This window comes from Microbispora sp. CA-102843 (genome assembly GCF_050936215.1).
In the GTDB taxonomy this organism is placed as follows: domain Bacteria; phylum Actinomycetota; class Actinomycetes; order Streptosporangiales; family Streptosporangiaceae; genus Microbispora.
The window spans coordinates 5,022,901-5,076,406 of sequence record NZ_JBNJNF010000001.1; the positions used below are offsets into that span (position 1 = coordinate 5,022,901).

Annotated in this window: 60 protein-coding genes and 1 riboswitch (2 of these 61 running past the window's edge); of the genes, 21 read left to right on the forward strand and 39 right to left on the reverse strand. The window is 72.4% G+C overall.

Translation table 11 applies throughout. The annotated features are described in order from the left end of the window. Window positions 1-581: the 3' end of an isochorismate synthase gene (locus ACQEVJ_RS23360; protein ID WP_433104324.1), read on the forward strand. 643 nt of this gene lie to the left of the window's left edge; the window shows 581 of its 1,224 coding nt (coding positions 644-1,224); its start codon lies off the left edge, out of view; it ends in the stop codon at window positions 579-581. A 40-nt stretch (window positions 582-621) separates the two neighbouring features. Here the strand turns inward: ACQEVJ_RS23360 and ACQEVJ_RS23365 are convergent, their stop codons facing one another. Further along, entirely contained in the window at window positions 622-1,242 is a 621-nt protein-coding gene (locus tag ACQEVJ_RS23365) for an IMPACT family protein (RefSeq protein WP_433104326.1), read from the reverse strand. 132 nt (window positions 1,243-1,374) lie between these two features. Here ACQEVJ_RS23365 and ACQEVJ_RS23370 point away from each other — a divergent pair, with 132 nt between their 5' ends. From ACQEVJ_RS23370 to menC, 4 genes are read left to right on the forward strand one after another with little or no spacing between them, the layout of a single operon-like run. Beyond that, complete coding sequence (locus ACQEVJ_RS23370) at window positions 1,375-2,436, forward strand: dipeptidase (protein WP_433104328.1); 1,062 nt, start codon at window positions 1,375-1,377, stop codon at window positions 2,434-2,436. Next, window positions 2,433-3,548 carry a M20 family metallopeptidase gene (locus tag ACQEVJ_RS23375; RefSeq protein ID WP_433104330.1) on the forward strand — a complete coding sequence of 372 codons (1,116 nt, stop codon included), beginning with the start codon at window positions 2,433-2,435 and terminating at the stop codon, window positions 3,546-3,548. Before ACQEVJ_RS23370 ends, ACQEVJ_RS23375 begins: the two co-directional genes overlap by 4 nt. Beyond that, window positions 3,545-4,432 (forward strand): GNAT family N-acetyltransferase, encoded by an 888-nt coding sequence (locus ACQEVJ_RS23380; protein WP_433104332.1) that lies wholly within the window; start codon window positions 3,545-3,547, stop codon window positions 4,430-4,432. The genes ACQEVJ_RS23375 and ACQEVJ_RS23380 overlap by 4 nt, the downstream gene beginning before the upstream one ends. Window positions 4,433-4,458: 26 nt before the next feature. Beyond that, window positions 4,459-5,559, forward strand: coding sequence for an o-succinylbenzoate synthase (gene menC, locus ACQEVJ_RS23385; protein WP_433104334.1), 1,101 nt, complete (start codon window positions 4,459-4,461; stop codon window positions 5,557-5,559). A 115-nt stretch (window positions 5,560-5,674) separates the two neighbouring features. Here menC and ACQEVJ_RS23390 read toward each other — a convergent pair whose 3' ends face one another. Beyond that, window positions 5,675-6,088, reverse strand: coding sequence for an ester cyclase (locus tag ACQEVJ_RS23390; protein ID WP_433104336.1), 414 nt, complete (start codon window positions 6,086-6,088; stop codon window positions 5,675-5,677). 122 nt (window positions 6,089-6,210) lie between these two features. Between ACQEVJ_RS23390 and ACQEVJ_RS23395 the strand changes: the two genes are divergently transcribed. Continuing rightward, window positions 6,211-6,834: a TetR/AcrR family transcriptional regulator gene (locus ACQEVJ_RS23395; RefSeq protein ID WP_433104338.1), complete on the forward strand. Its 624-nt coding sequence runs from the start codon at window positions 6,211-6,213 to the stop codon at window positions 6,832-6,834. Window positions 6,835-6,927: 93 nt separating this feature from the next. Here ACQEVJ_RS23395 and ACQEVJ_RS23400 read toward each other — a convergent pair whose 3' ends face one another. The 9 genes from ACQEVJ_RS23400 to menB all read right to left on the reverse strand — a co-directional run bounded on the left by ACQEVJ_RS23400 (window position 6,928) and on the right by menB (window position 15,279). After that, the gene (locus ACQEVJ_RS23400; RefSeq protein WP_433104340.1) at window positions 6,928-7,371 is read right to left on the reverse strand and encodes an SRPBCC family protein; all 444 of its coding nucleotides are present in this window, start codon (window positions 7,369-7,371) and stop codon (window positions 6,928-6,930) included. A 21-nt stretch (window positions 7,372-7,392) separates the two neighbouring features. Further along, complete coding sequence (locus ACQEVJ_RS23405) at window positions 7,393-7,743, reverse strand: ArsR/SmtB family transcription factor (protein ID WP_433104342.1); 351 nt, start codon at window positions 7,741-7,743, stop codon at window positions 7,393-7,395. Then, complete coding sequence (locus ACQEVJ_RS23410; protein ID WP_433104344.1) at window positions 7,740-8,201, reverse strand: SRPBCC family protein; 462 nt, start codon at window positions 8,199-8,201, stop codon at window positions 7,740-7,742. Before ACQEVJ_RS23410 ends, ACQEVJ_RS23405 begins: the two co-directional genes overlap by 4 nt. Before the next feature lie 130 nt (window positions 8,202-8,331). Next, the gene (locus ACQEVJ_RS23415; RefSeq protein WP_433104346.1) at window positions 8,332-9,927 is read right to left on the reverse strand and encodes a PucR family transcriptional regulator; all 1,596 of its coding nucleotides are present in this window, start codon (window positions 9,925-9,927) and stop codon (window positions 8,332-8,334) included. Between the two features lie 8 nt (window positions 9,928-9,935). Further along, window positions 9,936-11,255: a serine hydrolase domain-containing protein gene (locus ACQEVJ_RS23420; RefSeq protein WP_433104348.1), complete on the reverse strand. Its 1,320-nt coding sequence runs from the start codon at window positions 11,253-11,255 to the stop codon at window positions 9,936-9,938. 73 nt (window positions 11,256-11,328) lie between these two features. Further along, the gene (locus ACQEVJ_RS23425) at window positions 11,329-11,859 is read right to left on the reverse strand and encodes a DUF1203 domain-containing protein (protein ID WP_433104350.1); all 531 of its coding nucleotides are present in this window, start codon (window positions 11,857-11,859) and stop codon (window positions 11,329-11,331) included. 55 nt (window positions 11,860-11,914) lie between these two features. Then, window positions 11,915-12,556, reverse strand: coding sequence for a DedA family protein (locus ACQEVJ_RS23430; protein WP_433104352.1), 642 nt, complete (start codon window positions 12,554-12,556; stop codon window positions 11,915-11,917). Between the two features lie 124 nt (window positions 12,557-12,680). After that, on the reverse strand, window positions 12,681-14,330 hold the full coding sequence (gene menD, locus ACQEVJ_RS23435; RefSeq protein WP_433104354.1) for a 2-succinyl-5-enolpyruvyl-6-hydroxy-3-cyclohexene-1-carboxylic-acid synthase: 1,650 nt from the start codon (window positions 14,328-14,330) through the stop codon (window positions 12,681-12,683). Window positions 14,331-14,448: 118 nt separating this feature from the next. Continuing rightward, entirely contained in the window at window positions 14,449-15,279 is an 831-nt protein-coding gene (gene menB / locus ACQEVJ_RS23440) for a 1,4-dihydroxy-2-naphthoyl-CoA synthase (protein WP_433104356.1), read from the reverse strand. Between the two features lie 109 nt (window positions 15,280-15,388). Here menB and ACQEVJ_RS23445 point away from each other — a divergent pair, with 109 nt between their 5' ends. The 3 genes from ACQEVJ_RS23445 to ACQEVJ_RS23455 all read left to right on the forward strand — a co-directional run bounded on the left by ACQEVJ_RS23445 (window position 15,389) and on the right by ACQEVJ_RS23455 (window position 18,486). Continuing rightward, complete coding sequence (locus ACQEVJ_RS23445) at window positions 15,389-16,522, forward strand: AMP-binding protein (RefSeq protein WP_433104358.1); 1,134 nt, start codon at window positions 15,389-15,391, stop codon at window positions 16,520-16,522. A 39-nt stretch (window positions 16,523-16,561) separates the two neighbouring features. Then, window positions 16,562-16,945, forward strand: a complete 384-nt coding sequence (locus ACQEVJ_RS23450; RefSeq protein WP_433104360.1) for a hypothetical protein — start codon at window positions 16,562-16,564, stop codon at window positions 16,943-16,945. 167 nt (window positions 16,946-17,112) lie between these two features. Continuing rightward, a complete protein-coding gene (locus ACQEVJ_RS23455; RefSeq protein ID WP_433104362.1) occupies window positions 17,113-18,486 on the forward strand; it encodes an RNA polymerase sigma factor in 1,374 nt (457 codons plus the stop codon). Window positions 18,487-18,554: 68 nt separating this feature from the next. On the opposite strand, the gene ACQEVJ_RS23460 is transcribed toward ACQEVJ_RS23455, so the two are convergent. Beyond that, the gene (locus tag ACQEVJ_RS23460; RefSeq protein WP_433104364.1) at window positions 18,555-18,764 is read right to left on the reverse strand and encodes a hypothetical protein; all 210 of its coding nucleotides are present in this window, start codon (window positions 18,762-18,764) and stop codon (window positions 18,555-18,557) included. A gap of 90 nt (window positions 18,765-18,854) precedes the next feature. On the opposite strand from ACQEVJ_RS23460, the gene ACQEVJ_RS23465 reads away from it, so the two are divergent. After that, window positions 18,855-19,055 carry a hypothetical protein gene (locus tag ACQEVJ_RS23465; protein ID WP_433104366.1) on the forward strand — a complete coding sequence of 67 codons (201 nt, stop codon included), beginning with the start codon at window positions 18,855-18,857 and terminating at the stop codon, window positions 19,053-19,055. On the opposite strand, the gene ACQEVJ_RS23470 is transcribed toward ACQEVJ_RS23465, so the two are convergent. After that, the gene (locus ACQEVJ_RS23470) at window positions 19,036-19,434 is read right to left on the reverse strand and encodes a hypothetical protein (RefSeq protein ID WP_433104368.1); all 399 of its coding nucleotides are present in this window, start codon (window positions 19,432-19,434) and stop codon (window positions 19,036-19,038) included. The genes ACQEVJ_RS23465 and ACQEVJ_RS23470 overlap by 20 nt on opposite strands. A 135-nt stretch (window positions 19,435-19,569) precedes the next feature. Then, window positions 19,570-20,022, reverse strand: a complete 453-nt coding sequence (locus tag ACQEVJ_RS23475) for a hypothetical protein (protein WP_433104370.1) — start codon at window positions 20,020-20,022, stop codon at window positions 19,570-19,572. A 114-nt stretch (window positions 20,023-20,136) separates the two neighbouring features. Between ACQEVJ_RS23475 and ACQEVJ_RS23480 the strand changes: the two genes are divergently transcribed. Further along, window positions 20,137-20,712, forward strand: coding sequence for a TetR/AcrR family transcriptional regulator C-terminal domain-containing protein (locus ACQEVJ_RS23480; protein WP_433104372.1), 576 nt, complete (start codon window positions 20,137-20,139; stop codon window positions 20,710-20,712). A 324-nt stretch (window positions 20,713-21,036) separates the two neighbouring features. Further along, window positions 21,037-21,237, forward strand: coding sequence for a DUF5999 family protein (locus tag ACQEVJ_RS23485; RefSeq protein ID WP_169952435.1), 201 nt, complete (start codon window positions 21,037-21,039; stop codon window positions 21,235-21,237). On the opposite strand, the gene ACQEVJ_RS23490 is transcribed toward ACQEVJ_RS23485, so the two are convergent. Beyond that, entirely contained in the window at window positions 21,234-21,836 is a 603-nt protein-coding gene (locus tag ACQEVJ_RS23490) for an alpha/beta hydrolase family protein (RefSeq protein ID WP_433104374.1), read from the reverse strand. The genes ACQEVJ_RS23485 and ACQEVJ_RS23490 overlap by 4 nt on opposite strands. 57 nt (window positions 21,837-21,893) lie before the next feature. On the opposite strand from ACQEVJ_RS23490, the gene ACQEVJ_RS23495 reads away from it, so the two are divergent. Then, complete coding sequence (locus tag ACQEVJ_RS23495) at window positions 21,894-22,337, forward strand: hypothetical protein (protein ID WP_433104376.1); 444 nt, start codon at window positions 21,894-21,896, stop codon at window positions 22,335-22,337. A gap of 13 nt (window positions 22,338-22,350) precedes the next feature. On the opposite strand, the gene ACQEVJ_RS23500 is transcribed toward ACQEVJ_RS23495, so the two are convergent. The 4 genes from ACQEVJ_RS23500 to ACQEVJ_RS23515 all read right to left on the reverse strand — a co-directional run bounded on the left by ACQEVJ_RS23500 (window position 22,351) and on the right by ACQEVJ_RS23515 (window position 28,776). Next, complete coding sequence (locus ACQEVJ_RS23500) at window positions 22,351-22,893, reverse strand: hypothetical protein (protein ID WP_433104378.1); 543 nt, start codon at window positions 22,891-22,893, stop codon at window positions 22,351-22,353. 91 nt (window positions 22,894-22,984) lie between these two features. After that, window positions 22,985-25,810, reverse strand: coding sequence for an aminomethyl-transferring glycine dehydrogenase (gene gcvP, locus ACQEVJ_RS23505; protein WP_433104380.1), 2,826 nt, complete (start codon window positions 25,808-25,810; stop codon window positions 22,985-22,987). Between the two features lie 181 nt (window positions 25,811-25,991). Beyond that, a riboswitch (glycine riboswitch) is annotated at window positions 25,992-26,085 on the reverse strand. A gap of 22 nt (window positions 26,086-26,107) precedes the next feature. Then, window positions 26,108-26,809 carry a response regulator gene (locus ACQEVJ_RS23510; protein ID WP_433104382.1) on the reverse strand — a complete coding sequence of 234 codons (702 nt, stop codon included), beginning with the start codon at window positions 26,807-26,809 and terminating at the stop codon, window positions 26,108-26,110. Further along, window positions 26,806-28,776 (reverse strand): sensor histidine kinase, encoded by a 1,971-nt coding sequence (locus tag ACQEVJ_RS23515; RefSeq protein WP_433104384.1) that lies wholly within the window; start codon window positions 28,774-28,776, stop codon window positions 26,806-26,808. The genes ACQEVJ_RS23510 and ACQEVJ_RS23515 overlap by 4 nt, the downstream gene beginning before the upstream one ends. Before the next feature lie 168 nt (window positions 28,777-28,944). Between ACQEVJ_RS23515 and ACQEVJ_RS23520 the strand changes: the two genes are divergently transcribed. Beyond that, complete coding sequence (locus tag ACQEVJ_RS23520; RefSeq protein WP_433104386.1) at window positions 28,945-29,670, forward strand: hypothetical protein; 726 nt, start codon at window positions 28,945-28,947, stop codon at window positions 29,668-29,670. A 73-nt stretch (window positions 29,671-29,743) separates the two neighbouring features. Here the strand turns inward: ACQEVJ_RS23520 and ACQEVJ_RS23525 are convergent, their stop codons facing one another. The 15 genes from ACQEVJ_RS23525 to ACQEVJ_RS23595 all read right to left on the reverse strand — a co-directional run bounded on the left by ACQEVJ_RS23525 (window position 29,744) and on the right by ACQEVJ_RS23595 (window position 43,106). Continuing rightward, window positions 29,744-30,361 carry a MerR family transcriptional regulator gene (locus ACQEVJ_RS23525; RefSeq protein ID WP_433104388.1) on the reverse strand — a complete coding sequence of 206 codons (618 nt, stop codon included), beginning with the start codon at window positions 30,359-30,361 and terminating at the stop codon, window positions 29,744-29,746. Between the two features lie 155 nt (window positions 30,362-30,516). After that, a complete protein-coding gene (locus tag ACQEVJ_RS23530; RefSeq protein WP_139577972.1) occupies window positions 30,517-30,987 on the reverse strand; it encodes a bifunctional nuclease family protein in 471 nt (156 codons plus the stop codon). Window positions 30,988-31,063: 76 nt separating this feature from the next. After that, entirely contained in the window at window positions 31,064-31,720 is a 657-nt protein-coding gene (gene ftsR / locus ACQEVJ_RS23535) for a transcriptional regulator FtsR (RefSeq protein ID WP_433104390.1), read from the reverse strand. 19 nt (window positions 31,721-31,739) lie between these two features. Beyond that, window positions 31,740-32,243, reverse strand: a complete 504-nt coding sequence (locus tag ACQEVJ_RS23540) for an FHA domain-containing protein (RefSeq protein WP_079313913.1) — start codon at window positions 32,241-32,243, stop codon at window positions 31,740-31,742. Window positions 32,244-32,430: 187 nt separating this feature from the next. Further along, complete coding sequence (locus ACQEVJ_RS23545) at window positions 32,431-34,935, reverse strand: sugar phosphate nucleotidyltransferase (protein WP_433104392.1); 2,505 nt, start codon at window positions 34,933-34,935, stop codon at window positions 32,431-32,433. Between the two features lie 3 nt (window positions 34,936-34,938). Further along, on the reverse strand, window positions 34,939-35,505 hold the full coding sequence (locus tag ACQEVJ_RS23550) for a CDP-alcohol phosphatidyltransferase family protein (protein WP_433104394.1): 567 nt from the start codon (window positions 35,503-35,505) through the stop codon (window positions 34,939-34,941). A 10-nt stretch (window positions 35,506-35,515) separates the two neighbouring features. After that, window positions 35,516-35,683, reverse strand: a complete 168-nt coding sequence (locus ACQEVJ_RS23555) for a hypothetical protein (protein WP_433104396.1) — start codon at window positions 35,681-35,683, stop codon at window positions 35,516-35,518. Continuing rightward, the gene (locus ACQEVJ_RS23560; protein WP_433104398.1) at window positions 35,680-37,845 is read right to left on the reverse strand and encodes a peptidase domain-containing ABC transporter; all 2,166 of its coding nucleotides are present in this window, start codon (window positions 37,843-37,845) and stop codon (window positions 35,680-35,682) included. Before ACQEVJ_RS23560 ends, ACQEVJ_RS23555 begins: the two co-directional genes overlap by 4 nt. Further along, complete coding sequence (locus ACQEVJ_RS23565) at window positions 37,842-38,018, reverse strand: hypothetical protein (protein WP_433104400.1); 177 nt, start codon at window positions 38,016-38,018, stop codon at window positions 37,842-37,844. Before ACQEVJ_RS23565 ends, ACQEVJ_RS23560 begins: the two co-directional genes overlap by 4 nt. Next, on the reverse strand, window positions 38,015-38,986 hold the full coding sequence (locus ACQEVJ_RS23570) for a TIGR04500 family putative peptide maturation system protein (protein WP_433104402.1): 972 nt from the start codon (window positions 38,984-38,986) through the stop codon (window positions 38,015-38,017). Before ACQEVJ_RS23570 ends, ACQEVJ_RS23565 begins: the two co-directional genes overlap by 4 nt. After that, window positions 38,967-39,983, reverse strand: coding sequence for an MvdC/MvdD family ATP grasp protein (locus tag ACQEVJ_RS23575; RefSeq protein WP_433104404.1), 1,017 nt, complete (start codon window positions 39,981-39,983; stop codon window positions 38,967-38,969). Before ACQEVJ_RS23575 ends, ACQEVJ_RS23570 begins: the two co-directional genes overlap by 20 nt. A gap of 82 nt (window positions 39,984-40,065) precedes the next feature. Continuing rightward, the gene (locus tag ACQEVJ_RS23580; RefSeq protein ID WP_433104405.1) at window positions 40,066-40,218 is read right to left on the reverse strand and encodes a hypothetical protein; all 153 of its coding nucleotides are present in this window, start codon (window positions 40,216-40,218) and stop codon (window positions 40,066-40,068) included. A gap of 323 nt (window positions 40,219-40,541) precedes the next feature. After that, window positions 40,542-40,670, reverse strand: coding sequence for a hypothetical protein (locus ACQEVJ_RS23585; RefSeq protein ID WP_433104407.1), 129 nt, complete (start codon window positions 40,668-40,670; stop codon window positions 40,542-40,544). Window positions 40,671-40,740: 70 nt separating this feature from the next. Next, window positions 40,741-41,430 (reverse strand): response regulator, encoded by a 690-nt coding sequence (locus ACQEVJ_RS23590; RefSeq protein ID WP_433104409.1) that lies wholly within the window; start codon window positions 41,428-41,430, stop codon window positions 40,741-40,743. Continuing rightward, window positions 41,427-43,106, reverse strand: a complete 1,680-nt coding sequence (locus ACQEVJ_RS23595; protein WP_433104411.1) for a sensor histidine kinase — start codon at window positions 43,104-43,106, stop codon at window positions 41,427-41,429. The genes ACQEVJ_RS23590 and ACQEVJ_RS23595 overlap by 4 nt, the downstream gene beginning before the upstream one ends. A gap of 173 nt (window positions 43,107-43,279) precedes the next feature. Here ACQEVJ_RS23595 and ACQEVJ_RS23600 point away from each other — a divergent pair, with 173 nt between their 5' ends. From ACQEVJ_RS23600 to ACQEVJ_RS23610, 3 genes are all read left to right on the forward strand, one after another. Continuing rightward, on the forward strand, window positions 43,280-43,870 hold the full coding sequence (locus ACQEVJ_RS23600) for a class I SAM-dependent methyltransferase (protein WP_433104413.1): 591 nt from the start codon (window positions 43,280-43,282) through the stop codon (window positions 43,868-43,870). Window positions 43,871-43,908: 38 nt separating this feature from the next. After that, window positions 43,909-45,090 (forward strand): acyl-CoA dehydrogenase family protein, encoded by a 1,182-nt coding sequence (locus tag ACQEVJ_RS23605; protein ID WP_433104415.1) that lies wholly within the window; start codon window positions 43,909-43,911, stop codon window positions 45,088-45,090. Window positions 45,091-45,155: 65 nt separating this feature from the next. Beyond that, entirely contained in the window at window positions 45,156-45,578 is a 423-nt protein-coding gene (locus ACQEVJ_RS23610) for an SRPBCC family protein (protein ID WP_433104417.1), read from the forward strand. A gap of 85 nt (window positions 45,579-45,663) precedes the next feature. Here ACQEVJ_RS23610 and ACQEVJ_RS23615 read toward each other — a convergent pair whose 3' ends face one another. From ACQEVJ_RS23615 to ACQEVJ_RS23625, 3 genes are all read right to left on the reverse strand, one after another. Beyond that, entirely contained in the window at window positions 45,664-46,455 is a 792-nt protein-coding gene (locus ACQEVJ_RS23615; protein WP_433104419.1) for an enoyl-CoA hydratase/isomerase family protein, read from the reverse strand. Continuing rightward, the gene (locus ACQEVJ_RS23620) at window positions 46,452-47,381 is read right to left on the reverse strand and encodes an alpha/beta hydrolase (protein ID WP_433104421.1); all 930 of its coding nucleotides are present in this window, start codon (window positions 47,379-47,381) and stop codon (window positions 46,452-46,454) included. The genes ACQEVJ_RS23615 and ACQEVJ_RS23620 overlap by 4 nt, the downstream gene beginning before the upstream one ends. A 103-nt stretch (window positions 47,382-47,484) precedes the next feature. Next, a complete protein-coding gene (locus ACQEVJ_RS23625) occupies window positions 47,485-48,183 on the reverse strand; it encodes a gamma-glutamyl-gamma-aminobutyrate hydrolase family protein (RefSeq protein ID WP_433104423.1) in 699 nt (232 codons plus the stop codon). Between the two features lie 295 nt (window positions 48,184-48,478). Between ACQEVJ_RS23625 and ACQEVJ_RS23630 the strand changes: the two genes are divergently transcribed. Both ACQEVJ_RS23630 and ACQEVJ_RS23635 read left to right on the forward strand, forming a co-directional pair. Further along, window positions 48,479-49,618 (forward strand): globin domain-containing protein, encoded by a 1,140-nt coding sequence (locus tag ACQEVJ_RS23630; protein ID WP_433104425.1) that lies wholly within the window; start codon window positions 48,479-48,481, stop codon window positions 49,616-49,618. Between the two features lie 80 nt (window positions 49,619-49,698). Next, window positions 49,699-50,775, forward strand: a complete 1,077-nt coding sequence (locus tag ACQEVJ_RS23635; RefSeq protein ID WP_433104427.1) for a WD40/YVTN/BNR-like repeat-containing protein — start codon at window positions 49,699-49,701, stop codon at window positions 50,773-50,775. A 95-nt stretch (window positions 50,776-50,870) separates the two neighbouring features. On the opposite strand, the gene thyX is transcribed toward ACQEVJ_RS23635, so the two are convergent. Both thyX and ACQEVJ_RS23645 read right to left on the reverse strand, forming a co-directional pair. Beyond that, window positions 50,871-51,653, reverse strand: coding sequence for an FAD-dependent thymidylate synthase (thyX, locus tag ACQEVJ_RS23640; RefSeq protein WP_433104429.1), 783 nt, complete (start codon window positions 51,651-51,653; stop codon window positions 50,871-50,873). Window positions 51,654-51,969: 316 nt separating this feature from the next. Next, window positions 51,970-52,344 carry a DoxX family protein gene (locus tag ACQEVJ_RS23645; RefSeq protein ID WP_433104431.1) on the reverse strand — a complete coding sequence of 125 codons (375 nt, stop codon included), beginning with the start codon at window positions 52,342-52,344 and terminating at the stop codon, window positions 51,970-51,972. 117 nt (window positions 52,345-52,461) lie between these two features. Between ACQEVJ_RS23645 and ACQEVJ_RS23650 the strand changes: the two genes are divergently transcribed. Beyond that, window positions 52,462-52,980 (forward strand): MarR family winged helix-turn-helix transcriptional regulator, encoded by a 519-nt coding sequence (locus ACQEVJ_RS23650; protein WP_433104433.1) that lies wholly within the window; start codon window positions 52,462-52,464, stop codon window positions 52,978-52,980. Between the two features lie 82 nt (window positions 52,981-53,062). Next, window positions 53,063-53,506 carry the 5' portion of an SDR family NAD(P)-dependent oxidoreductase gene (locus tag ACQEVJ_RS23655; protein WP_433104435.1) on the forward strand. The gene runs 225 nt beyond the window's last position, so 444 of the gene's 669 nt are visible here — the first part of the coding sequence; it begins with the start codon at window positions 53,063-53,065; its stop codon lies beyond the right edge, outside the window.

Genomic DNA, 53,506 nt, shown 5'->3' on the forward strand with positions numbered 1-53,506 from the left:
TGCTGGTGAGGCACACCGGCCAGGCGGTGGAGTCGCTGGTGCTCGCGGGCACGACGCCGCGCGGCGCCTACCCCGCCGACGACGCCGCCCGCGGCGCCGCGCTGTACGCCTCGCAGAAGGACCGCCACGAGCACGCCTGCGCGGTCGCCTCGGTCCGCGAGGCCCTCGCTCCCCTCTGCTCGGCGCTCGACGTACCCGACCGCCCCGAGTTGCTGGTGCTGCCGAACGTCCAGCACCTGGCCAGCCGGGTCACCGGGCGGCTGTCCGACGGCGCGTCGGTGCTCGACGTGGTGGCCGCCATGCACCCCACGGCCGCCGTCGGCGGAACGCCCACCGGCGCCGCGCTCGGCGTCATCCGCGAACTGGAGGGGATGGACCGCGCGGGCTACGCCGGGCCGGTCGGCTGGATCGACTCGCGCGGCGACGGCGAGTGGGGCATCGCGCTGCGCTGCGCGTACGTCTCGGGCAGGCGCGCCCGGCTGTTCGCCGGCTGCGGCATCATGGCCGGGTCGGACCCCGCCGCCGAACTCGCCGAGGCGCAGGCCAAGCTCCGCGTGATGCGGTACGCCCTGGAAGGGTGACGCGCCTCACCTCGCCTCAGCGGGCGAGGTGGGACCCGCGTCAGCGGGCGAGGTGGACCGTGCCGCCGAGCGCGGTCTGGGCCCGCCCGGCGGTGACCGCCGCGATCCACTCCTCGAAGACGGGCAGCCGGTCCTCGGCCACCGCCACCTCAAAGGCGACCCGCGAGCCGTAATCCACACCGCGCAGCGCGTACGGCGAGGCGCGCAGGTCGCTTTCCAGCCTTCCGGCCTGCGCGTGGCCGACCGACACGGTCACGACCGCCGCGGGGACCATCTCGACCACCTCCGCCCGGTCGAGCGTCTCCCCCACCGCGCCGCCGTACGCCCGGGCGAGCCCGCCCGCGCCCAGCAGAACCCCGCCGAAGTAACGGGTGACGACGGCGACCACGTCCGCGAAGCCGCGCCGGGTGAGCATCTCCAGCATCGGCGTGCCAGCCGTGCCGCCCGGCTCCCCGTCGTCGTCCGCCCTGCGCACGCTCTCGCCGACGACGTACGCCGAGCAGTTGTGGGTCGCGTCGGCGTAGAGCCGCCTGCGCTCGGCCACGAACTCCCGCGCGGCCTCCTCCGTGGCCGCCGGTGCGAGCACGCAGAAGAAACGCGAACGGCGGATCTCGATCTCGTGCTCGACGATGTCCCTGATCGTCCGGTACGGCGCTGCCACAAGGTCAGCTTATTCAGCCGACCGCCTTTACAAAGTAATGTGAGGCCATTGGACGGATGGACGAAGATTGCGCCGTTCTTTGGTGAGACCGGACGAATTGCCGCGCTCCCTCCCTGCCGTACCGTCAGCGGGGTGCCAGCCGAACTCCACCAGCACCCCCACCAGCGTCTCCACCACCGCGCGGTCGTCGCGGACACGCACAACGACCTGCTGATGGCGGTCGCGGAACGCCCGCCGGCCCGGTGGGCGGAGTTCTTCCGCGAACGCTGGCTGCCCCAGTTGCGGGACGGCGGAGTGGACCTCCAGGTGCTGCCGGTCTTCATCGACGACCGCTACCGTCCCGAGGGCGCGCTGCGCCAGACCCTGCGCATGATCGAGTGCGCGCACACGCTGGCCGAGGGCAACGCGGACGCCGTACGGCTGTGCCTGGACGGCGCGCAGGTCGACCGGGCGCTCGACGACGGCGTGATCGCCCTGGTCCTGGCGCTGGAGAGCATGCCCGGCCTGGACTCCTCCGTCGAACTGCTGCCCACCCTGCACCGGCTCGGCGTACGGGTCGCCTCGATCGCCCACTGGGGGCGCACGCCGCTGGCGGACGGCAGCGGCGAGGACGCCACCGGCGGCCGGCTGACCCACGCCGGAGTGGCGGCCGTGGGCGAGATGGAGCGGCTCGGCATGATCTTCGACGTCTCCCATCTGGGGGCACGCGGGGTCGAGCACGTGCTGGAGCTGGCCGCCCGCCCGGTGATGGCGACGCATTCGTCCGCCCGCGCCCTGCGCGACCACCACCGCAACCTCACCGACGAGCAGATCCGCGGTGTCGCCGCCACCGGCGGAGTCGTCTGCGTCAACTTCTTCCCCGTCTTCCTCGCCGAGGACCCGGCCGACCACACCGTGGACCGGCTGGTGGACCACATCGAGCACGTCGCCGAGGTCGCCGGGATCGACCACGTGGGGCTGGGGCCCGACTTCGTCCGTGAGGTGCTGCACGACGTCACTCCCCCGTGCTGTGAGGACTTCGGCTTCGACGGGATCGACCCCGGCGCCGCCCTGCCCGGACTGGACGGGCCACGCGGGCTGCCCCTGGTCACCGAGGCCCTGCTGCGGCGAGGCCTGCCCGGCGACGAGATCCTGAAGATCCTCGGCGGCAACGTGCGGCGGCTGTTCCGCACCGAGCTGGGCAGGCCCCGGTGACGACGGCGGTGAATCTCCCTGCCATGCTCGCCGACCTGGAGGAACTCGTCTGCTGCGAGTCGTTCTCCGCCGACCACGACGCGGTGGCCCGCAGCGCCGCCGTGGTCGCCGGCCAGGGACGCCGCCTGCTCGGCGTACCTCCGGAGACGATCGTGATCGACGGGGTGATGCACCTGCGGTGGAGCTTCGGCGAGCCGCGCGTGCTGCTGCTCGGTCACCACGACACGGTCTGGCCCATCGGCTCCCTGCGTACGCGGCCGTGGTCGGTCACCGACGGGGTCGCGCGGGGGCCCGGGGTGTTCGACATGAAGGCCGGGCTGGTGCAGATGTTCCACGCGCTGGCCGCGCTGCCCTCCCCCGACGGCGTGTGCGTGCTGGTCACCGGCGACGAGGAGGTCGGGGCGCCGTCCTCACGCGCCCTGGTCGAGGAGTCGGCGCGCGGCCGCGCCGCCGCCTTCGTGCTGGAGGCGAGCGCCGACGGCGGCGCGCTGAAGACCGCGCGCAAGGGCATCTCGGCGTACGAGGTCGTGGTGCACGGCCGGGCCGCCCACGCGGGTCTCGACCCCGGCAAGGGGGCCAACGCCGGGGTCGAGCTCGCCCACCAGATCCTCGCCGTCGCCGCGATGGCGGCCGCGGACGGCCCGGACGGAAGCCTGGACGGCACGACCGTTACGCCCACGCTGCTGTCCGGCGGCACCACCATGAACACCGTGCCCGCACTGGCCCGCCTGGCCGTCGACGTCCGCGTGCCGACCGTCGCGGCCCAGCTCCGCGTGGACGCGCTGATGCGGGCGCTGTCGCCCCGGACGCCCGGCACCCGCCTGGAGATTCTCGGTGGCCCGAACCGCCCGCCGCTCGAACCGGTCTCGTCGGCCGGCCTGTTCGCGCTCGCCCAGCAGGTCGCCGCCGGCCTCGGGCTCGCTCCCCTGGCGGGCGCCGCCGTCGGCGGCGCGTCGGACGGCAACCTCACCGCCGGGGTGGGCTGCCCCACCCTCGACGGGCTCGGCGCGGTCGGCGGCGGCGCGCACGCCGACGACGAGCACGTGGTCGTGGCCGAGATGCCGGGCCGTGCGGCGCTGCTGGCGGGCCTGGTCGAGGCGGTGCGCGGATGAGTGGCCCCGACGAGCTGGACCTGCGCGAGCTGAACCTGCACGAACCGCATCCGCACGAACCGCGTCCGCACGAACTGTGCCTGCGCGAGTTGCACGCCATCGAGGAGTTCGAGGAGGTCTGCCGGCTGTTCGGCGGCATCTGGCGCCCGGATCCCGGAGGCGAGCCGATCACGGTGGAGATGATGCGGGCGCTCTCGCACGCCGGGAACTACGTCGCCGGGGCCTACCGGCACGACCGGCTGGTCGGCGCGTCGGTCGGGTTCGTCGCGGCCCCGCCACGGCGGGCGCTGCACTCCCACGTGACCGGGGCTCTCTCCGGGCAGGGCGCCGGCTTCGCGCTGAAGCTGCACCAGCGGGAGTGGGCGCTCGAGCGCGGCCTGGAGACGATCACCTGGACGTACGATCCGCTGGTGCGCCGCAACGCCCACTTCAACCTCGCCAAGCTCGGCGCCCGGCCCGAGGAGTACCTGCCGGCCTTCTACGGCATCATGGGCGACGCGATCAACGCCGGGGACGAGTCCGACCGGGTGCTCGCCGTCTGGCGCCTGACCTCGCCGCCCGTGCTCGCCGCCGTACGGCGTGAGCCGTTCCCGGTGGAGATCCCGCCGGACGCGGTCACGGGGCTGGACGACGACGGCGGCCGGCCCGCACGAGGCCGCACCGACGCCAAGACGGTGCTGGTCGCCGTGCCCGGGGACATCGAGACCCTGCGCGTGACCGATCCGGCCGCGGCCCGGGCCTGGCGGCTGGCCCTGCGCGAAGTGCTCGGCGGCCTGCTGCGCGACGGCGCACAGGTCACCGGATTCCACGACAAGTCCTGCTACGTCGTCCGCCGGGGCGCCCCCGAGGAAGGGAGAGGCGGCGACGGCCGCGCACTGTCATGACAACCACGGGCATGAGGACCACAGGCATGAAGATCACGGGTATCGAGCTGCGGCGGATCGCGATGCCGCTGGTCGCGCCGTTCCGCACGTCCTTCGGCACCGAGACACGGCGCGACGTGCTGCTGCTGCGCGTCGTCACGCCCGACGCCGAGGGCTGGGGCGAGTGCGTGGCGATGTCCCAGCCGCTCTACTCCTCCGAGTACGCCGAAGGCGCGGCCGACGTGCTGCGCCGCTTCCTGATCCCCGCGCTGCCCCCGCGGCCCGGCCCGTACGCCGTCAACGAGGCGCTGCGCCCGATCAAGGGACACCGCATGGCCAAGGCGGCGCTGGAGACGGCCGTGCTGGACGCCCACCTGCGTGCCACCGGGCAGTCGTTCGCCGGCTTCCTCGGCGCCACGAGAAGCCGCGTGGCCGCCGGGGTCTCGGTCGGCATCATGAACTCCGTCCCCGAACTGCTCGACGCCGTCGCCGGCTACCTGGACGAGGGGTACGTCCGCATCAAGCTCAAGATCCAGCCCGGCTGGGACCTGGAGCCCGTACGGGCCGTGCGCGAGCGCTTCGGACCCGAGCTGCCGCTGCAGGTCGACGCGAACGCCGCCTACACCCTCACCGACGCCCCGCACCTGGCGCGGCTGGACGAGTTCGGCCTGCTGCTCATCGAGCAGCCGCTGGCCGACGACGACATGGTCCAGCACTCCCGGCTCGCCGCCTCGATCAGCACCCCGGTGTGCCTGGACGAGTCCATCGAGTCCGCCGAGCACGCGGCGGCGGCCATCTCGCTCGGCGCCTGCTCGGTCGTCAACATCAAGCCCGGCCGGGTCGGCGGTTACCTCGAAGCCCGGCGCATCCACGACCTGTGCCGCGCCCACGGCGTCACGGTCTGGTGCGGCGGCATGCTGGAGACCGGCATCGGACGCGCGGCCAACGTCGCGCTGGCCGCGCTGCCCGGCTTCACCCTGCCCGGCGACACCTCCGGCTCCCGCCGCTACTACAGCACCGACATCACACCGCCCTTCGAGCTCGAGGACGGCCATCTGACCGTGCCCACCGGCCCGGGCATCGGGGTCGAGCCGATCCCGTCGCTGCTGGACGAGGTCACCGTCGCCACCGAGTGGATCCCGCTCTGACGCCGATCGGCACAGGTACCTGCGGCGGCGTGAGGGCACACACCTCGTTGAGCGCCCCCCGGCCTGTGCCGAGCAAGGTCGCCGCCGACTTCTGTTGATGCCAGAACCGGTCGGCTCATCCAGCGGTCACATCCTCGGGGCTTGCCGCGGGCGGGAATCCCGTGCTGGCCCCCCACATCTCCGCGAACCGGCCGTCCTCGAAGCGGAAGATCTCGAACAGCATGGGCTGCGCGTCGCAGTCCGGGTCCGTGATCCCCTCGACGGTCGACCGAACGGCGGCCCTGTCGCCGTCGACCAGGATGTCCTGGGCGACTACGCGCATGCCGGGAAACCGGGCAACGAGCGCTCGCCAGGCGTCTTTTCCCGCCTCGAACCCTGTGGCGCCGAGCGGATGGCTGAAGAAGCCGGGAGTGTGCAGGTCTGCGGCCTGGTCGAACCGCCGGCTGTTGAAGCACTCCTGCATCCGCTGCACCAGTTGCACGGGCTGCACCGGCTGTACTGGGGCGCTCGCGTCCTCGCGTGTGGTCATCGGCGTGGTCTCCTCGCGGCTGACGGATCGGGACATGAGGAGCGGCGCGCGCCATAACCGGTGCGCCGCCCCGGTTATCGCCATGCTATGCGGTGCGGCGCCCCGGTTATGCTTGTACCGACATGTCCAGCCAGCCGCCTCAACCGGTCCCAGCGAATCCGACGGCAGGTCGCGGAAGCGACCGGGAGCTGCGGGCCGACGCGCGCCGCAATCGCGAACGCGTCCTGCGGACCGCGCAGCGGCTGTTCGCGACGGAGGGTCTCGGTGTCTCGCTCGATGAGATCGCCCGTCGCGCGGGCGTCGGCCCCGGCACCGTCCACCGGCATTTCCCGACGAAGGAAGCGCTCTATCTCGCCGTCGCGACCGACCAGCTCAGGCAACTGGTGGCGGAAGCGGAAACACTCGCCGCCACCAGCGATCCCGCAGCCCTGTTCACGCTGCTGTCCGCGATGATGGCCGGCGGCGCGGAGAACGCGGCGGTGAAGAGCGCGCTGGTGGCCGCCGAGTTCGACTTGCGCACCGCCGCCCCGGACGTCGCGGCGGATCTCACTCGCCATGTCGCGAACCTGCTCGATCGCGCGCACGCAGCCGCCGCGGTGCGCCCCGATCTCACCGCCGACGAGGTGATGGCACTGGTCGCCGGCGCCTTCGCCGCGATCCGCCACGCCGGCGCGGAAACCAGCCGCGAGCGCTCCGCGCACATCGCCCAGCTCATCCTCGACGGGCTACGACCCCGGTCCCGATGAGCAACGGCAGGTCCGGCTCAGCGTCAGCCGCTTTACTCAGTTCCAGCCGCTTCGCTCAGTGCCAGCCGCTTCGCTCAGTGCCAGCCGCTTCGCTCAGTGCCAGTCGCTGATCTGCACGTCCCGGGGCGCCGGCGCGCCCTCGCCGGTCTCCACCAGGGACTTCAGGCTCATCAGGAACGTCCCCCACTTGGTGCTGCAGTGGTGCATGAACTCCACGGGCTCCTTCCAGCCCCGGTGCCTGAACAGCACGATCGTGTAGTCGCCGTCCTGACGCAGATCCCAGTCGATCGTCGTCCCGATCCATTCCTCGGGGCCGTCGACCACCCGCCACGCCACCCGCTCGGACGGCCGCAGCTCGACGACCTCCATGTCGAAGCCGCCGGGCGGGAACCGGAACTCGAGCACGCCGCCGACGTCGCCGCTCCCCTTCGTGTCGTCGGTCCACCAGCCGGCGAGGCCCTCGACGGTCGTCAGCGCGTCGTACACCTTCTCCGGTGTCGGGGTCCTGACCCCGATCCTGTGCAGAATGTCTGCCATCTCCGGCTCTCCTTGGTCTCGTCAGTCCTGTTGGGTGCGCTGGATCGCCTCGGCGATCCGCTTGATCCGCTGCAGCCGGGCGTCCCACGCCGCCCCGACCGACGACAGCTGGGCCACCGCGCGGGCGAGCTGGGCGTCGTCCACCCGGTAGCGCTTCTCCCGGCCCGCCGGCGTCCCCCGGACCAGACCGGCCCGGTCGAGGACGCCGAGGTGCTTGGCCACCGCCTGACGGGTGACCGGGAGCTGCTGGGCCAGCGAGGTCGCGGTGCCGTCGCCCTCGATGAGCAGCAGGTCGAGCATCCGGCGCCGGGTCGGGTCTCCGATCGCGGACCAGAGGTCGTCGTCGACGTTCTCGGCCACCGTGGTGCTCATGGCCGCACCCGCAGCGTCGCGACGTACGGCGCCAGCCGCGGCAGGTAGAAGTCCCAGCCGGTGACGTGCTCCTGGTACTGCTGCTCAAGGACGGCGGCCTCCCAGCCCATCTCACGGAAGCCGGACTCGGTCATCTTGAGCAGCGTCCCACCGCCTGAGGGGGTCAGGTCGAAGGTGACCAGCAGCGAGTTGCCCTCGGCCGCGACCTCGCCGGCCGGGTGCGTCCAGCGGAACGAGAACGTCCGCGGTGGGCGCGCGTCGACGACGGTGAACGGCACCACCGCCCCGCCGGCGGCGGGGTCACCGAAGACGATCTCCCCCGCCGACCCGGGTGCCGGCTCGTATCGGGCGTCGTCCGGCCACCACTCCTTGAGGTGGTCGGGGCTGCTCACCACCTCGAAGACGATCTCCGGCGACGCCTCGATGTAGATCTCGCGCTCGATGGTGCCGAACTCCATGTCAGCCTCCTGCAACCTTTGGTTGCACGTCAATCTATCCAAGAGGCCGACTTCGCGCAACCATCGGTTGCTCATCGAAGTCGCGTGAGTCCCTTCACGCGGGTTGCGGCTTCTTCCGGCGCGCGTCGTGCTATCGGCCGAAGACGCGCATCTGGAGCATGACGCTGAGCCGCGCGTCGGGGTCGGCCAGGTCCAGCCCGCCGATCTCGGTCAGCCGCTTGAGGCGGTAGCGGAACGTGTTGGCGTGCACGTGGACCCGCGCGGCGGCGGCGTTGACGTCGCCGAAGGCGTCCAGATAGGCCCGCAGGGTGGCGACCAGCTCGCTGCCGTGCTCGGCGTCGTACGCGAGCAGCCGCTCGTACGGCCCGGTAGGCGCCTGTTTGTCCGCCCTGACCAGGTCGGACAGCTGGAGCAGCAACGCCTCGAAGTGCACGCTCGTGTACCCGGACACCTGGCCGGAGGCGCCCCTGGCACGCAGCACCCGCAGCGCCCGGTCGGCGTCGGCCCGCGACCGGGCCACCTCGGTGAGGTCGGCCGCCAGGCGCCCCACGCCGATGTTGGCCGCGTGCCGGGGACCGACCCTGGTGAGGAAGCTCTCCGCCACGCGTACAGCCCGCGTCTCCTCCTGCCCGCCGGCCTGCAGGGGCAGCACGGCGTAGGCGACGGAGCCGACCAGCGCGGCGGCGGCCTTGGGGTGGATGGCCCCGACGTGCAGGGCGAGGGCGTCGCAGAACCGCTGCCTGTCGCCCTCCAGCCGGGCGGCGTCGTCGTAGGTCTCCTCGGTGAGCTGCGCCGCGAGCACGCACAGGCGCTCGCTCGCAACACCCAGCCGGCCCGCTGCCTCCGCCGCGTCGCGGCCGCCGGCGAGCACGGTCGACAGCAGGTCGGCGCGCAGCCGCCTGCTGGTGTCGGCCCCGGCGCGCTGCCGCAGGAGCTGCAACGCGACGATCTTGGCGGCGTCGGCGAGGGCGCGCCGCCGCTGCTCGCTCAGCGGCTCGCGCACCGCCGCCCAGATGGAGCCGAGGATCTCGTCCCCCGAGCGGACGGCCACCGCCGCCCGGTTGATCCCCTCGTCGTGCATTTCGATGTAGATCGGCTCGCGGCTCTGGTAGAGCCGGCGGAAGACGCCCCCGTCCTCCAGCATCCGCCGGTACCGCTCCGGCACCTGGCGGCCGAGCACGGTCGCCACCCGCCCGGGATCGGCCTCCTCCTGGCGCTCGGAGTAGGCCAGCACCCGCGAGGAGCGGTCCTCGATGGTCACCGGCGCGTCCAGCAGCGCGCACACGGCGTTGGCCAGCGAGAACAGGCCGTCCGGCGGGGGTTCTCCGGGCTCGGCGAGATCGCCTTCACCGCGTAGCTCCGCGAGCAGGGAGCGCAGCAGCGCCGCCACCTGGGCCCAGGAGGCGGCGCGGGTGAGGCCGAGCACCGCGACCCCGGTCTCCAGGACCTTCGCGCGGAGCGGCTCGTCCACCTCCACGGGCTGCTTGACGACGACGCCGGCCGCCGGACCGGCCGCGTCGAGCAGGGCCCGGATCCGCTCGGCCGAGTCCACCCCGACAGCGAGCACGAGAGCCCCCTCCTGGAGCAGCGGCTCGTCCAGGGGGTCGTAGATGTGCACCCCGGTGACCTCGGCGTCGAGGTCACCGGGTGAGGCGGCCACGTCGAGCACGGTGCTGCCGAGGTCCTCCAGGACCCGGCGCAGGCTGGCGCGCGGCCGTGCGGTCATCTCTCGTTTCAGCCGATCCTGGGCGTGGCCCGCGCGCCGAAGTGGACGTACGGCGTGCCGTCGGCGAGCTGGAAGAACACCGCCGACCACCAGTCGGGCTGCCCCTGCGGGCGGCCGACGAAGGTGACGTCGTCCACCGGCACGAGGTCGAAGTCCATGGGCGGCTGCGCGCCGGCGAGGGCCCCGGTGGCCTCCATGTGCGTCGCGAGCGCTCCGTCGCGCACGGTCATCGTGATGCGCATGCCGGCCCGCTCGTAGACCCCGGCGTACCGCTCCACGTCGGTCTCGTACGGCTCGGCCGGCGGGCCGAGCACGGGCGGGACGGTCAGGCCGAGCAGGTCGGCGAACAACTCGGTGGCCACCGCGTGCTGGAAGGCGCCGGTCTGGCCGCCGTTGGCCAGCACGCACACGGCCGTGCCCGCGTCGGGGACCGCCCAGAGCATGGCCGCCTGGCCGATCGTGTTGCCGCCGTGGGAGATCACCCGGCGGCCGTCCCACTCGTCGAGGATCCAGCCGATCCCCCACTGCCTGCCCAGTGTGTGCGGGTTGGGGACGTCGACCTGCGGCTCCCACATCGCCCGCGGGTCGGCCAGCAGGCCGCCTTCCAGGTGGGCGCGGGCGAAGGCCACGACGTCGGCGGCGCGGGCGCAGATCAGCCCGGCCGGCCCGGCCGAGCGCATCAGGCCCCACATCGGCGCGGGCGCGCCGCCCATGTGGCCCATGGCCGCGCGGAAGCGCAGGACGTCCTCCGGCAGGGTCCAGGTGTGGGTCAGGCCCAGCGGCTCGACGACCTGCTCGCGCAGCGCGGCGTCCCACACCTTGCCGGTCAGGCGCTCGACCACCCGCCCCAGGACGGAGAAGCCGGAGTTGCAGTACGACTGGGTGGCGCCGAGCGGGTGGTTCTGCGCGAGGTCCGCGCACGCCTCGACGTACTTCTCCAGGCAGTCGTCGCCCCGGCCGGTGTCGAGGAACAGGTCCCCGTCGATGCCCGAGGTGTGCGACAGCAGGTGCCGGAGCGTGACCGTCTTGGTCACCTCCGGGTCCGCCACCTTGAACTCCGGCAGGATCTCCCGCACCGGGGTGTCGAGGGTGACCCGCCCCTCCTCGACGAGGAGCATGATCTGCGTCGAGGTCCACAGCTTCGTGATCGAGCCGATCTGGAAGAGTGAGTCGGGGGTCGCCTCGACACCGGTGGCGACGTTGAGCACGCCGGCGGCGAACTCGTGGACCTCTCCCTCGTGCAGGAAGGCCAGGGTCGCGCCGGGCACCTCGTACTCGGCGATCAGCTCACCGAGCCGGGTCTGCCACCGTCCTGCCGCTTCAACCATCGGAGGGGGTCCTTTCGTCGCCGGGCCGTTGCCCGAACGCTAGGCGTCCTTTCCCGCCGCTGCTTCGTCCGCCTCAACGAACCGGCGCATCGGTCGTAGTGGGATTCTCCAACACAATGCGCCGTACCTCGAACATGAAGCAGCCGAACTCCACCGCCCGGACGTGGACCACCGCCGTTTCCGGGTCCTCCAGCAGGGTGTCCAGCAGGATCGACGCCGCGAGGGGGTCGGCCGACTGGTGCGCCTCCACGAGGTGCCCGTTCAGGATGGACCCGTCGGCCCGGTAGGTGCGGAAGACCCGCCGCGCGCCGCCCATGGCCGCCGGGTAGCCGGGCGGGGGTCCCTCGCACGGCTCCTCGTGGACGAACACCGGCCCGACCTCCTCGTACGCCCCGGGGTCGGCGCCGGTCTCCACCGCCCAGCGGCGCAGCGGCGCGTAGGCCGCGAGCAGGACCGCCTCCCCGGGCCGGGAGCGGCGCAGGCAGCAGCGCAGCGGGCTGCCGCCCTCCTCATCGACGATCCGGCGCGGCCCGCGCCCGGCGTCGTCGGTCTTCCTGAGCTGGTCAAGCACGTCGGGCGCGATGGCCCTGATCTCGAATGCCATGCCCTCATCGTGGCCTTGCGGCCGTCCGGAGGGCTGGCGGGAAACGGACCGCGCGTTACGAGGCGCTGACGGTCTCCGGCACGCTCTCCTCCTCGGCCGTCGCCTTGGCGGCCTTGCGCTTGAGCCACACCGTAGTTCCCAGGCCGACCAGGACGGCGACCACCAGCCCCACCCAGGAGAAGCCCTTCAGCCACTTGTCGGCCACCACGCCCAGGTAGTAGATCGCGGCCGTGGTCCCGCCGGCCCACGCGACGCCGCCGAGGACGTTGGCGACGAGGAAGCGCCAGTAGGGCATGTGCAGGGCCCCGGCCAGCGGCCCGGCGAGGATCCGCAGCAGGGCGATGAAGCGGCCGAAGAACACCGCCCACATCCCGTGGCGGTTGAACATGTGCTCCGCCTTGGCGATGTGCGCGGGGCCGAAGTGCTTGGGGAAACGCCGTCCCAGCCGGTCGAACAGCTGCCGTCCGCCCTTGCGGCCGATCAGGTAGCCGATCGAGTCCCCCACGATCGCGCCGCCGCTCGCGCACATCCCGACGACCACGGGGTCCACGACCCCTCTGGCCGACAGCAGCGCGGCGCTCACCAGCACGATCTCACCCGGGAGCGGGATGCCCAGGCTCTCCAGCCCGATGACGGCGCCCACGAGCACATAGACCCAGACGGACGGGATGGTCTGCAGCCACTCGTCGACGTGCATCTCACTCCTCAACGCGGTAACAGCACCCATTCTGCCGTCGCCCCGCGAGTGCGACATCCGCCTGAAGGACCAACGCGGGTACGCCGCCGGAATGAGAGGCTCGCCCCACCTCCGACGGAGACGATCAGTCGCGCATCGCAGCGCGTACGGCGTCGCGCATCGCGACGTGGACGGCCGCGTTGCGCACCCGGTCGGTGCGGACCTCCACGATCCGCAGGCCGTCCCCCTTGATCGCCCTGGACAGCTCCTCCGGCTCCTCAACCAGCGCGTACGGCAGGCCGCTCGCGGCGGCGAGGTAGCCGAGATCCACCCCGTGGGGGGTGCCGAAGACCCGCTCGAACGGGTCCTCGAGCGCGGCCTGCGGCAGCAGCGAGAAGATCCCGCCGCCGTCGTTGTTCACCACCACCAGGCACAGGTCGGGCCGGGGCTCGCGCGGGCCGAGGATCAGCCCGTTCTGGTCGTGCAGCAGCGTGAGGTCGCCGATCAGCGCGTACGCCGGGCCGTTGTGGGCGAGCGCGGCGCCGACGGCGGTGGAGACCAGGCCGTCGATGCCCGAGGCCCCCCGGTTGGCCATCAGCCGCAGCCCCCGCCGGGGGTGCATGGCCTGGTCGAGGTCGCGGATCGGCATGGACGATCCGCAGAACAGCAGCGAGCCGTTGGGCAGCACCTCGACGAGGTCCCTGGCCAGCCGCGGCTCGGTCATCCCGGAGGAGTCGAGAACCCCGTCGATCGCCTCGCGGGCCACGAGGTCGGCGTGCCGCCAGGCGCGCAGCCAGGCGTCCCCGCCTGCCGCGATCGGGATCTCCACGGCCTGGGCCACCTGGGTCGCCGAGCGGGTCGGGTCGGGCCACCGGGTCAGGTCGGAGGCCACCACGATGTGCTCCTCGGCGCGGCGCATCCACGACAGCAGCGGGCGCGACAGCCCGGGGCGGCCGAGGGTGACCACGACGTCGGGCCGGTGGGCGTCGGCCCACTCCTGGTCGCCCAGCAGGAAGTGGTAGGCCGAGATCGCGTGGTCGCCGTAACGGCCGCCGCCGTTGGGCTCCGACAGCACGGGCCAGCCCGCCATGCCCGCGGCGGCCACGTACCGCCGCACGTTGGCGGCGCCGTCGCCGACGACCAGCACCCCGCGCCGGGTCGGCGGGATGTGCAGGGCGGCGGAGGGCGGCGCGACCCGCGCGCGGAACCACGCGCCGGAGGCGTCGCCGTCCAACGGCTCGCACCAGCTCGCGTCGCCGTCGGGGATCAACGGCTCGCGGAAGGCCACGTTGAGGTGGACGGGCCCGGGGTCCGGCGGCCCTGCGGCCCGCTGGCAGGCCCGGCACACCAGCGACCGCCAGTAGGCCACCTGGCCCGGCCGCTCCTCCGGCACGCCGACCTCGGCGAACCAGCGCACGGCCGAGCCGTACAGCTTGACCTGGTCGATCGTCTGGTTGGCGCCGGTGCCGCGCAGCTCGGGCGGCCGGTCGGCGGTCAGCAGGAGCAGCGGCACGCCCGACTCGGACGCCTCGATCACGGCGGGGTGGAAGTTCGCCGCCGCCGTGCCCGAGGTGCAGATCAGGGCCACCGGCCGCTCGGATCGCTTGGCCAGGCCGAGCGCGACGTACGAGGCCGACCGCTCGTCGACGCGCACGTGCAGTCGCACCCGCGAATCGGCGTGCGCGGCGAGCGCCAGCGGCGCGGACCGGGAGCCCGGGGCGAGCACCACATCGGTGACCCCGCAGCGCACCAGTTCGTCGATCAGGACGGTCGAGAGGGCGGTCGCCGGGTTCACCGCCGCGCCTCCAGAACGCCCAGGCCGGCCCGGTTCCTGTCCACCCGCCCGTCTCCTCCCGTTCCCGCAGCCGCAAGCGTACGGCAAAACCGAGAGGCCGCCGTCATCACGCGACCTTCTACGGGCGGCGGGGGAACTTCGAGAAGTCCGGCTTGCGCTTCTCCTTGAACGCGTCGCGGCCCTCCTGGGCCTCCTCGCTCATGTAGTAGATCAGCGTCGCGTCGCCGGCGAACTGCTGCATGCCGGCCGCGCCGTCGGTCACCGCGTTGAGCGCGCCCTTCAGCATGCGCAGCGCGAGGGGCGACTTCTCCAGCAGCTCGCGGGCCCACTGGACGGTCTCCTCCTCCAGGCGCTCCAGCGGCACCACCGCGTTGACCAGGCCCCACTGGAGCGCGGTCTCGGCGTCGTACTGGCGGCACAGGTACCAGATCTCGCGGGCTCGCTTGAGGCCCACGGTCTCGGCGAGCAGCCAGGAGCCGTACCCGCCGTCGAACGAGCCCACCTTGGGGCCGGTCTGGCCGAACCTGGCGTTGTCGGCGGCGATCGTCAGGTCGCAGCAGACGTGCAGCACGTGGCCGCCGCCGATCGCGTAGCCCGCCACCATGGCGATGACCGGCTTGGGGCAGCGGCGGATCTGCACCTGCAGGTCCAGGACGTTGAGCCGGCCGATGCCGTGGGTCTTGTCGTCCACGTAGCCGTCGTCGCCGCGGATCTTCTGGTCGCCGCCGGAGCAGAACGCCTTGTCCCCGGCGCCGGTGAAGATGATCACACCGACCTCGGTGTCCTCCTGAGCGCGGTTGAAGGCCTCGCGGAGCTCGAACAAGGTCGTGGGTCGGAAGGCGTTGTGCCGCTCGGGGCGGTTGATCGTGATCTTCGCGATCCCCTCCGCGGTCTCGTAGATGATGTCCTCGTACTCGCCCGACCGCTTCCAGTCGACCCCGCTCGTCACGCCCACTCCTTCGTCGTCACCAACCAGGCGGTGAGCCTCCGGCCACCGCGCCGGGACTAACCTTACGACCGTGCTCAGCCGTCCAGGACATCGCCCAAGACAGCGACCCGTGCACGCCCTCGTCCTGCCTCCGGGGCCCGCCCTGTCCGAGGCCGTACGGCAGGCCCTGACCGGCGACGGGCCCGCCGTGCTGCCGCTGTCGCCCGACCTGCCGCGGCCCGCGCTGGAGGCGACGCTCGCCGCGCTGCGCCCCACCCACGTCGTCACCGCCGACGGCGTACGGCGCGAGCCGGACGGAGAGCCGTCCGACGCGGCGCTGATCATCGCGACCTCCGGCTCCACCGGCGTCCCGAAGGGCGTGGAGCTGACGGCCGAGGCGCTGCTCGCCTCGGCCCGCGCCTCGCTGGCCAGGCTCGGCGCCCGCGAGGGCGACCGCTGGCTGTGCTGCCTGCCGCCGTCGCACATCTCGGGCGCGCAGGTGCTCGTCCGGTCGCTGCTGTGCGGCACCGAGCCGATCGTCCACGCGCGGTTCTCCCCCGCCGAGGTCGCCGCGAGCGGGGCGGACCACGTCTCGCTGGTCCCCACCCAGCTGCGGCGGATGCTGGACGCGGGGGCCGACGTCGCGGCTTTCGGCACGATCCTGCTCGGCGGGGCCGCCGCGTCCTCGGGCCTGCTGGCCGAGGCCCACGCGGCGGGGGCCACGATCGTCACCACGTACGGCTCGAGCGAGACGAGCGGCGGGTGCGTGTACGACGGCGTGCCGCTCGACGGCGTCGAGGTCAAGATCGGCGGCGACGGGCGGGTGCGGATCGCGGGCCCGGTGCTGTTCTCGGGTTACCGCCTGCGCGAGGAACGGCCCTTCGAGGGCGGCTGGTTCGTCACCTCCGACCTGGGCTCGATCGAGGACGGGCGGCTCACCGTGCTGGGCCGGGCCGACGACGTGATCAACACCGGCGGCCGGAAGGTCGTGGCCGGCGCGGTCGCCGAGGTCCTGGCCGGCCACCCGGCCGTACGCGACGTCGTGGTGGTGGGCAGGCCCGACCCCGAGTGGGGCGAGATCGTGGTCGCCGTCGTGATCCCCCGGGATGCCGGCGAGGTCACTCTCGGCGAGCTGAGGGCCTTCTCCAAGGAGCGGCTGCCCGCCTATGCCGCGCCGCGCGCCGTCGAGCTGGTGTCCCAGATCCCGCTCCTGCCGAACGGCAAACCCGATATGGTCGAACTCAAGAACCGGAACCGCGGATGACCGTCGTGCGTCTATGAGAGCGGGGGAAGGGGACGCCGCATGCAACCGATCCGCCTCACGCCGGCCCACAAGATGATGGCCTCCGCCGTGCTCGTCGGCGTCGTCATCGTGGGCGGGGCGTCGGTCACCGCCGCCGCCTTCGCCGGCCGCCTTGACGACGTCGCGAAGGTGGGCGACGCTCCCGCCGCCAAGCTCGGCCCTGGGGCGGGCGGCCACGGGGGATCGGTCGAGGTCTCCCCCGACGATTCCGGCGACGGCGACCTCACCGGGCCGCGGTCCACCCCCGAGGTCGACCCCGACGTGGTGTTGAAGGAGCTCACGGACGACCCGAACGGGGTCGCCGACTACTGGACGCCCGAGCGCATCCAGGGCGCGAACCCCATGCCGGTGCCCGAGGTCAGCGTCAGCATCATCCCCGACTGACCCGGCCGCCGACCCGGCCGCCGGGCGAGTTCGACAGCCTCCCCCGCGGGGTGAGGGAACAAACCAGGCGCGAGAGCGTTATTGATACTGGTGCGCTGAGCCGCCGGACGCCGCGCCCCGATCGCAAGCATTCGAACTGATGAACTCCGCAAGGAGGAGGTGTCCTCATGCCCCGGACCGCCGTGGCGGCCTCGCTCGATCGCGAGGCGACCCCGACGACGCTCGACCTGCTACTGGAGCGAGGCCGTGCACAGGGTCGCCTTTCCCTGTCGGAGCTGCGCGAGGCCTTCGCGAAGGCCGGCGTCAGCCCCGTCGAGGGCCGCTCGATCCTGCGCGAGCTCACCGAGGCGGGCGTGAACCTGGCCTCCGACAACGGCGCGGAGCACGAGCCGGGCGCGCAGACCGAGGCGGCCGCCGAGGCGCGGACCGCCGCCAAGGCGCCGGCCAGGAAGTCCCGCCGGGCCGCACAGGCCGCGGCGCAGGCCAAGAACACGCCGGCCTCAAGGAGCGCCGCGAAGAAGGCGGGCAAGGCCGCCGACGAGGAGCCGTACGACGAGGAGCTCCAGGCCGACGAGGCCGAGGCGGAGGACGGCGAGACGCTCGACCTCGACGACACCTCCTCGGTCATGGGCGACTCGGTGCACACCTACCTGAAGTCCATCGGCCGCCGCACCCTGCTCACCGCCGCCCAGGAGGTGGAGCTGGCCAAGCGCATCGAGGCCGGTCTGTACGCCGAGTACAAGCTGGAGACCGCGCTCGAGAGCGGGGACCTGCCGCCGCACGTACGTGAGGACCTGGAGTGGGTCATCGAGGACGGCAGGCGAGCCAAGGACCACATGCTGGAGGCCAACCTCCGCCTGGTCGTCTCGGTGGCCAAGAAGTACACCGACCGCGGCATGGCCCTGCTCGACGTCGTGCAGGAGGGCAACCTCGGCCTGATCCGCGCCGTCGAGAAGTTCGACTACACCAAGGGCTACAAGTTCTCGACCTACGCCATGTGGTGGATCCGGCAGGCCATCCAGCGCGGCTTCGCCGACTCGGCCCGCACGATCCGGCTGCCCGTCCACGTGCTGGAGATGCTGTCGAAGCTGTCGCGCGTCGAGCGTGACATGCACCAGCGGCTCGGCCGGGAGCCCACGCCGGAGGAGCTGGCCGTCGAGCTGGACAAGACGCCGGACCAGATCGAGGAGCTGCTGCGCACCAGCCGGCAGCCGATCAGCCTCGACTCGACCATCGGCGAGGACGGCGAGACCCGCATCGGCGACCTCATCGAGGACGTCGACTCCCCCGAAGCGTCCGAGGTCGTGGACCGGCAGCTGCTGGCCGAGCAGCTCAAGGGCGTGCTGAGCAACCTGTCGCCGCGCGAGGCCAAGATCATGAGCCTGCGCTTCGGCCTGGCCGACGGCAAGCCGCACACGCTGGACGAGATCGGCAAGCACCTGGGCCTGACCCGGGAGCGGATCCGCCAGCTGGAGAAGGAGTCGCTGTCCAAGCTGCGCCACCCGAGCAACACCCGCCCGCTGCTCGACTGGGCTAGCTGAGACCTGGGCCAGCTGAACCAGACGTCCGTACGGCCCGCGCCCTCAGGGGGTGCGGGCCGTACTGCTTTTCACCCGGCCTGGTGGTCGTCCCGCCTGCCGCCGCGGAGCCGGTGGAGGAACACCCACAGTGCGGGGCGGGAGGGTCTCCTGTCGCCGTCGCCGGGAACGTCCTCCGGCCGGCTCGCGGAGTCGCCGTCCGCGCCTGACTCCCGGCGAGGCGGCGGGGCGAAGCCCTGGCGGACCTCGTACTGCACGGGGAGGGACCGCAGCGCGCGCATGAAGGGAGAGGACGCCAGGGCAGCTGATCGGGCGAGAGGGCGAGTCTCAACGCGGAGAAGCGCTCCAGCAGCCGGCGCACGGCGATGGTGGTGAGCTGGGTGGCCAGCCGCCGGCTCGGGCACCGATGCGGGCCCGCGCCCCACGACAGGTGCGTGCGGGTGCTGCGCACGGTGTCGTCGCTGAGCGCGGAGGCGATCTGCGGATCGTTGTTCGCCGCCGCGACGGACAGCAGCACGGGGTCGCCCGCGGCGATCGTGAAGCCCCCCAGCTTCACGTCCGCCCTGGCGTAGCGTCCCCGCGCTCGAGGGTGACGCCGAGGAGGTGGTTGGCGACCATCAACGGCAGCGGCCGCCCGTACTGGGCGAACAGGTCCGCGAGCCCGGAGGACGACCCCTCCGTGACGACGTCGATGAGATCGTCGCAGTACCGCAGGATGGCGCGCTCCATCGCCTGGGCCTGCGGATGAGCGGGGTCCTGGTATGGCCGCAGCGCCGCGTCCCAGGCCGCGCGGCCCATGCGGTGCCTGTCCCCGTCCTGGAACCCGGTGTTGTCCGCCGCGAGGAGGGCCAACGGCGGCCAGTCGGCGGGAACCCGGCCTTCGGTGTACGCCCGCCAGTTGGCCACGCACTTGCTCCACCGGTCGCCCGCGTTCTGCAGGACGTGCAGCACCTCTTCGTAGCCGAGGACGAACCAGACAGGGACGCCGAGGAGGTCCGGGCGTCCGGGGCGGAAACGACGACCGGCCCGCCGGGGCTGAAGAACCCCGGCGGGCCGGCGGACGGGCCTGTGCGGGCCTGCTCGTGCCTAGTGATTCGCGGCGGCCAGGCCCTTGCGCACGTCGCGCGGGGTCAGCCGGGCGGGGTCGCCCGTCTTGGAGGCGCGGGGCACCCGGGGGATGCCGCTGAGGCGGTGCGCCTCGCGCATCGTGCGCAGGCGGTTCACCTCGTCGGTCCACAGCGCACCGTTGGGGGTGGCCTTCGCCTTGCGCCGGGCGATCCTGCTGTCGTAGGACTTCACGCCGAAGGTGGCGCGCTGGCCCGCCTCCGCGGCGCGCAGCGCCTCTGTCAGGGCGGAGTCGAGGCCCAGGGCCGCCTCACGGAGCTCGGGGAGCGGCACGCCCGCCGCCTTCGCCTCCTGGAACCGCCGCTGCGCCACCCGGACCTTCTCCAGCACGTGGTCGAAGTCCTTCCGGATCTCCAGATCCGCGTGGTAGCGGACCTCCGCCTCCCGGCTCACCCGCGGACGGAAAAACGCCATCGTCAGCCCCTTCGGTATCGAACTCGCGTCCCAACCGGTAGCGTACGCGCTCCGCGCAGGGGCCCGTACCGCAGGGTGCGCCGCCCTTTACGAAGTAAGGCTCGATATGGCAGCATGATCGCCGTGCCTGCCAAGCGACCACCCGTCCCCCTGTCCCGCGAGCGGATCATCGACGCCGCCCTGCACATCGCCGACGGCCAGGGCCTGCGCCGGCTGACCATGCGCCGCCTCGGCGACGCCCTCCAGGTGGAGGCCATGGCCATCTACCACCACCTGCCGCGGGGCAAGGATGCGCTGATGGACGCCCTCGCCGAGCACGTGACGACCGTGGAGGTCGATCCGGCCGCCGCCACCACCTGGCAGGACAGGGCGCGCGCCTGGGCCCGCGCGAGCCGTGCCGCGCTGCTCGAGCACCCGGGCGTGCTGTCGCTGGCCCTGACCAAGCCGCCGAAGGGGTCGGCCCTCATCGCGATCGGGGAGCAGACCGAGCAGTTGCGCGAGGCGGGGGCGGGCGACCCGGCGGGAGCGGTCCGCGCGCTTCGGGCCTACGTGTTCGGCAGCGTGGCGGTGGAGGTCCAGCAGTCGGGGTGGGCCGACCCGGACGCCGAGGTGCGCGACGCGCGCACCGCCGAGGGCGAGCGCGACTTCGAGCACGGCCTCGACGCGTTGATCGCCGGCCTCGGCGGCTGAGACCTGGGGATTTCCGGGCCGTCCGCATCGGTCACTCCTGGTGGCCGGAATCTGTGATCTCTCGGTTACCCGGCCGTCGGCGTGTCGAGGCTGGACCGTTGCCTCCAATGGGGCATTCTTGTGTACTAGGTCACATCAGTGCGCGTGAGCCTGCTCGGGGTGCGGCCGGGTTCCCTGCCCGACCGGCGGAAATGCTCCGAACGGACTATGTCGTACGGATGCCGCCGAGCCGCAAACTGGTGTAGTCCAGTGTGGTGTGCGTCATACCCCACGGACGCCAGGAAGACAAAAAAGAGCGAACGATAAAGACACGGAGCCCCGGCGATGTGCCCTCATGAACCGGCCTGTCCCACCGCGGACGCGAAAGACCGAGAAGCCGCCCGCACGATAGCCTGCCACCCGGAGCAGGGCTGGAGCCTTCTCTGCAACGGCGTCGTGCTGTTCGAGGACACCGGCGAGCTGCTGCCCGACGGCGGCGTCATCGCCCCGCACCGCCCCACCGACATGGCCATCAGCGCGGCCTAGCCCTCCACCGACAGAGGCGGAAGCAGCCACCGCGCCACCACCTCGCCCACCCGGGCGGGGTCCTTCTTGAACTCGTGCCCCTCCCCCGGGAGGACCACGAGACATGCGGCGTCCTTCTCGTCCGGCACGCCGAACGGATCCCGATCCCCGTTGACCACGAGCACGGGGGTCCCCGCCTGCCGCAGCTCTTCCGCACGTGACCGTTCCGGCTTGCCCGGCGGGTGGAGCGGGAACGCGAGCGCCACCACCGCATCGGCCCCGGCGGCGCGCGCGGTGCGGCAGGCGACCCGCGCGCCGTTGCTCCGCCCGCCCTGGACGAACGGCAGGCCCGGGTGGCGCTCGCGGAGCGCGGCGACGATCGACAGCCACGCCTCGTCCTGCTTTACCGCCGACCCCGGCGCTCGCGCGCCGCGCAGCCGGAACGGCTGCACCACCCGGGCGACGGTCCCCCCTGTGGCCAGCACCGCGTCTCGTACGGCGAGAAGGTCGGGGGCGTCCGCACCTCCCCCGGACCCGTGGGTCAGGACCAGCAGCAGCCGCGGATCGGCCGCCTCGTCCACCTCGGCCAGGGCGCGGCCGTGCGGAGTGTCGATCTCCATGCCGGTGACGGTATCGGGTCCGACCGGAGCAGGAGGACCCGACCCTCCGATCGGAGGATGGCAGTCCCCCGTGTAAGGGGCGAGAATGTCATGGTGCCGGACATCGCATCGCAGCAGCCGCCCACGACCGGGCGTCCCGTCCCTCCGCCGACGGCGGCCCCCTCGACCCGCGAGGACCTGCGCGCCGTCATGGCGGCCCGCCGCGACCTCGGCCCGGAGTACGAGGACGCGCTGGTCGACTCGTTCCTCGACAAGCTCGACGTGGAGATCGCCGCGCGGGTGCGCAACGAGGTGGCGGCCCAGCTGCGCCACCAGCCGCCCGGGCCCCCGGTCAAGCAGAAGGACAGCGCCGTAGGCGTGGCCATGGGGTCGCTGGCCCTGGGCATCCCGTTGACCGGGATCGCGGTGGGGAACGCCGGCCTGGCGGGCCTGCTCCTGTCCTGGGGCGGGATCATCGCGGTCAACTTCGCCTACGCCATCAGCCGCCGCGTCCAGCGCTGAGCCACTTCCCGGCTCAGGCCTCGACGCCCTCCTCCATGGCGGGACGCACGTCCCGCCCGAGGCGCAGCCGCACCTGCTCGGCCAGCGCCTCGTCGGGGTGGTCGAGGCCGTAGCGCCACACGGTCTCCGCGTCGGCGTCGCGGCCCCGCAGCGGCAGCGTACGGGCCAGCAGCTCGATCGCGAGCGCGCCCGTTCCGGCGTCGGCCCCCTCCTGGCGGCTGTCCTCCACCGCCCCGGCGAACTGCGCGCACGCCATCTCCAGGTGCGCCATGCCGAGCAGCACCCGCAGGCGTGCCGGGTCGGCCACCGCGCTGACCGACAGCGCCTCCAGCAGGACGTCGGCGGCCCTCTCGGGCTCGCCGTCCTCAAGCAGCCGCTCGGCCATCCGCTCGACCACGACGGACAGGCCCTCGCCGGCCTCGCCGCGGTCCGGCGCGTTCTCGTCCGCGGCGAGTTCCGCGAAGATCGCGGCCGCGCCGTCGAGGTCGCCGCCCTCGGCGAGCCGGCGTGCGTGGTCGAGCCGGTCGGACCGCCGCCCGGAATCGATGGCCGTCATACAGGGGCCTCGCATGGTCGCAGGTGATGAGAAACGATCACCGCGATCTTAACGAGACCGGCCGCCGGGCGGGGCCGACATACTGAACTGATCAGTCCTCGTACGCCTCGAGCGGCGGGCAGGAGCAGACGAGGTTGCGGTCGCCGTACGCCTGGTCGATGCGGCGCACCGGCGACCAGTACTTGTCGTCCCGCAGGCCGGGCACCGGGTAGGCGGCCACCGCCCGCGCGTACGGGTGGGCCCACTCGTCGGCGGTGAGGCACTCGGCCGTGTGCGGGGCGTTGCGCAGCGGGTTGTCGGTCTTGTCGTACTCGCCCGACGCCACCTTCGCGATCTCGCCCCTGATGGCGATCATCGCGTCGGCGAAGCGGTCGAGCTCGGCCAGGTCCTCGCTCTCGGTCGGCTCGATCATGAGCGTCCCGGCGACGGGGAACGACATCGTGGGCGCGTGGAAGCCGTAGTCGATCAGCCGCTTGGCCACGTCGTCCACCGTGACGCCGGTCTCCTTGGTGATCTGGCGCAGGTCGACGATGCACTCGTGGGCGACCAGGCCGTCCCGGCCGGTGTACAGCACCGGGTAGTGCGGCGCCAGCCGCCGAGCCAGGTAGTTGGCCGACAGGATCGCCTGCTCGGTGGCCTGCCGCAGCCCGTCGGCGCCCATCATCCTGACGTACGCCCAGGAGATCGGCAGGATGCCCGCCGAGCCGTACGGCGCCGCCGACACGTGCGCCGGCAGGTGCTCGGCGAGGTGGGCCTTGACCGCCACCGGGCCGACGCCGGGGCCGCCGCCGCCGTGCGGGATGCAGAAGGTCTTGTGCAGGTTCAGGTGGGAGACGTCCGCGCCGAACTCGCCCAGCTTGGCCAGGCCCACCAGCGCGTTGAGGTTGGCGCCGTCGACGTAGACCTGCCCGCCGGCCTCGTGCACCCGCTCGCAGATCTCGACGATCGTCTCCTCGTACACCCCGTGGGTGGACGGGTACGTCACCATGATCGCGGCGAGCGCGTCGCGGTGCTTGTCGATCTTGGCGGTGAGATCCGCCAGGTCGACGTTGCCGTTCTCGTCGCAGGCCACCACGACCACCCGCATGCCCGCCATGACGGCGCTGGCGGCGTTGGTGCCGTGGGCGGAGGACGGGATGAGGCACACGTCGCGGCCGCCCTCGCCCCTGGAGCGGTGGTAGGACCTGATGGCCAGCAAGCCGGCGAACTCGCCCTGGGAGCCCGCGTTCGGCTGGATCGACACCCGGTCGTAGCCGGTGACCTCGGCCAGCCAGCCCTCCAGCGTCGCGATCAGCTCGGCGTACCCCTCGGCCTGCTCAGCGGGCGCGAACGGGTGGATCGAGGCGAACTCCGGCCAGGTGATCGGTTCCATCTCGGTGGTCGCGTTGAGCTTCATCGTGCAGGAGCCCAGCGGGATCATCGAGCGGTCGAGCGCGATGTCCTTGTCCTGCAGCCGCCGCAGGTAGCGCAGCATCGCCGTCTCGGACCGGTGGGAGTGGAACACCGGGTGGGTGAGGAAGTCCGAGGTCCGCTGCAGGCCGGCCGGGAGCGCGTCGGAGGTCACCCGGTCGAGGTCCTCGACCACGAGTCCGGACGCGCCGAACGCCGCCCAGACCGCCCGCAGGTGGTCCGTGGTGGTCTTCTCGTCGCAGGCGACGCCGACGTGGTCGTCGTCGGCCAGGCGCAGGTTCACGCCCCGCTCGGCGGCGGCGGCCACGACCTCGGCGGCCCGTCCGGGCACGCGGGCGAGCACGGTCTCGAAGAACTCGTCGTGGACGATCTCGACGCCGCCCTCGCGCAGCCCGGCGGCGAGGACGACCGCGTGGCGGTGCACCCGCTGGGCGATCCTCCTGAGGCCTTCCGGGCCGTGGTAGACGGCGTACATCGAGGCCATGACGGCGAGCAGGACCTGCGCGGTGCAGATGTTGCTGGTGGCCTTCTCCCGCCGGATGTGCTGCTCGCGGGTCTGCAGGGCCAGCCGGTAGGCCGTACGGCCGTCGGCGTCCACCGAGACCCCGACGAGGCGGCCCGGCATCTGCCGCTGAAGGCCCTCTCGGACGGCCATGTACGCCGCGTGGGGGCCGCCGTAGCCCAGCGGGACACCGAAGCGCTGGGAGGAGCCGACGGCGATGTCTGCGCCCTGCTCGCCCGGGGACTCCAGCAGGGTCAGCGACAGCAGGTCGGCCGCGGCCACCAGCTGCGCCCCCTGGGCGTGCGCCCGCTCGGCGACGGCGCGGAAGGACGCCGCCCGCCCGCTCGCGCCCGGGTACTGGACGAGGACCCCGAAGCACTCGGGCAGCTCGCCGGCGAGGTCGGACTCCACCAGCGTGATGCCGAGCGGCTCGGCGCGGGTCGCCAGCACGGCCTTGGTCTGCGGCAGCGCGTCGGCGTCCACCACGAACACGTCGGTCTTCACCTTGCTCGCCCGGCGGGCCAGCGTCATCGCCTCGGCCGCGGCCGTCGCCTCGTCGAGCAGGGACGCGCCGGCGACGTCGAGGCCGGTGAGGTCCGACACGACCGTCTGGAAGTTCAGCAGCGCCTCCAGCCGCCCCTGGGAGATCTCCGGCTGGTAGGGCGTGTACGCGGTGTACCAGCCCGGGTTCTCCAGCACGTTGCGGAGGACGACGCCCGGGGTGATCGTGTCGTAGTACCCGAGGCCGATCATCGGGGTCAGCACGCGGTTGCGGCCGGCGAGGGCGCGCAGTTCGGCCAGCGCCTCGGCCTCCCCCACCGCCTCGGGCAGGTTCAGCGGGCCGCGCGTGCGGATCGCCTCGGGCACGGCCACGGCGAGCAGGTCGGCCACCGACTCGTAGCCGACTGCCTCCAGCATCCGGGCGCGGCCGGCCTCGGAGGGGCCGATATGACGGGTGGCGAAGGGCGGAGCGGAAAGATCGCGAAGCGTGGACCGATCGGTCATGACAGGGGCCTCCTGAGCGGGTTGAGACCTGCGGCGACCGCCCGGCGCCTGCATGGCGCGGCCGGTCGTGAAGCGGTCTCCCCCTCTGTCATCGGACCTGAGAGCTTCACCGGGCCGTCGAGCCCGGCTTTCCCCTTCGGTGAGGCGCCGCCTGGCCGACGGGCCTGCTTTTCAGAGTCGCCTCGTCCGTGCGGTACGGATGCCTGAGAGATTCCGGGGAGGTTTGCTCCTTCGGCGCCCCTGAAAAGGCCAGGGGTCTCTCCCGCACGAGGTCGTCGGCCATACCCACTCTACCGGCTATCCGTTATCGGCCCGACTCGTGCCTTGCGCGAAACCGAGGCCGGCCTGGCGGGCCCGGACGATGGCCTCGGCCCGGTCGGCGACCGCCAGCTTGGCGAAGATGGCGGTGATGTGGTTGCTGACCGTCTTTCCGCTGATGGACAGGTGCCGGGCGATCGCCGCGTTGGACCGGCCGGCCGCGATGAGGTCGAGGACCTCCCGTTCGCGCACCGTGAGCTCGGGGAAGGGCTCGGGGACAGGATCGGAGCCCGGCGCGAGGGACGCGCCCTGCGCGAAGAAGTCGATGATCCGGCGGGCCACGCTCGGGCCGAAGACGGCATGCCCGGCCGCGACCGACCGGAGCGCCCGGATGATCTCCTCCTGCTGCGCGCCCTTGACCAGGTAGCCGAAGGCGCCGGCACGCATCGCGGCGAACACCGACTCGTCGTCCTCGAACATCGTGAGCACGAGCACCCGGGTGGCGGGCACGGCGCGCACGATGGCCCGGGTGGCCTCCACGCCGTTGGTGTCCGGCATGTGCAGGTCCATGACCACCACGTCGGGGCGGGTGAGCTGCACCTCGCGGCGGGCGGCGTCGCCGTCGCCGGCCTCGCCCACCACCACGATGTCGGGCAGCGACGCGACCAGGGCGCGCAGCCCCTCCCGCATCAGCGGGTGGTCGTCGACGACGACGATCCTGATCGGTTCCCCGGCGGTCATGACTGCTCCAGTGGTAGCCGGGCGTGGACGCGGCCTCCCCGGTCGGTGGGGCCCGCGGTGAGCGTACCGCCCAGTTCGGCCGCCCGCTCGTGCATGGAGCGCAGGCCCACGCCGTGCGGCCAGGCGCCGACGCCGCCGGCGCCGTCGTCGCTCACTTCCACGTGCAGCGCGTGGTCGGCGCGCAGGCGGATCCGGCACGCCGCGGCCGGGCCGTGGCGCAGCGCGTTGGTGACGGCCTCGGTGGCGATGCGGTACGCCGCCACCTCCACCGCGGCGGCCAGCGGCGGCAGGTCGTCCGGGGCGTCGACGGTGACCACGCACCCGGCGTGCTCGCGGCGCCAGGACTGCTGGGCGCGCTGGCGCAGCGCGCCGACGAGCCCGAACTCGTCGAGGTCGGGCGGGCGCAGGTCGTAGACGAGGCGGCGGATGTCGCCGATCGCGGTGGTCAGGTCGGCGCGCAGGTCGAGCAGGAGCCGCCCGCTCCGCTCCGGGTCGGTGCCGCGCAGGTTGTGAGCGGCATCGGCCTTGAGGGTCACCGCGGTGAGCACCGTGCCGAGGCCGTCGTGCAGGTCGCGGCGCAGCCGCCGGCGTTCCTCCTCCCGTGCGGCGACGATGCGCTTGCGGGACTCGCCCAGTTGCTCGGACAGGCGCACCGCCTGCAGGGCCAGGCCGACGGGGGCGGCCAGCAACCCCAGGGCGCGCCGGTCGGCGCCGGACAGCCGGCTCTCTCCGGCACGCAGCCCGACGAGCAGGTCGGCGGGCGGCCCGTCGGCCACCTCCAGCGACACGGTGTGCCGCAGCTGCGGCGGCCGGCCGTACGTGGCGACCAGCCGCCCGTCGGAGCTGACCGCGGCGTAGGGCAGCCGCAGCGCCTCGCACACGGCCCGCAGCACCCCGTCGAGGCCGGTGCCGAGCCGCAGGCCGACCCGGGCCGCCGCCGCCGCGGGGTCGCGGCGCTGCCCGTACAGGACCCGGTCAACCACCGACTGGACGGCCGAGCGGGCGGGTGCGAAGGCGAGCGCGATGACCGCGGTCGCGATCAGCGGGGTGGCCGACAGCCGGTCCTGCGCCAGCGCGGACAGCGCCGCGACGATGCCCAGGTACGCCACCACGACGCCGAGCGTGAGCACCGCGTACACGAGCGACCGGTTGACGATCAGCTCGATGTCGTACAACCGGTGGCGCAGGATGGCCACCGTGGCTGCGGCCGGGATCAGCGGCAGGGTCAGCAGGAACAGCACCGGCCCGTCGGTCGTGACCATCCGCTGGAGGTTGAGCGCCGCGAACAGGCCCACTGCCCACAACAGCCACATCAGCCGCAGCCGCGCCGCCCCACGCGACCGGCGGGTGCGCAGGCCGAGCGCGACGAGGGCGGCCAGCAGCACCAGCGCGTCGGCGGCGGCGAACACCGGCACCAGACGCCGGGCCGCCTCGCCTGCCACGGCGGGCAGCAGCGGGGCGCCCGCGGCCGGCCCGCCCTCGGCCACTCCCGCCGCCAGGGGCAGGGTCAGGACCGGTGTGAGCGGCAGGACGGCGAGGGTGGCGACGACCAGCGGCCGCCAGCGCCGCGACAGCGGCCTGCCGTCGGGGAACAGCTGGACGATCAGCGGAAGGCAGACGGTCGGCGCCGGGATCCACACGGTGACGCCGAACAGCTCGACCGCCCGCGCCCACCCCTCCGGCAGCTCCACCGCGCCGGAGAGCAGCCCGAGGCAGGCCACGCTCAGCGTGTAGCAGGCGCCGTACGCCACGAACAGGAGCCCGATGCGGTGCCCGGGCCGGTACGCCAGCACGAGCGCGCCGAACGCGGTGAAGGTCAGCGCCTGGGCGCTGTTGGTCAACAGGTACGAGTCGTCGGCCGCGTCGGCGAAGGTGAGCCCGCCGAGGAACCACGACACCCACGCCGCCGCGACCACGACCGCCGTGAAAGTGCCCACCGCGACCGGGCCGGCCCGCCTGACTGCCATGGGCTCATCATCGGGTCCCGCCGCTCCCGTCAGCCATAGGAGCGCGCTCCCAGATCGGCGGGCGGCTCCGGGACCGGGATCGGGAGTCCGCTCCCACGACGGCGGGAGTGCCGCGCGCCCACCCTCGGACTCGATCGGACAGCCCTCGGATTCTCCAGGAGGACCATCATGCAGCCGGACACCGGCACCCGCGCCGCCACCGCCCCGCGCAAACCGCTGCGGGACGTGCGCGGCTTCTGGCGGGTGCTGCTCGCCGTCGTCGCCCCGCTCCCCATGCTCGGCATGGGCCTGCACTACGTCTTCAGCCCCGTGGACGGCGGCGAGTCGTTCGAGGCCACGGTCGCGGCGTACGCGGCCCACGAGCAGCTGGCGGGCCTGATCCGCTGGTTCGGCCTGCCGTTCCTGGTCGGGCTGATCCCGGCCACGTTCGCCGTGGCCTGGGTGGCCCGGCGCGGCGCTCCCCGGCTCGCCACGGCGGGCGCGCTCCTCGCGCTGCTCGGCGACCTGGCCGGATTCCCCCTGACCCGCGGCGGCGACGACCTCGCGTACCTCACGGTGACGCGGGGCTTCGACGTGGCGACCATGGCGAAGATCCAGAGTGCCCTGGAGGACGACCCCGTGCAACTGGTGGCGGGGCTGCTGTTCATCGTGGGCATCGTCATCGGCCTGCTGCTGCTCGGCCTCGCGCTCTGGCGCAGCGGCGCGGCGCCGGCCTGGATGGGCATCGTCCTCGCGGCCGGCGGGTTCACGCACCCGTTCATGCCCGGACACGTCGCGTCGGGCATCGGCCTGCTGGTCGCGGCCGTGGGCTTCGCCGGCGCCTCCGTCGCCCTGCTGCGCATGCGCGACGACGAGTTCGACCTTCCCCCCGCGCGGCCTGCCGCGCGTGCCTGACCCCGTTCGGGAACCCGCCCCGGCCTCCGCTCACCCGGCCCGCCCGGCTTCGAGCGGTCGCCGGGGCGTCCGTTCAGCCGGTCCTGCGGGCCTTTCTTCGGCGGGCCAGCTCGTCCGCCGGATAGTCCCCCTCCGCATCCGGAGCGGCCTCCGCGCGCTCACCCGGAAGCTCGGCCAGCGATCCCTCGACCTCCCGCCAGACCCGCCCGAGTGCGATGCCGAACACGCCCTGGCCGCCCTGCAGCAGGTCGATCACCTCGTCGGCGCTCGTGCACTCGTAGACGCTCACGCCGTCGCTCATCAAAGTGATCTGGGCCAGGTCGTTGACACCGCGGTCGCGCAGATGCCGTACGGCGGTGCGTATCTGCTGGAGGGAGACCCCCGTGTCCAGAAGACGTTTGACGACCTTCAGGACGAGGATGTCGCGGAAGCTGTACAGTCGCTGGGACCCGGATCCCTGGGCGGCCCTTATCGTCGGGAGCACCAGCTCGGTCCGGGCCCAGTAGTCGAGCTGCCGGTAGGTGATTCCGGCCGCCGCGCACGCCGTGGGCCCGCGGTATCCGATGCCCTGGGGCAGCGCCGTCGGCTGCTCGTCGAACAGCAGGCCCTGTTCGCCGGCGCGCTCGCGCGCCGCCTGCCGAACCGGGTCGTGCTGGCCGGCCGACTTACCCTCGCCGCTGCTGACCGCCACTGCGGACCTCCGGCTTTCTCTCATCCCACGGTCTGATCTGGGGGTTCGTGAATTACAACCGTGGTTTCCCTTGCACCGTAGGACCGGGGCCATCGTCAGTCAACGACCCCGTCCGGCGCGTCGTGAAGCGTAATCTCCCGAAATCGTCCGGCACGTCAGCCCGCCCGGCCGAAGTCTTCCGGTGTGATTTTGTCCAGGAACTCGCGGAACTTTTCCACTTCGTCTTCCTGGTCGTCGGGCATGCTCACGCCCGCTTCCTGGATCACGTCCTCACTCGCGTAGATCGTCGCACCCGTACGCAACGCCAGCGCGATCGAGTCCGAAGGACGGGCGCTGACCTCCACGCCGTTGGAGAAGACCAGATCGGCGAAGAAGATTCCATCGCGGAGCGCGACGATGTTGACGGTGCGCAACCGCACCCCCAAGGCCTCAAGAACGTCACGGAACAAGTCGTGGGTCAGCGGCCGGGGCGGCGGCTCCTCCGCCTGGGCCAACGCGATAGCGGTCGCCTCGGTCATGCCTATCCAGATCGGCAGGTACCGATCGCCGCTCGTCTCCTTTAGGAGAACGATCGGCTGGTTGGTGGGCATCTCAACGCGAACCCCCACGACCTCCATCTGCAACACGGGCGGCTCCGTCTCAAGCGTCGCGGCATATCACCAGGCATTCAACGTAACACCCACGGAGGTGCGGATGTGCCGGTCACCGCCCCAGAACGCCGCGAACACTCCCACGCAGTAACGCATTGTGCAGTTCCTGGAGAAGTCCGGAGATCTCCCGGGCGGTCTCGTCCGCCTCCGCGATCGCTCCGGGCGCCTTGCGCCGCAGCAGCGGGGCCACCGCCTGCTCGATCAGACCGGCCTCCCGCTCCACCGCCGCGCGGACCGCCCTCAGGTGCCGCGCCTGCAGGCCGAACCGCGCCAGCGCCCCCACGCTGCGCGCGACCTCCAGCGCCTCCTCGTCGTACCGGCGCGCCACGGAAGCGACCAGGCCGAAGCTCTCCATCTCGGCCAGGGTCTCCTCATCGATGCCGGCGGCCTCGATGAGCTCCTCCCGGCTGAGACGCACGGGCGGGGCGCCGTCGGACACGGCGTGCGGACGGGCCGCCTGCTCGTCCAGCTGATCCTTGATCACGCGAAGCGGCAGGTACTGGTCACGCTGCGCGCGCAGGATGTACCGCAGGCGCTCGACGTCGGTGTAGGTGAACTTGCGGTAGCCCGACGGGCTCCGCTGGGGCTCGATCAGCCCCTCACCCTCCAGAAACCGGATCTTGGAGACGGTCACGTCCGGGAACTCGCCCTGCAGCAGGGCGAGCACCTCCCCGATGCTCATGAACGCCCGTACGGCCTGCGCGCTCATGACTCCTCCTCCTCACCGATCACAGCCCTCCGGGACCACGTGTGAGGAACACCAGCCGGAACTTGCCGATCTGCACCTCGTCGCCGCCCTGCAACGGGGACTCCTCGATGCGCTCCCGGTTGACGTAGGTGCCGTTGAGGCTGCCCACGTCGCGCACGGTGAACTGGCCGCCGCGCCGGTAGAACTCCACGTGCCTCCTGGACACGGTCACATCGTCCAGGAAAATGTCGCTTTCCGGGTGGCGACCCGCCGTAGTGAGGTCGCTGTCGAGCAGAAATCGGCTCCCCGCGTTCGGGCCGCGCATGACCACCAGAAGAGCCGTGCCGGGGGGCAACTGCTCGACCGCGGCCCTGTCCGGCAGAAGCGTCTGGCCCGTCTCCGCCTCAAGCGCCTCGAGTGAGATCGTCGAGGTCGTGTCGGCTGCGACGGGCGCCGGAGCGCTCAGCGGCGAACCGCATCGTGAACAGAAACGGGCATCCTCGGGGTTGGCATGACCGCACTGCGTGCAGTAGACGCTGGGCATCGAACGGCTCGGCCTCTCTCACGACTTGCTCTAGGACTGGCTCAAACTGCGAATGCCGCAACTTACGCTGATCAGGCACAAAGGTCAAGACCGCGGCTGGGCGTGGACTGACCAACGCTACAGCCAGTGGAGGTTCAAGGTCCATCCCGCCACACAGTGTTCATCGGCCTCGCCTCCGGCAAGGCCGTCAGTGGGCGCCTGCGGCTTGTTCGACGACGTGGGCCCAGCGCTCCAGGAGGGCCTGGGCGGTGTCCACGTCGTGGCCCTCGGCCCACAGGTGGGTGACGGCCTCGGCGGGGTCGGGCAGGACGAGGGCCCAGCTTCCGTCGTCCTCCACGACGCGGACGCCGTCGGTGGTGTCCAGGCGGTGGCCCTCGGCCGCCTCGACGACCGAGCGCATCACGGCCCCCTTGTGCGCCCAGGGCGTGGGAACGGTCCGCTTGAGCAGCTTGGCCTCCGGGATGCGGGCGTCGATCTGGCTGAGCGACAGCCGGGTGCGCGCGACCAGGCCGAGCAGGCGCAGGAACACCGCCAGGCCGTCCACGGTGGGCGCGAACTCCGGGACGATGAAGCCGCCCCTCCCGTCGCCCGCGAAGATCGTGTCGGGGTGCCGGGCCGCCCGCGTCAGCGTGTCGAGGCTCGTGGCCGTCCAGTCGACCTGCACGCCGTGGAAGCGGCACACCATCTCCGCCACCCGGGTCGTGGTGACCGGCAGGGCCACCCTGCCGCCCCGGCGCTCGGCCGCCACCAGGTCGAGCACGACGAGCAGCGCCCGCTCCTCGCTGATCAGCTGGCCCATCTCGTCCACCAGGGAGACCCGCTCCGCCACCGGGTCGAACCGTACGCCGAAGGCGGCCCGCGCCGAGGCCACCAGCTCCGCCAGGCGCTGCAGGTCGCGGCGGCGCTCGGCGAGCGTCTCGGTCGGCGAGGCGTCGTCGAGGCGGTTGTTCACGGTGAGCACGTCGACCCCGGCCCGGCCCAGCAGGCTCGGCAGCACGAGCGAGGAGGTGCCGCCCGCGCAGTCGACCACGACCTTCATCTCCGTGTCCTTCACGCCGGACATGTCGATGCAGGCCAGCAGCTCCCGGGCGTACGTGTCGACGGCGCGGGCCGGGAAGGTCAGCTCGGCGATCTCGCCGGGGAAGGCCCGCCGGTACTCCTGCCGGGAGAAGACCCGCTCCAGCTTGCGCTGGGCCGCCTGGGAGAGGTCGGCCCCCGTCTCGTCCATGAACACGATGTCGACGCTCTGCGGGTCGCCCGCCGTGGTGCGCAGGGCGATCCCGCCCCGGACGTTCTCCCGCGAGGTGTTGAACCTGGCGACCGGCAGGGCGGCGGCCTCCAGATCGACCACGTTGATCGCGCTGGAGTTCAGCGCGCTGATCACCGCCCGCTTGAGCGCCCGCGCCGCGCGCGAGGCGTCGCGGGAGGTGACCACCGTGTCGCCCTTGTGCAGCGTCGTGGCGTACGCGCTGGCCAGCCGTACGCACAGCTCCGGGGTGATCTCGACGTTGACCAGCCCGGAGACCCCGCGCGGGCCGAACAGGCTGCGCTGCCCGCGCGACTCCCAGATGACGCTGGTGTTGACGACCGTGCCCGCCTCGATCGTCTTGAACGGGTAGATCTTCACGCCGGAGGAGACGTACGCCTCGGCCTCGACGACGCACTCGTCGCCGACGACCGCGTTCTCCTCGATCCTGGCGCCGGTCATCACGTCGGTGTTCTTGCCGATCACGCAGCCGCGCAGGTGGGCGGCCGGGCCGACGTACACGTTGTCGCTGACCACGGCGCGGTGCAGGAAGGCGCCCTCCTTGACGACCGCGTTGCTGCCGAGCACCGTGTATTCGCGCAGCTCGGCCCCGGCCTCGACCTTGGCGTAGTCGCCGATGTAGAGGGGGCCCTTGAGCACGGCGTCGGGGTCGACCGACGCTCCCTCCGCGGCCCACACCCCCGGGGCCAGCTCGAACGCGTCGAAGTCGACCTTGACCTTGCCCTCCAGGACATCCGCCTGGGCCTTGAGGTAGCTCTCGTGGGTGCCGACGTCCTCCCAGTAGCCCTCGGCCACGTAGCCGAACAGCCGGCAGCCCCGTTCGAGCATCTTGGGGAAGATGTCGGACGACCAGTCGACCGACTGGCCGGGGGCGATCTCGTCGAGGACCGACGGCTCCATGATGTAGATGCCGGTGTTGACCGTGTCGGAGAACACCTGGCCCCAAGTGGGCTTCTCCAGGAAGCGCTGGATGCGGCCGCTCTCGTCCACGATGATGATCCCGAACTCCAGCGGGTTGGGCACGCGCTTGAGCCCGATGGTGACCAGCGCCCGGTTCTCGCGGTGGAAGCGGAGCATGTCGGTCAGGTCGATGTCGGTGAGCGCGTCACCGGAGATGACCAGGAAGCGGTCGTCGCGGAGCTTGTCCGCGGCGTTCTTCACGCTGCCGGCCGTCCCGAGGGGCACCTCCTCGGTGGCGTAGTGGAGGGTCATGCCCAGCTCGTCGCCGTCGCCGAAGTAGTTGCGGATCAGCGCGGCCAGGAACTGCACCGTCACCACGGTCTCGGTGAACCCGTGCCGCTTCAGCAGCCGGAGCACGTGTTCCATGATCGGCCGGTTGATGATGGGGAGCAGGGGCTTGGGCTGGTTCGCGGTCATCGGCCGCAGCCGTGTCCCCTCCCCGCCCGCCATGACGACGGCCTTCACGGGTCACCCCTTCGTTAGCTGGCGCACCTGTACGACATACAACACCCCCGCCCACCAATACAGACCAGTTCCCCAGATGGCGAAGGCCCATCCGAAGATCGCGGCAATCTCGGCGTACCACCCCTGATGGGAGGCGAGGAACAGCAGCGGGAACGCGTACATCAGGGCGGCGGTGCCGGCCTTGCCGAGGAAGTGGACGGGCAGCGCCGGGCCGTACCCGTGCCGCCGCAGCACGGGCGGCACCCACAGCAGCAGCACGTCGCGCAGCGGCACCGCGAGCGCCAGCCACCAGGGGACGGCGTCCCGCAGCACCAGGCCGACCAGGGTGGCGAGGATGTAGAGCCGGTCGGCGAGCGGGTCGATGAGCCGGCCGAGTTTGCTGATCTGGTTCCAGGCGCGGGCGAGCTTGCCGTCGAGCCAGTCGCTGAAGCCCGCGAGCGCCAGCAGCGCGATGGCCCACCCGTCGGCGTGGGGACCCAGCACGAGCCAGAGGAAGACGGGAACGCCGAGCAGCCGCAGGGCGCTCAGCAGGTTGGGCACCGTCCAGATCCGGTCCTCGGCAGCGTTCACGCCCCAGACCTTACATGCCGCTCTGCCGGTCGCTCCGGGCAGGAGCCACGGGGTTGAACCCGGTGTCGACCAAGCCGAACCGGTGCGCCATGACCGCCGCCTGGGTGCGGTTGCGCAGCCCCTTGACCAGGAATCCGAGCGCGCCCGCCGCGTGACGGCTGGTAGCGGGCGGTATCAAGACGATGATCCGTCACCCGTTCGCCTAGGGGTGGAGGCCGTTTGCGCGGCGACGAGGCGGGTGTAGCGCCCGCCCAGGGCCAGCAGCTCCTCATGGGTGCCCCGCTCCACCACCATGCCCCCCTCGACGACCAGGATCAGGTCGGCGTCCCTCACCGTGCTCAGCCGGTGCGCGATCACGATGCGGGTCTGCGTCAGGTGGGACAGCCGCGCCTCGATGTCGGCCTCGGTCGCGCTGTCCAGGTTGCTGGTCGCCTCGTCGAGCAGAAGCACCTTGGGGCGGGGCAACAGCGCGCGGGCCAGGGCGAGGCGTTGGCGCTGTCCACCCGACAGGCCGCCGCCCTCGACCAGGATCGTCTCGTAGCCCATCGGCATCGCCATGATCTCGTCGTGCAGGCCCGCGAGCCGGGCCGCCTCGGCGATCCGGTCCATGCCGGCCTCGGGGAAGTTGAGCGCGATGTTCTCCCGGATCGTCCCGGTGAACAGCGACGGCTCCTGGGTGACCACGCCGAACTGGCGGCGCAGCGATCGGGGGTTGAGCTCCGCCGCGGGAACGCCGTCATACCGGATCTCCCCGGCCGTCGGCTGGTACAAGGCGAGCAGGAGGCGGGCGAGCGTGCTCTTGCCCGACCCCGAGGGACCGACCAGCGCGACCTTCTGCCCCGGCCGTACGACCAGTGAGACGTCGCGCAGCGTCCACGAGCCGCGCGGGTCGTGGCGGAAACCCACCCCGCGCAGCTCGATGCCGCCGCGCAGCCGCAGCACCTCGATCCCCGTGGACGGCTCCGGCTCGGAGGCGAGGATGTCCGACAGCCGGTCGAAGTGCGCCCCGGCCTGCTGAAGGCTGCGCAGGGTGGTCATCAGCGAGCCGATCGGGGTGAGCGCGGCGGTGGCCAGGGCGTTCAGCGCGAGCAGCGTCCCGAGGCTCAGCGACCCGTCGAGCACCCGCCACGCGCCGACCCACAGCAGCCCCAGCGGCGCGAGATAGCGCACCGCCCCGAGCGCCGCCTCGATGAGCCCCCGGACGAGCCCTCCCCGCACGTCGGCGTCGAGTTGCCGAGCGAACAGGTCCGACCAGCGCTGCATCGCCCGCGGCTCGGCCCCGGACGCCTTGAGCGTCTCGATGCCGCCGACGGCCTCCATCAGCCGGCCCTGCGTGACGGCGAGAGCGGCCAGCTCGCGCCTGGTCAGGTCGCCCACCCGGCGGGCGGTGCCGAGCAGGAGGGCGGCCTGCCCTGCGGCGAGCACCGCGAGGAAGCCGCCGAAGACCGGGTCCCGGGCGAAGACGAGCAGCAGGTAGATCAGGGCGAGCGGCCCGTCGAGCAACGACGAGAGAATCTGCCCGGTCAGCGTCTCGCGCAGGGCGATGACGCTGTTCGATCGGTTCACCAGGTCTCCCTTGCCCCGCACCGCGAAGTACCGGTAGGGCAGTGCGACAAGGTGCGACACCAGGTTCCGCGTCACCTCGCCGTCGGTGCGCGAGCGGAGCGCGACGAGCAGCACCGAACGCAGGTAGCTCACCGCGAACTGGGTGACCACGGCGACCAGCACGGCCACGCCGAGGAGCGCGAGAAGCCCGGAGTCCCCGCGCGGGAGGATCCGGTCGACGACGATCTGGAACGCCGTCGCGAGCCCCAGGCCGAGCACCTGGAGCAGCACTGAGGCCGCGAGCACCTGGGCGAGCAGGCCCTTCCTGCGGAACACCAGGGCGCGCAGGAAGTCGCGCCGCCACGCCCGCGCGGCGCTGGACCGCACGCGGCGGAACCCCGGCTCCGGCTCGAACGCCAGCAGCACGCCGGTGAAGCCGGCGGCGAACTCGGCGGGCGTGAGCCGCCTGCGTCCCTGGCCGGGGTCCACGATGTCCACGTGATCGGGCGTCCACCGCTCCACCACCACGAAGTGCTGGAACTCCCAGTGGACGATCGCGGGCATGGGCACCCGCCCGAGGTCGGCCGGCTCCAGCGAGAACGCCTTGGCGTTCAGGCCGAACTCCCGCGCGGCGTGGACGATGGCCAGCGCGCTCAGGCCGTCCCTGCCCACCTGGAGGTGGTCGGTGACCTCCTGCACGGTGGTGCGGTGGCCGTGGAAGGACAGGATCACGGCCAGGCAGGCCGCGCCGCACTCGGTCGCCGAGTTCTGCAGAAAGACCGGGACCCGTCTCACCCGCCACCCCTCAGGACCAGAGCGGTGAGAACGGCCAGCCCCGAGGTGAGCACCGCGACCGCGCACCAGAGCAGGACGAGCGTACGGTTGCCGACCTCCTCGACAGCGGCCGGGGCGGACGGCGGGGCGGCATGGCGACGCAGCGCCTCGGCGCGGAAGAGCTGCCTGTTCACAGCGTGCCGGTCCGCGCCGTGGTTCCCCAGAACCACTCGATCTTCGCGGCCCGGCGGCGTTCATCGATCCACAGGTCGAAGACCCGCCGTTCGACGCGGCGGCGCGTGTCCGCGTCGAGCTCGGCGCCGGCCACGGAGATCACCTTGAGCAGGACGTCCGGGGCGGGCGAGACGACGTCGCCGGGGCGGGCAGTGCCCATCTCGGCCGCGGGCACGTCCTCGACGATCAGCCGGGCGCCGCGCGTCCGCTCCGCCAGCGCGTAGAAGCCGGCTCCGGCGTCGATCTCGGCCGCCGCCCGCCGGGCCACCTCGGAGTCGGGGAAGGTGAGGCGGGCGGCCCTGACCGTGCCGAACTCCTCCCGGTGCTCCTCGAAGTACGGCTCGACCCGTCCGGCCGTCACCCGCTCGCGGACGCGGGCGGCGGCCACCTCCCCCGCGACCAACTCCTGGAGGTCCACCACGGTGAGGGAGCGGCGGTCCATCCACTCGCGCGTCCGTTCCGCGGTGAGCAGTCCCCGGGCGCGGCGGAAGGCGTCCACCGCCTCCTGGATCTCGTGGTCGGAGAGCTCGACCGGCGCCTCCTCCATCTCGGCCTGGACGAGGGCGGCGGCGACGATCCGGTCCACCAGCCGGGCCTCGTCCCACAGGAAGTCGAGCCAGGCGACCGCGTCGACCACCTTGACCCCGACTCCGTCGATCCGCAGCAGCAGCATCTCGCCGGCCCGCTGCACGCCCCGCAGGGGCCAGGGCAGGGCACGGTCGGGGCACCAGGACAGCGACACGGTCCCCTCCCCCGGCCGTTTGATCAGAAGGTCGTAGTGGAGCGAGTCGTCGTAGTCCTCCCGCTGCCACAGCAGCCGGAAGCGCACGCCGGGATGGCGCTCCCGCAACTCCCGCAGGCGCTCCTGGGCCTCGGACGGGTCGACGCCGTCCAGGCCGCGAAGGGTTTCAAGGGCGTCCGGCAACATGCGCGGTCTCCTCTCCGACCGTGCCGTACATCAACAGATCACACAACGCCGCGCCGATCGGCAGGCCCGTGGCCTTCTCGATCCAGAGCCACTGGCCACTGGGGTTGACCTCGAGGAAGACGTAACGCCCGTCGGGGGTCAGGATGAGATCGATCGCTCCGTAGCGCAGGCCGAGCCGCCCCACGATCCGCACGCAGCGCTCGGCCACCTCCGGCGGCAGCTCGTGCACCTCATGGCGGGTGCTGCCCGGGTCATAGCGGCGCCAGTCGAGCCTCGTGTGATTGCTCTCCTGCGAGTGGATCTCTGCCGCGAAGACGGCCCGCCCCACGACGGTCACCCGCAGTTCGACCCTCTTGGGCACGTACTCCTGGATGACGACCGGGCCGAACCTGATCGCGTCCGCGTACGCCACATCCCGGGTGGACACCGGTTCCGACATCCGGGCCACGCCCTCCCCGTCAGCGCGGGGACTCGTGGGAGCGCCCAGGGGCTTGGTGATGATGCGGCCCTGGTGCCGGCTGTAGAAGTCCAGGAACTCGTCGGGGTCGTTGGTGATCAGCGTGTCCGGCAGCTCGAATCCGAGACGACCGGCCAGGACCAGCTGTGAGGACTTGCGCTGGGCCAGCCTCACCCGTTCCCTGGGCGCGGGGACCATGCGGCAGTCGAGCTGCTCCCACAGGTCCCCGGCGAACACCGCGCACTCCTGCTCGATGTGGGCACGTGCCACCGGGTCGGCGATCTCGGGATGCGCGACGGGAGCCTGGGGACGGCGGAACCACACCGCCGTCAGATGGTCGAGATCGACGTCCGCCGTCTCCGTGCGCAGCCGCCGCCGCACCCGCCCGTCACGGTGGTAAACCGCGTCGAGCACCGCGCGGACCGGATAGTCGGCCGGGTCGAAGACGACCGCTTTCGCCCCCCGCGCGGCCAGCAGACGGGCCACGTGCTCCGCATGGGGGTCTCCGTCGATCGTGAGGATGAGTATCTCGCCGGGCATCTCTCGTTCTTCCTTGACTGGCATCCTGATCTGGGGCGGGGCGCCGGAAGGGCGCCCCGCCCGGCCACTCAGAAGCGGTCGCTCAGAAGTCGAGGTCCTTGGCGTCGATGCTGCCGTCCGGGGTCATGACCTGGCTCGACCAGTCGAACTTCCGGCCGCCGTTGACGAGACGGAGGTCTCCCTCGTCGAGCTCCGGCCCGGCCGCCGCGATGTCGTCAATTCTGATCTTGGGCATTGTGATCCTCCAGCCGTCCGGGGACGGCGCGGTTCCTGATGTGATGGCACCCGGTCGGGCGCCGGACACAGACGCTAGGAGGGCCTTCTTGGCGTCCACTTCGGACGATCTGAGGATCGGCTAAACGGTCGCTTAGTCAGGGGTGCTCAGGCCGCACCGACGAGGGCACCCAGCGGAAGTGCCGCCGGGCGAGCAGGTGCCACAGCCCGAACCCGACGAGCACCACCCCCGACCCGATCCGACGGCTGTGCCGGTGACGAGCGAGCCCGTGACACTCACGGCGACGACCACGACGGCCGCCGACGCCAGGTGTCCCAGCGCGATCACCGGCAGGGACTGCAGGGGCAGGTCGCGGCTGCGCTCCTGCGGCCCTGGGCGACGGCGAACAGCCAGCCCGTCGCCGGGTTGATCCCGTGGAAGGCGCCGAGCAGGACGACGGCGGCCGGCGTCACGGGTAGCAGTAGCAGCCGGAGGAGGCAACCGTTCAGATCCGGTCCTCGGCAGCGTTCACGCCCCAGCGCCCTACATGCCGCTCTGCCGGTCGCTCCGGGCAGGAGCCACGGGGTTGAACCCGGTGTCGACCAAGCCGAACCGGTGCGCCATGACCGCCGCCTGGGTGCGGTTGCGCAGCCCCAGCTTCTCGATGATCGCGGCGACGTGGCTCTTGACCGTCGTGACCCCCACGTGCAGCCGGTCGGCGATCTCGGCGTTGGACAGGCCCACCCCGATCAGGGTGAGCACCTGCGCCTCGCGCTCGGTGAGGCCGGACGGGAGCGGCACCGCCTGCCGCTCGGCCGCCAGGGCCCGTTCGACGACGCGCCGCAGCACGGACGGCGCGAGCGGCGGCTCCCCCGTCGCGGCCCGCCGTACCGACTCGACCATCCGGGCGGGCGGGTCGTCCTTGACCAGGAATCCGAGCGCGCCCGCGCCCAGCGCGGCGTAGAGGTTCTCGTCCTCGGAGAACGTGGTGAGGACGACGATCCGGGCGGAGGGCTGGGCGGCGAGGATCCTGCGGGTGGCCTCAAGGCCGTCGACGCGCGGCATCCGCAGGTCCATCAGCACCACGTCGGGACGGTGCCGCTCGGTCAGCCGTACGGCCTCGGCCCCGTCGGCCGCCTCCCCGCACACCTCCATGTCGCCGGCCGCCTCCAGCATCATCCGGACACCCGCCCGCACCAGGGCCTGGTCGTCGGCGACCACGACGCGGATCACGCGAACCTCCCCGTCACGCGGCACTCCGGCCGGCTCTCGCGCGGGACCGGCAGCGAGGCGGTCAGCCGCCAGCCGCCGTCACCGGACGGGCCCACGGTGACGTGCCCGCCGAAGGCGCGGGCCCGCTCCCGCATGCCCGCGATGCCCTGGCCGTGGGACGGCAGTACGTCCGGAGGACGGGACGTGCCGGGGCCGTTGCGCACCTCGACCGTGAGCGCGTCCGGGCGCATCGCCACATCGACCTCCGCTCGGGCCCCCGGCCCGGCGTGTTTGAGCACGTTCGTCAGCCCCTCCTGGACGATCCTCGCCGCCGAGGCCCGCACCACCAGCGGGGCCCGTTCGGCCTCGGGCGCAAGACGCAGATCCACCCGCAGGCCGGCGGCCGACATCCGGGCCACGGCGTCGCGCAGCACGTCGTCGGGATCGGCCAGCATGTTCGCGAGCATGAGATCGGAAGCCAGCGCCTCGTCCGGGTCGCGCAGCACGGCCAGCAGCCCGCGCAGGTCCTCCAGCACGCGATGCCCGGTGTCCCTGATGTCGGCCAGCGCCTCGGCGGCCGGGCCGCCCGCCCCCGCGTACTGCGCCGCGCTCGCCCGCAGCACCATCGCCCCCACGTGGTGGGCCACGATGTCGTGGACCTCGCGGGCGATCCGCTCCCGCTCGGCGAGCCGGCCGGCCCTGTCCCGCTCCACGGCCAGTTCGGCGGCGTGCCTGGCCTGGGCCTGCCGCACGCCGACGTACCGGCCGATCGCCACGGGCGCGGTCACCATCATCATCAGCGCCACCACCCGGAACGGGGTGACGTCGGCGGGGTCGTCCACGACCACGATCGCCGCGACCGAGCAGGTCAGGGCGTACGCCGCGGCGACCCACGGCCAGGCGGCGCGGGTCGCGAAGACGCCGAGTGCCACCAGGGCGAGCAGTTGCAGGCTGTTGCCGGTCCTCGGGACGTACTGGTCGGCCACGACCAGTACGAGGCTCTCCAGCAGCAGGACCGTGCCGGGCAGGTGCCGCACGACGCCGAGCGCGAGCCCCGCGAGCATCACCCCGAGCGCGACCGCCCACACGGGCGGCTCGCCGCTGTGCCAGTAGGGCCAGGTGGTCAGCACCGACAGCGCCACCCCGCCGCCGGCGAGCAGCAGGTCGAGCAGCGGCGCGGGGTCCTCCTTGCGCCACCCCTCCTGGCCGCGCAGGTAGCGGCCGATCAGCACCGGGGCCGCGCTCAGTCCGACGGAGTAGAACCAGGTGTTGCTCGTGAGGGCGATGCCGGGGTCGGCGAGGTTCACCGCCGTCGCGGCGCAGGCGAGCACGGCGGCCGGCGCCGTCCAGCCCCAGCCGCGCGACCGGGCCAGCACGCCGACCGAGATCGGCAGCAGGACCTGCAGGGTGTTGACGGTGAACGCGCCGATCTGGTCGCAGACCACCAGAAGCACGGACAGGTAGACGGCCACCGGGCCGGGCCATCGGCGCACGAGGCCCATCGGCAGCCCGGCCGCCAGCGCGAAGCCCATTCCCACCCACGCCGGGGCCGGGCCGCTCCCGCCACTCCAGGACCCGCCGCTGACGAGCACGTCGAGCCCGGTCCCGCACACCGCCAGGCCGATGTCGAGGGCCGTGCCGCGCGAGAGCGCGAAGGGCCTGCCGGTGACGAGCCGGCGCGTCGAGGGCCACCGCATGAGGGAACGCTACCTTCCGCCCGCGCGGTGACTAGTCCTCCTGCGGGAGGACGGCTTCTCCTCCTTCTGGCCGCTCCCGCCCGCCGAAGGGCCGTACGCGGTGATCCACCTGGCCGCCAGGCCGGCCCGGACGGCGGGCGGCCAAGGCGGGTCCGCGGCCCTAGCGTCGCCGCATGACCAGCGAATCAGCGATCTTCTTCGGGCAGTTCCTGCGCTCCCCCGCCGTGACCGGGGCGGTCGCGCCCAGCTCACGGCGGTTGTCGGAGGCGGTGTGCGTGCCGGTGCCGGAGCGCGGCGACCCCGTCGTGGTCGAGCTGGGGCCGGGCACCGGCCCCTTCACCGCCGAGATCCAGCGCCGCATCGGCGGGCGGGGGCGGCACCTGGCGGTCGAGATCAATCCGCGCCTGGCCGGCCATCTCGGCGCCCGCTACCCGGGGGTCGAGCTCGTGGTCGACAACGCCGCGCGGCTGCCCGAGCTGCTCGCCGGCCGGGGCGTGGCCGCCGCCGACGTGATCGTGAGCGGGCTGCCCTGGGCGGCGTTTCCCCCCGCCCACCAGGCGGACCTGCTGCGGGCGGTGGTCGCCTCGCTCGCGCCGGAGGGCGCGTTCACGACGTTCTCCTACGTCCACGCCCGCGCCCTGCCCGCGGCCCTGCGGTTCCGCCGCAGGCTGGGCGAGGCGTTCGAGGAGGTGGTCGCCGGGCGCACGGTGTGGCGGAACCTGCCGCCCGCCTTCGTCTACCACGCGCGCCGCCCCCGCCGCTGATCTCGCAGGCCGCCGAACGGCGTTCTAGAGTGGCGGGCATGGACTTCACGCTGCCGGAGAGCGCGCAGGCGGTGCGCCGGGGCATCGCGGACATCTGCTCGCGGTACGACATGGACTACTGGCAGCGCTGCGAATCGGACAAGCGCTGGCCCGAGGAGGTGTGGGCCGAGCTCGCCAAGGGCGGCTGGCTCGGCCTGGCCGTGCCCGAGGAGTACGGCGGAGCCGGACAGGGCCTGCTGGAGCTGGCCGTGGCCACCGAGACCCTGTCGGCCTCCGGCTCCGCCGGCGGTTCGGCGTTCATGTACGTGCTGACGCCGGGGTTCGGGGCGCTCACGCTGGCCAGGCACGGCTCGGCCGAGCAGAAGGCCGCGCTGCTGCCGAAGCTGGCGACGGGAGAGATCGAGACCTGCTTCGCGCTGACCGAGCCCGACGCCGGGTCCAACTCGCTGGCGATCTCGACCTTCGCCCGCAGGGACGGCGACGACTTCGTCGTGAACGGCCAGAAGATCTGGATCACCGGGGTCCAGCGGGCCACCTGGATGCTGCTCGTCACGCGGACGATCCCGGCGGCGGAGGCCAGGCCGCGCACCGACGGGATGACGGTGTTCCTGGTGAACGTGCCGGAGGCCGTGGCGGCGGGGCGGCTGTCCTACCGGCCGATTCCCAAGATGGGCGCGAACACCACGCCGTCCAACATGGTCTTCATCGACGACCTGCGGCTGCCCGCCTCCAGCGTGCTCGGCGAGGTGGACCGGGGGGTGGCCGTGCTGTGGGACGTGCTGAACCCCGAGCGGATCCTGCTGGCGGCCAGCGCGCTCGGCGGGGCCGAGGTGGCGCTGCGGGTGGGCGTGGACTACGCGAAGCAGCGGGAGGTCTTCGGCCGGCCCATCGGGTCCAACCAGGCCATCGCGTTCCCGCTCGCGCAGGTCAAGGCCAAGATCGAGCTGGCCAGGCTGATGCTGTACAAGGCGGCCTGGTCGTTCGACAACCAGCTGCCCTGCGGCACGGAGGCCAACATCGCCAAGCTGACGGCCTCGCAGGCCGCGTGGGAGGCCGCCGACGCCGCGTTCCAGACCCACGGCGGAATGGCGTACTCGCTGGAGTATCCCGTCGCACGGCTACTGGCCGATGCCAGAATCGGCAGGATCGCACCGGTGACCGAGGAACTGCTGCTCAACCACTTGGCCACCCAGGTGCTCGGCCTGCCCAGGAGCTTCTGACGCCACCGACCGCTTGCGCGCCGCCCCGGCGGGGCACTTACTTGAGGCAGCGGAAGGAGTCACACATGCGCGGTCCGTACGCCAGCACGGTGATCAGCGCGGACGCCGGGGACGTCTGGGGATATCTGCGCGAGTTCGGCAACCTCCACGAGTGGCTGCCGGGCGTGTCCGTCTGTGAGATCGAGGACGGCGCGCCACTCGCTCCGGGGGTCGTGCGGCGGGTCGAGGGGGCGGGCGGGGTGTTCCGCGAGCGGTTGCTGACCCTCGACGACGAGGACCGCACACTGACGTACGCCACCATCGAGTCCCCGCTGCCCATGCGCGACTACCGCGCGACGTGCCGGGTCGCCCCGGTGACCGACTCCGGACAGGCGTTCGTGGAGTGGTACGCGAGCTACGAGGCCGACGACCCGGAGAAGATCGCCAAGATCCTCACCCGGGGCGTCTTCGTCCCCGGCCTGGAGTCGCTGCGCAAGCGTTTCAGCTAAGTCGTGTCTGACAAATCATGCCCCTGCTGCGCGTGGCCCAGGCTCGCGACGGGCAGCATTTGTCAGACACTCCTAGCGCTCCGCCTCACGACTCCGGCCGGAAGCGGGGCGGGCGCTTCTCCCGCAGGGCCAGCACGCCCTCGGCGGCGTCGGGGCCGGTGAAGCCGAGGAACTCCATGGCCAGCGAGGCGTCGAACGACGGCCCGGCCATGCGCAGCCAGTTGTTCAGCGCGTACTTGGTCAGCCGGATCGCCTCGGCCGACCCGGCGGCCAGCCGCGTCGCGATCTCCAGCGCCTTGTCATGGACCTGGTCGTCGTCGACGCACAGGCTCACCAGCCCCATCGCCTCGGCCTGCTCGCCGGTGACCGGCTCGCACAGCAGCAGGTGATACTTGGCCTTGGCCAAACCGCACAGCAGCGGCCAGATGATCGCCGCGTGGTCGCCCGCCGCGACGCCCAGCCGGGTGTGGCCGTCGATGATGCGGGCCGTCCGCCCGGCCACCGAGATGTCGGCCAGCAGCGCGACGGCCAGCCCCGCCCCCACCGCCGGGCCCTGGATCGCCGAGACGACAGGCTTCGAGCAGTTGAGCACGTTGTAGACGATGTCGCGGGCCTCGGCGAAGACTTCCAGGCGCGTGGCGTGGTCTCGGGTCATCTCCTCGATCATCGACAGGTCGCCACCCGCGGAGAACGCCTCGCCCTCCCCGCGCACGATCACCGCCCTGACGTCGTCGTCGCGGTCCACGTCGCGCCAGATCTCGGCCAGCTCGCGGTGACCGGTGCGGTCCACGGCGTTGCGCCGGGACGGCTCGCTGATCACGACGCGCAGGACGCCGTCCGCCGCCCAGCCGACCTTCAGCTTCTCGTAGTCCCTCACGACGCGACCTCCAGGGCATCCCTGATCCTGGCGGCGAGGAACTCGCGGCCCTCCAGCGCCTGGTCGAAGAACCCGGGCAGGCCGAGGAAGCCGTGCAGCGCGCCCTCGAAGCAGCGGTGCTCCACGGGGACGCCCGCCTCGGCGAGCGCCAGCGCGTAGGCGGCACCCTCGTCGCACAACGGGTCGCACTCCGCCGTGATCACCGTCGCGGGCGCCAGGCCCGACTTGTCCGGCAGGTGGATCGGCGCGAGACGTGGGTCGCGGGGGTCGGCTCCGGAGGCGTACTGCTCGATGAACCACCTCATCTCCGCCGCGTCGAGCCCGAACCCCTTCCCGTACGCCCCGTAGCTGGGCGTGTCGGTCGCGACGTCGATGACCGGACAGATCAGCGCCTGGTGGGCGAGGCGGAGCCCGGCGTCCCTGGCCAGCCAGGCCGCCACCGCCGCGAGGTTGCCCCCGGCGCTGTCGCCGACCACCGCCACCCTGCGCGCGTCCGCGCCGTAGAAGGCGGGGCGGGCGTGCACGTCGCGGACCACGCCGAAGGCGTCCTCGGCGGCCGCCGGGAACGGGTGCTCGGGCGCGAGGCGGTAGTCCACCGAGACGACGACCGCTCCGGTCCTGTGGGCGAAGTCGCGGCCCAGGGCGTCGTTGCGCTCGACGCTGCCGAAGATCCAGCCGCCGCCGTGGAAGTAGACGAGCACCGGCAGCGGATGCTCGCCCGGCTCCGGACGGTAGATCCGGACCGGCACCCCGGCCGCCGTCTCGTCCCTGACCACCGGCAGGTCGATCCTCGGCCCGCGCTGCTCCACCATCCCGTCCAGGGACCGCAACTGGACGATCTGCTCGCGGGTGAGGGAGGCGATGTCCACTCCGAGATCCGAGGGGAACAGCTTGAGATAGGCCTCCGCCTGGGGATGCAACGCCATGCCCCGCACAGTAACAGCGCCCGCCGACACAACCGCCGAAGCGACCGCGGCGCGCTCTCCCGGCCGCCCGGCGCCGCCTGCGCCGGGACACGGCCCGTGCGGCTCAGGGGCGGGCCGCGTCCACCAGGGCCTCGACCAGGCGGTTGTCCGCGCCGCGCTCGGGGTGCCACTGGACGCCGACCGCGAACCGGTGCCCCTGGAGTTCGACGGCCTCGACGATCTGGTCGTCCGCCCACGCCACCGCGATCAGGCCGGTGCCGAGCCGCCGGACGGCCCGGCGGTGCGCGCCGGTCACCTCCGCGCGGTCGCCCACGGCCTTGCCGACCTTGCTCGACACGCTGACGGTGACCACGTGCGCGGCCGTCTCGTGACGGTCGTGGCCGACGGCCTCCCGCAGGGACGTGATCAGCGTGCCGCCCTGGGCGACGTTGAGCACGTGCATGCCGCGCGAGATCGCCAGCAGCGGCACGTCCGCCTCCACCGCAGCCTGCGCCAGCGCGGTCTCGAACCGGTCACGCTGGGGCTGCGGCCCGCCGAGCCCGTCGTCGTCCTGCTCCCCCGCCGGGACCTCGCCGTACAGCGCAGGATCGACATCGACGCCCCCGGCGAGGACGAGCGCGTCCAGGCGGCGCACGTAGTCGCCGGCGGACACGGGGCTCAGCGGCGGCAGCAGGACGGGCGCGCCGCCCGCCTTCTCCACGGCGCGCGCGTACGCCTGGGGCGAGATCGCCGCCTCACGGACCCATGTGCCCCAGCGCGCGGCCTCGAGATAGGTGGTGATGCCGACGATGGGACGCGCCATGGCCATCTCCTGGGGGTGTGCGAGCAGGCAGGCCCATCATGGCGCAGATCGTTTTCCTTTTTGTCAATTTTCACATCAGTCACATCAGTCACAGCAGCAACATCACGACAAATAACGAAGTGTTCACAGTCGGTTGCCTTGCGGGGAATCGGTTGTGACGCCCAGGAGCCAGTGGAACACTCACGGTTGAGCGATCGGTTGAGCCGGGGCCGCCGGCGCTCGTCACCCGGAGCCGTCAGGGAGGTGGATCGACAGACCGGAGCCCGTTTCCGGTCCCTAGGGTGGGACACAACTGATGCCGCTGAATCCGCGCCTCGTCAAGGAGAGCTTCTCGGTCGTCGAACCCGTCGCCGGGAAGGCCGCGGGCTACTTTTACGGACGACTGTTCACGCAGTGCCCGCACATGCGGGGCATGTTCCCGCCGGGCATGGAGGTGCAGCGCGACCGGCTCTTCCACGCGCTCACAAGGGTCGTCTGGATGCTCGACAGCCCCGAGGGGCTGGCGTCCTATCTCGCCCAGCTCGGGCGGGACCATCGCAAGTACGGCGTGTCCCCCGAGCACTACAGAGCCGTGGGAATCGCCCTTCTCGCCACCATCAGGCACTTCGCCGCCGAGATCTGGACCGAGGAGATCGAGGCCGCCTGGACCGAGGCGTACGCCATGGCGGCGAAGATCATGATCGACGCCGCCGCCGCGGAGACCACGCCCCCCTGGTGGCTGGCGGAGGTGACCGACCACGAGCCGCGCACCCGGGACATCGCGGTGCTCACGCTGCGGCCCTCGCAGCGCATGGACTTCGCCCCCGGACAGTACGTCACGGTCCAGACGGCCAGGTGGCCGCGGGTGTGGCGGCGGTTCTCCATCGCCAACGCGCCCCGCGAGGACGGCACGCTGCGCCTGCACGTGCGGGCCGTACCGGGCGGCTGGGTGAGCACGGCGCTGGTCCGCCACACCCGTATCGGCGACCAACTCCTGCTCGGCCCGCCGGTGGGCACGATGACGCCGCCCGAGTCCGACCGCGACCTCCTCTGCGTCGCCGGAGGCACCGGCCTCGCGCCGCTCAAGGCCGTCATCGAGCACGTCATCACCTCCGGCGACCGCCCGAACATCCACCTGCTGTTCGGCGTCCGGCGCTCGTGCGACCTGTACGACATGCCGGACCTGGCGAGGATGGAGGCAGCCTTCCCCTGGCTGCGGGTCGTGCCGGTGGTCTCCGACGACCCGGCCTACGACGGGATGCGCGGCCGGCTCCCCGACGTGGTCGAGAGGTTCCACTCGTGGGCCGACCACGAGGCGTACGTCTGCGGGCCGCCGGCGATGGTGAACGAGACCGTACGGCGCCTGCAGAACTCGGGGATGCCGCTCGCGCGGATCCACCGCGACCCGATACAGAGCGACACAGCGCAGAGCGGCACAGTGCGGAGCGAGGCTTGACCGGAACGCCGGGCGACGTCGAAGGTTTCCTGGGAGGATTCGAATCGAAAACATAATCGAAATCGGCACAGGGAGGACATATGACCGCACTGCTCGCGATCGGTACTCGCAAAGGATTGTTCCTCGCGCGTTCCTCGGACGGCGGCTCGTTCGAGGTCGAGCCCGTGCGGTTCTCCACGATCGGGATCCACTCGGTCGCGATCGACACCCGCGGGAGCACGCCCCGCCTCCTCGCGGGCATCGAGTACGGCCACTTCGGCCCTTCGGTGATGTGGTCCGACGACCTCGGCGAGACCTGGCAGGAGGCGACGGCCCCGCCGGTCGCCTTCCCCGAGCGCACCGGGGCCGCGCTGGCCCGGGTGTGGCAGCTCCAGCCGTCGCCGGCCGAGCCGGACGTGGTCTGGGCGGGCGCCGAGCCCGCCGCGCTGTTCCGGTCGGAGGACCGCGGGGCCACCTACACGATGGTCGACGGCCTGTGGGACCACCCCACCCGGCCCCAGTGGCAGCCCGGCGGCGGGGGCCTGTGCCTCCACACCGTGATCCCCCACCCCTCCGATCCGCGGCGCATCGCGGTCGCCGCCTCCGCCGTGGGGTTCTTCCGCAGCGACGACGCGGGAGCCACCTGGCGGCCGTCCAACAAGAACATCCGCGCCCCCTTCCTCCCGGAGGGCGCGCAGTATCCCGAGTTCGGCCAGTGCGTGCACAAGGTGGCGCAGCATCCCGCGGCGCCCGAGCGGCTCTACCTGCAGCACCACTTCGGGGTCTACCGGTCCGACGACTTCGGCGACTCCTGGACCGAGATCGGGTCCGGCCTGCCCTCCGACTTCGGGTTCCCGATCGCCGTGGATTCGGACGATCCCGACAGGCTGTACGTCTTCCCGCTGCACGGCGACGTCGACCGGACCCCGCTCGGCCACCGATACCAGGTGTTCCGCAGCGACGACGCCGGGGCCACCTGGCACGGGCACTCCGCCGGGCTGCCCGAGGCCCCGGTGCACGCCTCGGTGCTCAGGGACGCGATGTCCGCCGGGCCCGCCGGGCTGTTCTTCGGCACCCGCGACGGCGAGGTGTACGGCTCCGCCGACGCGGGCGAGACCTGGTCGCTGATCGTCCGTCACCTGCCCGACGTGCTGTGCGTGCGGGCCGCCGTCCTCTGACCCGCCGCCGCGGCCCCGCGGCGCCCTTCCGGGCGACCGCGGGGCGGCGGCTCAGACCTCGGGGGCTCAGACGTCGGCGGCTAGACCTCGGCGGCTCAGACCTTGCGCCAGCCGGGAACCCAGGCGCCGTCCTCGACGACGTAGTCGCCGAACAGGGCCGGGGCCTCCTCCCGCATGATCTCCCCGATGCGGTTGAAGATGAGGCGGATCTCCTCCTCGGCTCCCCCGGCCGTACGGGCCTCGATCGTGTGCCGCAGGGTGCGCACGTTGGCCGTCCAGACCAGGCCGGTCGCGACGCCCTCGGGCGCGAAGCGGCGCATGAACGAGGTGCGGTGCTTCTTCTCCGCGAACGGCACGCCGTCCTCGTCCAGGCCGAAGTGGGTCGCCATCCAGTTCTGGAACTCCTCCATCCGATCGAGCATCTCGGTCGCCCGCTTCATCAGCTCGGCGTCCTCGTGCGCCCACTCGGGGAACCAGAACGGGATGTCGCTCAGCCGGACGAACCGCAGCGACTCCTGCGAGATCGCCACCCCGGGCCGGTGCCGTACCAGCTCGTGGGTGAGCACCCGCGAGACGTTGTGCAGCACGAAGCTGAAGCTGAGGTGCTCCAGGACGCTGCCGTGCGCGCTGGCCAGGATGTTGCGCAGGTACGCCTCCTGGTCGGTGCGCACCCTCGTGACGTTCGGGTTCAGGCCCGGCTCGAACGAGCGGTAGCACAGCCGCCCGGCGAACTCGGCGAGGTTCTGGGCGTCGAACTCGCCGCGCTCCAGCCGCTCGAGCCAGCTCTCTCCGCCGATCTCGTGGAGGTAGCGGGCCAGCTCGTCGTAGTCGATAGACGGTTTGGCGACGAGGAAGACCTCGGGCTCGACGCTGCGCATGCACATTCCCCGTGAAGTGGTGCCGATGGGTGACCGTCCAAGCAAACCAGTTCGCGCCCACGATCGCGACCCGGCCCATGCCATAACCCACACCTCTACGATGTCGTCGAGCCCGCCCTGATCGGCCCTGAACTCCTGTCTCCGACCCCGGCCGCAAACCGACCGCCGGGTGGCTTTCGGGCCGCCAGGTCTTCCGTTCCCCTGCCCCGCGGCGTCTCGTCGGGCCGAACGAGTGAGGTTCGAAGTGCGAGGAAGGGGCGGGGTAGGCGGCAAGAGTGGTCGCCGGAAGACGACCGGCTTGAGCGGGACGGCGATGTCAAAAGGCGTACGGCCCGAACCGGCCCCAAGCCACCACTGCGGCCGGCACGAGCAGGAGCGCGTTGGCCACGATCATCTGCGGCTCCTTGCGGCGGGCGTGCACGACCGCCGCGCCGCTCATGAGGACCACCAGGCCCAGCGCGGCCACGGGAACCAGCACCGCGGCTATGCCGAGCAGTGCCGGGAGTATCAGCCCGGCCGCCCCGGCGACCTCTGCCGCTCCGATCAGCCGCACAGTACCGTCGCCGAACTGCGCCGCCCAGCCGAGCCCCGAGTCGGCCAGTTGTTGCCTGGTGCGACTCAGCTTCATCACCCCGGCCGCCAGGAAGACCAGGGCCAGCAGGCCCGCGACGATCCACAAGAAGACGTCCATGCGTCCCCACTCCTTCGCAATGACTTCAAGCTTAGAGTGACAGTAGCGCTCGATCACTTCAAGCTCATAGCGATCGACTGTTTTGCATCGCTTCATGCTTGAAGTTACGGTGGAGATGTGGAAGAGCACAGGGAACGCCAGGAAGCGCCTGTCAGGCACCGGCTGGACGCCGACGAGCAGCAGCAGTGGTACGCGTTCGCCTATGTCCTCACCCAGCTGCCGGCCGCCCTGGAGGCGCAGATGCAGCGGGACGCGGGCATCGGGCACTTCGAGTACATGACGCTGTCGGCGCTGTCCGGGGCACCCGAGCGCACCCTGCGCATGAGCGATCTGGCGCGTTACGCCGGCAGTACGCTCTCGCGGCTGTCTAATGTGGTCGCCCGGCTGGAAAAGCGCGGCTGGATCCGGCGCCGACCGGACCCCGCCGACGGCCGCTACACCCTGGCCACCCTCACGGAGCAGGGCCAGGACACGGTCACCGGCGCCGCGCCGGCCCACACCGAGGAAGTGCGCCGCCTGGTGTTCGATCCGCTCACCAAGGCGCAGCAGCGCCAGCTGGGCGCCATCGCGCAGCGCATCCTGCGCGCGATGGACGCGCCCTGCCCCACCGACTGGTCGCCCGCTGATCCCCGCTGATCCGGCTCGCCCACCGCACACCCCCGCATCCCGTCCCCGGGTGCCCGTTCGGCCCCCGGCAGAGCAAGGAGAAGGTTCCGCCATGCCCACTCTCGCCATCGTCGGAGCAGGTCCGGGTCTCGGCCTGTCGATCGCCAAGGTCTTCGGCAACCACGGCTTCGACGTCGCCCTGATCTCCCGCAGTGCGGACCGGCTCGATGCCCTGGTGGCCGAGTTGGGCGCCGCAGGTGTCACCGCCGCCGCGTTCCCCGCGGACGTCGCCGACACCGACCAGCTCACCGCCGCCCTGACCGAGGCAGCCGCCCGCTTCGGGCGCATCGACGTCTTGGAGTTCTCCCCGTACGCCGGGCTCGCCATGGTCCAGCCCCAAGACGTCACGCTGGACGCGCTGCGCCCGCAGGTCGACGCCCTGCTGTTCGGAGCGGTCGCCGCGGTGCAGGCCGTGCTGCCCGCCATGCGCGAGGCCGGCTCCGGCACCCTGCTGTTCACCACCGGCGGCGGCGCCATCGACCCCTACCCCATGCTC

What these genes read in the sequence shown, in the direction of transcription:
- ACQEVJ_RS23450 (WP_433104360.1), top strand. Translation starts at nt 16,562, where the DNA reads ATGCAACCGATCCGCCTCACGCCGGCCCACAAGATGATGGCCTCCGCC.
- ACQEVJ_RS23610 (WP_433104417.1), top strand. Translation starts at nt 45,156, where the DNA reads ATGCGCGGTCCGTACGCCAGCACGGTGATCAGCGCGGACGCCGGGGAC.
- ACQEVJ_RS23625 (WP_433104423.1), bottom strand. Translation starts at nt 48,183, where the DNA reads ATGGCGCGTCCCATCGTCGGCATCACCACCTATCTCGAGGCCGCGCGC.
- ACQEVJ_RS23510 (WP_433104382.1), bottom strand. Translation starts at nt 26,809, where the DNA reads ATGACCGCCGGGGAACCGATCAGGATCGTCGTCGTCGACGACCACCCG.
- menC (WP_433104334.1), top strand. Translation starts at nt 4,459, where the DNA reads ATGAAGATCACGGGTATCGAGCTGCGGCGGATCGCGATGCCGCTGGTC.
- ACQEVJ_RS23520 (WP_433104386.1), top strand. Translation starts at nt 28,945, where the DNA reads ATGCAGCCGGACACCGGCACCCGCGCCGCCACCGCCCCGCGCAAACCG.
- ACQEVJ_RS23405 (WP_433104342.1), bottom strand. Translation starts at nt 7,743, where the DNA reads ATGAGCACCACGGTGGCCGAGAACGTCGACGACGACCTCTGGTCCGCG.
- ACQEVJ_RS23635 (WP_433104427.1), top strand. Translation starts at nt 49,699, where the DNA reads ATGACCGCACTGCTCGCGATCGGTACTCGCAAAGGATTGTTCCTCGCG.
- ACQEVJ_RS23575 (WP_433104404.1), bottom strand. Translation starts at nt 39,983, where the DNA reads ATGCCCGGCGAGATACTCATCCTCACGATCGACGGAGACCCCCATGCG.
- gcvP (WP_433104380.1), bottom strand. Translation starts at nt 25,810, where the DNA reads ATGACCGATCGGTCCACGCTTCGCGATCTTTCCGCTCCGCCCTTCGCC.
- thyX (WP_433104429.1), bottom strand. Translation starts at nt 51,653, where the DNA reads ATGCGCAGCGTCGAGCCCGAGGTCTTCCTCGTCGCCAAACCGTCTATC.
- ACQEVJ_RS23600 (WP_433104413.1), top strand. Translation starts at nt 43,280, where the DNA reads ATGACCAGCGAATCAGCGATCTTCTTCGGGCAGTTCCTGCGCTCCCCC.
- ACQEVJ_RS23630 (WP_433104425.1), top strand. Translation starts at nt 48,479, where the DNA reads ATGCCGCTGAATCCGCGCCTCGTCAAGGAGAGCTTCTCGGTCGTCGAA.
- ACQEVJ_RS23480 (WP_433104372.1), top strand. Translation starts at nt 20,137, where the DNA reads ATGATCGCCGTGCCTGCCAAGCGACCACCCGTCCCCCTGTCCCGCGAG.
- ACQEVJ_RS23430 (WP_433104352.1), bottom strand. Translation starts at nt 12,556, where the DNA reads ATGCACGTCGACGAGTGGCTGCAGACCATCCCGTCCGTCTGGGTCTAT.
- ACQEVJ_RS23415 (WP_433104346.1), bottom strand. Translation starts at nt 9,927, where the DNA reads ATGACCGCACGGCCGCGCGCCAGCCTGCGCCGGGTCCTGGAGGACCTC.
- ACQEVJ_RS23485 (WP_169952435.1), top strand. Translation starts at nt 21,037, where the DNA reads ATGTGCCCTCATGAACCGGCCTGTCCCACCGCGGACGCGAAAGACCGA.
- ACQEVJ_RS23645 (WP_433104431.1), bottom strand. Translation starts at nt 52,344, where the DNA reads ATGGACGTCTTCTTGTGGATCGTCGCGGGCCTGCTGGCCCTGGTCTTC.
- ACQEVJ_RS23515 (WP_433104384.1), bottom strand. Translation starts at nt 28,776, where the DNA reads ATGGCAGTCAGGCGGGCCGGCCCGGTCGCGGTGGGCACTTTCACGGCG.
- ACQEVJ_RS23420 (WP_433104348.1), bottom strand. Translation starts at nt 11,255, where the DNA reads ATGGTTGAAGCGGCAGGACGGTGGCAGACCCGGCTCGGTGAGCTGATC.
- ACQEVJ_RS23455 (WP_433104362.1), top strand. Translation starts at nt 17,113, where the DNA reads ATGCCCCGGACCGCCGTGGCGGCCTCGCTCGATCGCGAGGCGACCCCG.
- ACQEVJ_RS23380 (WP_433104332.1), top strand. Translation starts at nt 3,545, where the DNA reads ATGAGTGGCCCCGACGAGCTGGACCTGCGCGAGCTGAACCTGCACGAA.
- ACQEVJ_RS23425 (WP_433104350.1), bottom strand. Translation starts at nt 11,859, where the DNA reads ATGGCATTCGAGATCAGGGCCATCGCGCCCGACGTGCTTGACCAGCTC.
- ACQEVJ_RS23395 (WP_433104338.1), top strand. Translation starts at nt 6,211, where the DNA reads ATGTCCAGCCAGCCGCCTCAACCGGTCCCAGCGAATCCGACGGCAGGT.
- ACQEVJ_RS23390 (WP_433104336.1), bottom strand. Translation starts at nt 6,088, where the DNA reads ATGACCACACGCGAGGACGCGAGCGCCCCAGTACAGCCGGTGCAGCCC.
- ACQEVJ_RS23540 (WP_079313913.1), bottom strand. Translation starts at nt 32,243, where the DNA reads ATGCCCAGCGTCTACTGCACGCAGTGCGGTCATGCCAACCCCGAGGAT.
- ACQEVJ_RS23475 (WP_433104370.1), bottom strand. Translation starts at nt 20,022, where the DNA reads ATGGCGTTTTTCCGTCCGCGGGTGAGCCGGGAGGCGGAGGTCCGCTAC.
- ftsR (WP_433104390.1), bottom strand. Translation starts at nt 31,720, where the DNA reads ATGAGCGCGCAGGCCGTACGGGCGTTCATGAGCATCGGGGAGGTGCTC.
- ACQEVJ_RS23410 (WP_433104344.1), bottom strand. Translation starts at nt 8,201, where the DNA reads ATGGAGTTCGGCACCATCGAGCGCGAGATCTACATCGAGGCGTCGCCG.
- ACQEVJ_RS23400 (WP_433104340.1), bottom strand. Translation starts at nt 7,371, where the DNA reads ATGGCAGACATTCTGCACAGGATCGGGGTCAGGACCCCGACACCGGAG.
- ACQEVJ_RS23595 (WP_433104411.1), bottom strand. Translation starts at nt 43,106, where the DNA reads ATGCGGTGGCCCTCGACGCGCCGGCTCGTCACCGGCAGGCCCTTCGCG.
- ACQEVJ_RS23500 (WP_433104378.1), bottom strand. Translation starts at nt 22,893, where the DNA reads ATGACGGCCATCGATTCCGGGCGGCGGTCCGACCGGCTCGACCACGCA.
- ACQEVJ_RS23570 (WP_433104402.1), bottom strand. Translation starts at nt 38,986, where the DNA reads ATGTTGCCGGACGCCCTTGAAACCCTTCGCGGCCTGGACGGCGTCGAC.
- ACQEVJ_RS23495 (WP_433104376.1), top strand. Translation starts at nt 21,894, where the DNA reads ATGGCAGTCCCCCGTGTAAGGGGCGAGAATGTCATGGTGCCGGACATC.
- ACQEVJ_RS23460 (WP_433104364.1), bottom strand. Translation starts at nt 18,764, where the DNA reads ATGCGCGCGCTGCGGTCCCTCCCCGTGCAGTACGAGGTCCGCCAGGGC.
- ACQEVJ_RS23605 (WP_433104415.1), top strand. Translation starts at nt 43,909, where the DNA reads ATGGACTTCACGCTGCCGGAGAGCGCGCAGGCGGTGCGCCGGGGCATC.
- ACQEVJ_RS23580 (WP_433104405.1), bottom strand. Translation starts at nt 40,218, where the DNA reads ATGCCCAAGATCAGAATTGACGACATCGCGGCGGCCGGGCCGGAGCTC.
- ACQEVJ_RS23490 (WP_433104374.1), bottom strand. Translation starts at nt 21,836, where the DNA reads ATGGAGATCGACACTCCGCACGGCCGCGCCCTGGCCGAGGTGGACGAG.
- ACQEVJ_RS23620 (WP_433104421.1), bottom strand. Translation starts at nt 47,381, where the DNA reads ATGGCGTTGCATCCCCAGGCGGAGGCCTATCTCAAGCTGTTCCCCTCG.